This window comes from Streptomyces litchfieldiae (genome assembly GCF_031845365.1).
Lineage (GTDB): Bacteria > Actinomycetota > Actinomycetes > Streptomycetales > Streptomycetaceae > Streptomyces > Streptomyces litchfieldiae.
In genome coordinates this window covers 1-57,671 of the sequence record NZ_JAVREL010000032.1, presented here as the reverse complement: position 1 = coordinate 57,671, position 57,671 = coordinate 1, and the positions used below count along the sequence as shown (strand labels likewise).

Sequence of the window (57,671 nt, the reverse complement as noted above, 5' to 3'; positions counted from 1 at the left end):
CCGGCGCCCGGGTGGCCAGCCAGAAGAACGCGTTGATGACGTACTGCTGACGGACGACCACGGCGAGGGTGAAGTTCGCCAGGGCCGCGTAGGAGAGGGACTGCGCGCCGATGCCGTCGCCGTCGGCCAGCCCGTACCAGAGGGCGGCGAGGTTCGCGGCCCAGACCAGCGCGATCAGCCGGTTGTAGTGCATCAGCAGCGGGTGCTTGAAGACCCGGCGGAACCACGGGGTGAGCGGGGGCAGTTGGACGTCCAGGGACGGGCCCGAGGCGTCACTGACCCGGACCGGGGCCGTCATGACGCGGCCGCCAGCCGCAGCAGGGCCGCCTTGTCGATCTTTCCCCGGCTGGTCCTGGGCAGCACCTCCAGGGTGTGGACGGCGGTCGGCACGCAGTAGTACGGCAGGGCCGCCGCCACGCCGGCGCGCGCCTCCTCGGGAGAGAGATGGCCGGGAGAGACGAACGAGACCAGGGTCTGGTCGTCCAGCTTCACGGTGGCGGCGCGCACGCAGCCGGGCAGCGACTCCAGGACGGCGGACACCGAGTCCAGCTCGACGCGGAAGCCACGGATCTTGACCTGGTCGTCGGTCCTGCCCAGGTGTTCCAACTCGCCGTCGGGCGTCCAGCGGCCCAGGTCCCGGGTGCGGAACATCCGGTGCCCGGCGCCGAGGAACGGATCGGGCGCGTACCGTTCGGCGTTGAGCTCGGGGTTGTCCAGATAGCCGGCCGATACCCCGTCCCCGCCGGCCCACATCTCGCCCACCTCCCCGATGGCGAGTGGGCGCCGGTGCTCGTCCAGGACATAGACGGTGTTGTTGGGGGTGGGCCGCCCGATGGTGAGGCGGACGGCCGAAGGGGTGTGCCGTTGCATGGTGTTGACGATGGTGGTCTCCGTCGGCCCGCAGCCGTTGTAGAAGGTGCAGACGCCGGCCCAGCGGTCGGCCAGCGGGCGCGGGCACGGCTCCCCCGCGACGGCCACGGTCCGGATCCGGCGGCACCGGCCGGGGTCGATGCCGCTGAGGATCGTCGGTGTGGCGATGACGACCTGGGCGTCGAGGGCGGCCTCGCCGATGTCCCGGCCCCGGATGACAAGCGTCGCGCCATGACTCAGGGAGCCCAGAATCTCCCAGGCGGCCATGTCGAAGGCGATGTTGAGGATCTGGGCGACGCGGTCGCCGGGCCGGATGCCGAGGTCTCCGGGCTCGGTGAGCAGCAGGTTGCAGACATTGCGGTGGGTGACGGTGACTCCGTTCGGCCGCCCCGTGGTCCCCGAGGTGAAGAGGACGTAGCAGCCGTCGTCCGGCCCGGCCATGCCAACCGGGGCCAACGGTCCACCGGGGGCGCGGCGTTCGCCCATGATGTCGTCGACCGCGAGGACCGTCCGCCCCTCGGCCAGCGGCAGCACCCGGTCCGCGTAGGAGGACAGCGTCAGGATCACCCGGGCGTTGGTGACCCGGACGACATGGCGCAGTTGGGCGGACGGGGTCATCCGGACGTCCTGCGGCACATAGGCGGCCCCGGCCTTGAGCGTGGCCAGCAACCCGATCAGCATCGGGATCGAGCGCCGGACGAAGAGCGCGACCCGGTCTCCGGGGCGCACACCCAACTCGGCTAGTTGGGCGGCCAGTTGACTGGCCTTCCGGTCGAGCTCGCCATAGGTGATGCTCTCGTCGAGGTGCTCGGCGGCCACGGCGAGGGGGCGTGCCGCCGCCTGCTCCTCGATGGCGTGGTGGATGCAGGCGTGCGGCACGTGCCGCACCGGACCCTGCCCGAACAGTTGGAAGAGCCGCTGGTCATGCGCGGGAAGTTGACGCAGGATGTCCTCCCGCATTCGCTGCCCGTGTGGTAATGCCTCGGTCCGCTCGATCAAGGACTGATCCATGGGGGAATGCCTTTCTGGTAGGAAATACCCGAAACGCACCGACGCGGACGGTGTCCGGCGCCGTCTTTCACTCCCAGCCCATGGGTGCCTTCTGACCCGTACTGACCGTCTCAGACTTTCGTCCAAATTGGAACTACCCCAGCAGGGATCCCAGCCACCTCCCGCCCCTCTCTGGCGCGCGACTTTCACCAGCCGCCCATGAACCGGGGGTGCCGGGTGCAGTCGCGGTGACGGCCGTGGCGCCTGGAACGCGCTTGGCGGGTCCGGACCTCACCAGGCACAGACCGGTGAACACGGCACCGGCCAGGGTGACGGCGCCGGCCGCGACGAAAGGCACTGCCGAGGCCGGCCTCGAAGGACGCGCCACTGGATTCCCGGGTGCGGACGATGGCTCCGAGCACCGCCACGCCGAGCACCGCGCCGATCTGCCGGGTGGTGCTGCTGATTCCCGATGCGAGACCTCCCTCCTGCGGGCCGACCGCCTGGATGGCGGCGCCGGTCAGCGGGGACATGGTCAGCGCGAAGCCGATGCCGACGACGGCCAGGCGCCACCACACGTCCCATAGCCGGTGTTCGCGTCCGCGAAGCCCAGCGCCAGCAGCCCCAGTCCGGGCCTGCTCGACCCGATCCTGCGCCTCGTCGCGACCGAGTCGCCGAACAACGGCTCGCTGTAAGGCTGTTGCTGAACCGATGAGGAAAACAGGCGACGACACCTCTCACCGCGGCGCCGCCCAGTGGCAGGTGGTGACAGGCCCTCTCAGGGCCTCCCGGACACCGGCCCCGCAGTGGTTCGGTGGGACGTGGCGGCGTCGAATCGCCGTCCGGACCGGGGGCGCGGCCGAGAGCCTCGATCACCGGCGCGACAAGGTTTCCAAGATCGTCGTTTCAAGGACTGTGCTGACTTCCGTAGGCGCTTACACACCCGAACGGCGCCGCGTGCGCCGACTACGCCGGCGAACTGGCCTGGTCGTTCGCCGAGGACGGCACCCTCGTCGTGACCTTCGGCGGCGAGCGGCTCATGCCGTAGCCCTCGGCCGTGGGCGGCCCATCCGGTGAGAGCCCGGATGGGCCAGCGCCGTGGTGCGGCCGGCGGGTACCCACCGAGTCGTGGTTTCGCGCGGGTCGTTACGTGTGGTTGGCGGCGAGCCACTCGGCAACCGTGGTCCGGCCCAGGTGGGCCTCCGGGCCGGGGGTGATCGACGAGTCGGTCAGCTCGGTGCCGAAGTAGCGGGCGCGCTCGTCACCCACGACCGTACGCGGGTCCTTGTCCGCGGCGAGAACGGCGCGCATCAGCTCGGGGAACGCGATGGTCTCCGGCCCGGCGATCTCGATGATCCCGTTGACCGGGTCGGAGACGGCGACGTCGGTCACCGCGGCGGCCACGTCCACGGCGGCGATCGGCTGGAGGTTGGCGGTGGGAACGCGCACGACGCCGCCCTCGGTCGCGGAGTCGGCGATGGCGCGCAGGAACTCGAAGAACTGGGTGGAACGGACGACCGTGTACGGCTGGCCCGCCGCTTGGATCAGGTTCTCCTGGGCGACCTTGGCCCGCATGTATCCGCTGTCGGGCACCCGGTCGGCGCCGACGATGGTGAGCGCGACATGGTGCCCGACGCCGGCGTCCACCTCCGCCTTGAGCAGGTTCCGGCCGGCGGTCTGGAAGAACTCGAGCACCGCCGCGTCCTCGAAGGACGGCGCGTTGGCCAGGTCGACGACAACATGCGCGCCGGCGAGCGCCGCCTCAAGGCCCTCACCGGTGAACGTGTTGACCCCGGTGTGGGGCGACGCCGCCACGGCCTCGTGCCCGTGCTGGCGCAGATTCTGGACGACCCGGCTGCCGATCAGCCCCGTACCGCCGATGACCACGATCTTCATGTCTTCCGCCTTTCGCTCGGTGTGCCCTCACTGTGGCGTGGCGCGGCGGTGATCGGATCCGTCACCTTCCCCAGTCGGATGCCCTGGTGACAGGACCGGGGACACCGGCCAGGTGTCCCGGAGTTCCTTGCGCGAGCTGATGTTGAGCTTGGGAAACACCTTGCGCAGGTGATATTCGACGGTGCGCGGGCTGATGAACAGCTTCGCGGCGATCTCGGGGTTGGTCAGCCCGTTGCCCGCCAGCCGGGCGATCTCCGCTTCCTGCGGCGTGAGCAGGCCGAGCGTGTCCGGTCCGCGCCTGCGCGCGGTCTCGCCGGTGGCCAGCAGCTCGCGGCGGGCCCGCTCGGCGAAGGCTCTTGCGCCAAAACCGTCGAGGAGGTCGAAGGCGGCGCCGAGTTGCCGGCGGGCGTCCAGGCGGCGGTTCTCGCGGCGCAGCCATTCGCCGTACAAGAGCTGCGCCCGGGCCAGGTGAAGGGCGGCTCGGCCGTCGGCGAGCCGGGCGACCGCCTCCTCATACAGGGCCTCCGCGGCCGGTCCCTCGGTCAGCAGGGCGCGCGAGCGGGCCTCGATGCCGAGCGCCCAGTCCGTGCCGCTCACCCTGGTCCGTTCGGTGAGGCGTTCGAGGGCCGCCGCGGCGAGCTCCCGGCGTTCGCTGCGCACGGCGCCCTCGATCAGCTCGATCAGGACGAGGGAGTACAGCCCGAGTCCGTCCTCCGCCGAGGCCGGCGCGGCCGCGGCGACCGCCTCCTCGTACCGGGCCAGGCCGTTGAACAGCACCGCGCGTGCACACCCGAGCATGCTCAACGCCAGGCCCTGCCCTCGGGTGGTCGCATCGTGGAGAGCCGCGTCGAGGAGCGGCATGGCCCGGGCCTCGTCGCCGCGGTAGGCGGCGAGCATCGGGGTCGAGTAGAGCAGCGGCGCGGTGCCGGTCGTCTGCGTGATGGCGGCGGATTCCTCCATAAGGGCCGACGCCGCGTCGAACTCCCCGGCATGCAGGTGCGCGCCAGCTCGGTAGCTGGCCACGATCGGCAGGATGCCGAGCGCGCCGGCCTCGCGCGCGAGACGGACGCCGCGGTCGGCCAGTTCGTCCCACAGCCGGTCGTCCCACAGGTCCGACGCGATGCGGCAGGCCAGCCACAGCCAGCGGTTGGCCTCGGTGGCTTCTCCGTCCGCTCTGCGGAACGCCTCGAGCGCCGTCCGCAACGGCGGCACGGCCGCGGCGAAGCCCTCCGTGAAGAGCGTGGCCAGCCCGCGTATCAGGGCGGTGACGGGGTCGGGCGGTTGCGTCGGCGGCGCGGCCAGCGCCGCGGCGGCCACCCGCCGCACCCGATGGTGATCCCCGAGGCGGCCGGCGGAGATGGCCGCGGTGAACGCTTCGAGGTGGGTCTCGCGGGCCAGGCCCGTTCCGAACCCGGCCAGGCCCTTGGCGGCGTCGAGCAGCAACGGCAGTGCGTCGCTGCCGCGGCTGAGCGAGAAGGCGATCTGGGCGCGCACACGCTGGAAACGCGCGCGCTGATAGTCGTCGAGTGGGCAGAGATCGGCCATGGCGAGCAGCGCGGACGCCGCGTCGGGGGCGGCGGCGTCAATCTTGGCCTCCGCCCCGGCGAGCGCGCGCTCACCCCGGCACCCGGGATCGGGCGTCAGCTCGGCGGCGCGTTGCAGGAACGCGGCCGCCGCGGCCACGCCACCGCGCCGCTGCGCCCGCGCGGCCGAACGCTCCAACTCGGCGGCCACCGTCTCGTCAAGCCCCGCAGTGGCGTGCGCGCGATGCCATGCCCGGCGATCGGGGTACGTGTCGCCGTCGATGGCGTCCGCCAGCGCACGGTGCACCTCCCGGCGCTCGCGCGGCGAGGCCGCCCGGTAGGCGGCGGAGCGCACCAGCGGATGGCGGAATCGCACGTGGACGCCGAACTCGACCAGCCCGGCTGCCTCGGCCGGCGCGGCCGCTTCCGGACCGAGCCCGACCTGCCGGGCCGCGCGCCAGAGCAGGGGGACGTCACCGAGCGCTTCGGCCGCCGCGATCAGCATGAGCTGCCGCGAATCGGGCGGCAGCGATTCGACGCGTCCGACGAAGACCTGCTCGATGCGCCCGGTCAGCGACCCCGCGTCGGGGAGCCCGAACCCGCCGGCGAGATCCGCGGGCGTCATGCCGCGAGGAAGTTCGAGCAGCGCGAGCGGATTTCCGCGGGTCTCCGCGACGATCCGGTCCCGGACCCGCTCGTCCAGCCGGCCGGGAATCACCGACGCCAGCAGCAGGCGGGCCTCGCTGTCCGGCAGCCCCGCGACGACCAGCTCGGGCAATCCTGCGAGTTCCGGCGCGGGGCCGGGCTCCCGGACCGCGAACACCATGGCGATCCGCTCCGCGCGCAGGCGCCGCGCCACGAACGCCAGCGCCTGCGCGGAGGCCCGGTCGAGCCACTGCGCGTCGTCGATCAGGCACACCAGCGGCTTCGCCTCCGCCGCCGCGGACAGCAGGCTCAACACGGCGACGGCCACCGCGAAGCGATCCGGCGTGCCGCCCTCCTTCACCCCGAACGCCACGCGCAGCGCGTCGCGTTGCGGGCCCGACAGCCCTTCGACCCCGGCGAGCATTCCCCGGCACAACTGGTGCAGGCCGGCGTACGCGAGCTCCATCTCCGACTGCACGCCCACGGCCCGTACGACGCGGCACTCCGGCGCCCGCTCGGCGACGTACTCGAGCAGGGCCGTCTTGCCGACACCCGGCTCTCCGCGCAGGACCTGAACCGAACTCTGCCCGACCGCGATGCCCCGCAACTGCCGGTCGAGCGCTTCGCATTCGCCGCGGCGGCCGCGCAGCAGCGGACGCCATTGAGCGCGGGGCGGCACGCCGCGCCAACCCGGTAGCGGATGACTGGTCAAGGACCCACCTCCGAACGACGAGCGCCGCTGGGCGCCGCGACGCGGGAACCGACGCAGTTGTCGCCCGGAAGAGAGCGCGACCCCACTGAGCACGAGGTCGTCACCACGACAGTACCCGCAAGCCCGCCGCCGCCCCGGTATACATGCTGGCCGCGATCGCTGTCGGTGTCCGCCGCTGGACGCCTTTGTCCGGCACATCATCACTTCCGGCGGTGGCCCGGTCGCCGACATCGGCTGCGGAACCGCACGGGTGACTGCCTCAACGAACTCGGTTCCCGGGGCGAGCTCGACCGGCCGTCCGGTATCGCGGCCAACGGCCGGTGAGGACGTCCTCCACGACGGTGGACAGGGTGTCGTTCCTGGAGAGGCGGGTCATGTGGCGGCGTTCGATGTAGTGGTCGACGAGATCTCGTTCGGGTCGGCCGGGGCGGACGCCGCAGTTGGTCGGTGAGATCGGCCTGTTCGACACCGCGCGGGCGCGGGACGCTCAGGTGCGGGGGCTGACCCGGTTTTTCCAACGCCCGGCTCGGCCGCCCGCGCCTCGTCGTTCATCCGGTCGGCCATCCCCGGGGCGCGGGCGAGGACACGCAGGGCCCACGACAGCGTGGTGGCCGTGATCTCGACACCGGCGACCAGGAGGGTCCTCGCCCTCGTGCGCGAGCGCGAGCGCGAGGACGCCATGGCTCTCCTGGCTGCCGCGGGCCTGCCTGACGGCCGACTCGGCGAGCCGGCGCCAGCCTGAGCAAATGCCCCATCACCGGTAATCCACCGGGCGCAAGAGAAACCCCACCCGCCCCTGCCGCGTCCAACGAGCCCTCCTCCCGCGGCACGCAGTGCACCAGCCCTGCCGTTTCGAACACGGACACCGCGCCGTGCCCGGGGCGCGGCTGCTTCGGCACCGATGCCGCCGGCCTCGTGACGGCATGGAGCCAGGGCTCGAACCAAACGCTCCTGTCCGGCTCCTCACAGGAAGTTCCCGGCGGGAACTCGCGCACACCGCGGCCCGGCAGGAAGTCGGTGAAAAGCTCATCGCCTTCGGCCAGGGCCAGCGGGCGGTCGAGCCGCGTCAGGCGCTCGAAGATCCGGCGACCGGCCCGCTTCCGGAGCTCTGCGCGGGTGCGCCCCGGAACGCCGTGCAGTTCGACCGAGACCTCGAAGTCGTATGGACTCAGCGCCGTTTCGGGGACCGTGCCGTCCTCATCGTCGATCTCCTCGTTTTCCGACAGGTCCATGCTGGCACTGCCCGGACTGTCGAACGAGGCCAGGGAACGCAGCCCGAAACGGAAACCGTGCCCTGTCCAGAAGTACCCGGGGGCGTCGAGCGCGACCGTGATCAACTGCGCCGCTCCGGTGATGTCGCCCGGATACGTGAAATAGATTTGAATGCTGCTGCTCACAGGTCCCCGCCTTGGACGTCTGGGCGCCGGCCAGCTCACCGGGCCGAGCGCCGGGTGATCCCTCGTCGACTGTGACAATCTCATCCGGGCCGGGTTGCTGTCGGCCATCGGACCTCCCCCGGGGGCCCGGCGGGCGAGGCGGGGCCCACCGCCGTCAGGCTGCGTGCTGCTCCGGGGGCGGGGCGGTCACTCCGTCACGTTGTCGACCGTCAGCGTCTGGATCTCCCCGGCGGCGAACGGCACGCTGACGATCCGCCCGCTCACCCGGAGGTCCGTGCGCCGGACGTAGAGGTCCCCGCCGCCCGAGGTCCGCGTCGACCAGCGCGTCACCACTCCGCCCGTGCCGCCGGCCGCCTGCCCGAACCCGGTCAGGTCGAAGGTGAGGGTCTGGGCGGCCCCCGGATTGACCGCCACCAGCGTCAGGCGACGCGCCGCGGGGTCGTACGCCCCGATGGTGTTGCCGGCGTTGGTGCCGAGGATGTGCATCCCGGGCCGGATATGGCGCGTGAACTGGGCGCACACGTAGTACTTGGTCTGCACCGCGCCCGGCTGGAGCGTCGAGCCGTCGTAGGCGATCATCGCCCAACCGGGGCTGGGGTCCATCACCTGCCAGTAGCACCAGGCGCTCGGATGCAACCACCGAAAGTCCAGGAACAGGTTGGTGGCCATCGACAGGCCCGTGGCGTCGTTCTGGCCGGTCTCCGAGTTCCACAGCGCCTTCCCCGCGCCGGTGACGTCCTGGTACAGCAAGTCGCGGCGGCCTCCGGAGCCCTGGTAGTTCGATCAAGTGGGATCAAGTCACCCGACCACACGCCCGATCGGCTCCGCGGGAACGGATTCAAGCCAGTGGTTCGACAAGTCGTCGCCTGGGGCGGAGCAGACTCGCGGCCGCATCGAGGCAGGTCAGATGGATGACTCAATCCCCCACGAACCTGGCGGACTTGATGACTTCCGTTCTCCCGGATGGCTCAGTAAGGTCCCCCAAAAGTCAACGTAAACCAAAGGTTGACGCCACTCTCCGACGCGGCGCCACGAGCCGTGCAGCCGCAGCGCGGACTTCCCCCGCCGGAACGACGTGCCGGTCCGGAAGTCGCCGAACGCCTTCGGGTGACGCGGCTTCGGGCTGCCGCACGGAGCCGGATTGTCATGAACGCATCCCGTCGCGGGCTTCGTCCGCTGTTCCGACGCGCAGTGGGCGCACCACACGAGGAGGAGCACGACCATGCGATCACCCGTCATCGAGGCCCCGGGGTCCTCTCCGGCGTCCAGGTACCGGCAATGATCATGGGCGCCCGCGACGACGGCACCGTCACATCCGCCGCGCTCGACCAGCTCTACGCCACCCTGCCCGCCACCGCCGAGGGCGCCTTCGTCGAACTCGCCGGCGGCGGCCACGGATTCCCCACCCGGGGCAACTCCCAGGTGACCCGCCGCGTGATCCCCCGGCTCAAGACGTTCATCGACAACGACACCCGCTACACCCAGTTCCTGTGCCCGTCGCTGGTCGACTCCACCGGCATCTCCCGATACCGGAACACCTGCCCCTGCGTCGCATGAGGCAGGCGGACGAGGCCACCGGGCCCCACACGCCGATGAACCCATTCGGCACCAGCAGCACCTGCACCTCGCGGGGTCCGGCCCACCCGGACGGGTACGCCGGGCCCCGCTTCTGTTCCCCATCCCCGCCCCGGCGGGACCGACTCAAGGAGAGCACGGCCGTGAGACGAGCCGCACGCAAGCTTGTGATGAGAATCCTCACCCCGGTGGTCGCCCTGGTGGCGTTCATCGGAGTGTCCACCTCCCCCGCCCACGCCGCCACCTGGTCCACCGACCAGCAGTGGGGCCAGTGGAACAACGGCGGCTACACCCTCTACAACAACATCTGGGGCGGCGGCGCCGGATACCAGTCCATGTGGGCCAACAGCTACAGCAACTGGGGCGTATGGGCCAATCACCCGAACACCGGTGGCATCAAGTCCTACCCCAACGCCAAGCGCGTGGTGAACCGCAACCTCAACCAGATCTCCGCGCTCACCAGCTCCTTCAACGTCACCGTCCCCTCGGCCGGCGCGTACAACACCGCCTACGACATCTGGGACACCGACTACGACCACGAGATCATGCTCTGGATGAACTGGCACGGAGCAGTAGGGCCGCTCGGCTCCTACCAGACCCGGGTCAGCGTCGGCGGCCACACCTGGGACGTCTACCGGGGCAGCAACGGCCACAACAACGTCTACTCGTTCCTCCGCACCGGCGACACCTCCGCCGGCACCGTGGACATCCTGCCCATCCTGCGCTGGATCGCCGGCCGGGGCTGGATCAGCAGCAGCGAGCCCATCGGAGACGTGCAGTTCGGCTACGAGATCACCTCCTCGGCCGGCGGGCTGGACTTCCGCACCAACCAGTTCAGCGTCAACTACCAGTGAGCTGAAGGCATGTGTGGCTCCGGCAGAGGGCGGCGCCGCCGGAGCCACACCGCACAGCGTGATCACGACGGGTTCGCGGTCACCAGGGGATGACGCCCTCGTCCTCGAAGAACGAACCGGTCGGGCCGTCGTCGGGCAGTGTGGCGAGCCGGATGGCCGTGGCCGCGCCCTGCTCGGGCGTGCGGGGTCCCCGGAAGCCGGTGAAGTCGGTCGCGACCAGGCCCGGGCAGGCGGCGTTAATCAGGATGTCCGCCCCGGCGAACTGCCGGGCGTACTGCACGGTGACGGCGTTGAGGAACGACTTCGACGGCGCGTAGGCCGCCATGATGGGGCCGATCTCGATGTCCGGGTCCGCCTGCCGGGTCAGGGAGGCGACGGAACTGGAGACGTTGACGATGCGTGGCGATGTGGAGCGCCGCAGCAGCGGCAGCATCGCGTTGGTCACGCGGATGACACCGATGACGTTGGTCTCCACGACCGTGCGGACCAGGTCGAGGTCGAGCGTGGTCGGATCCTGCTCCCACCCCGGCCCCGTCTCTCCTGAAATTCCGGCGTTGTTGACCAGGGCGTCCAGGCGCCCGGCCTGTCGTTCGACCCGTTCCGCGGCTTCGGTGACGCTCTGGTCGCTGGTCACGTCCAGCGGCACCCCGAACGCATCCGCCCCGCCGGCGCGCAGCTTCCCAACGGCGGACTCGCGCCGCCCCTCGTCGCGCGCTCCCACGCCCACGCGGTAGCCGAGGGCGCCCAGCCCGGCCGCGATTTCGTACCCGATTCCCTTGTTCGCGCCGGTCACCAGCGCGATCTTCGTTTCGCTCATGCCGCTGATGCTCGCTCGCGGACGAGCGGCGCATCCAACACCGATACGGTGTCCTGTCATACCCGGCGGGTATCACTGAAGGGTACGCTGTGGCCATGGACACCTTGGAGACCCGCGAACTGAGGTACTTCATGGCCGTCGCCGAGGAGTTGCACTTCGGCCGCGCCGCCGAGCGCCTCGGCATGGCCCAGCCGCCGCTGTCCCGGGCGATCCAGCAGCTCGAACGGCGCCTCGGTGTCTCCCTGCTGAAGCGCAACCGCCGCGGCGTCTCCCTGACCGGCGCCGGAGAGGTGCTGCTGCACGAGGGCCGCGCGGCCCTCGACGCCACCACCGCCGCCGCTCGCCGCACCCGTCGCGCCGGTGGCGCCGACGGTCCGGGTGGTCCCCGCAACCGCCTGGTGCTGGCGGTGAAGGCCGCCGCGTCCCACGAACTGCTGCAGAAGCTCCTCGACGCCTACGCGGCCGAGCCCGACGCCGCCGAGATCGAGGTGCTCCCCAGCGGCACGTGCGAGCAGGGAGAAATGCTGCGCGACGGCCGCGCCGATGTGGCGCTCATGCACGCGCCGTTCAACTCCCTCGCCGGGTTCGACAGCGAGGAACTGCTGACCGAGGGGCAGATCGCCATCCTGCCCGCCGAGCACCCCCTCGCCGCGCGCACGACCTTGTCCCTGGCCGACATCAGCGACGTCCCCGGCCTTCCGCTCGCCCGCTGGTCCCGCCACGGCACGTTCCCACCCGGCCCGGGCCCCGAGATTCACGACCAGACGCAGCTTGCCCAACTGATCGCTCTCGGACGCACCATGGCCGTCTTCCCCGAATCCGCCCGCGCCTGGCTATGGGCCGAGCACACCGCCGTTCCCCTGACCGACGCGCCCCCCGTCGTCACCCACATCGCCTGGCCCGCGCACAGCCGCTCCCTCGCCCTCGCCGGGCTGATCCGCACGGCCACACGGCTATGACCCTCCCCGCCTTCTCCCCATGACACCATCACATGCCGGCTCGGCGACGCCATAGCCTCCGCCTGTGACCAAGAACCGCAGGCAGACCGAGAAGCCGGGCCCGGACGTGCTGCCGCACTATCAAACGCTTCTGAACGGCACAGATTGGGCGTCCCTCGCCACCCCGTGCGGGACGGGCGAAGCTCTGCCGACCACACTGACCGGCCTCCTCGACCCGGACCCGGCCGTCAGGGAGGCCGCCGCGAAAGACGCACTCGGGCAGGTGACCCATCAGAACACCATCTACGAAGCCACCGTGCCCGTAGCCCTCTACGTCGCGGCCATCCTCGACCACCCGGCCGTCACGGCAGGTGACCTCGACCACGACACCGTCGTGCCATCACGTCACCCGACCCTCGTGAGATTGCTGGACTGGCTCAGCGACACCGCCCATGACGCCGATGACGAGTGCGTCGCCATCGGCGAACGCTTCCACGGCCAGCGGTTCCTCCACGAGCACGAGGAGATACGCGCGTTCCGGGACCGGCGGCCGGCGATCTTCAACGCGGTGCACCCCCTGCTCGGCCACGAGAGCAGGAACGTACGCAACGCGGCCCTCCTCGCCGCCATCCCCCTCGCGGAACATCCCCTCCTCACCGACCACCGTGGCGAACTCGCCGGCCACGCTCACCGCCTGCTGGCCACCAGCACTGACCGCCGCCACCGAGACCGCGTCCTGGACGCGCTGCGGACATGGGGTCATGACACCAGCGATCTGGAGAGCGCGGCCGATGTCGCAGCCCGCGAACGTTACGCCCGTCCCATGACCGGCGACTGGACAGGTGGACACCGCGAAGACCCGCCGTTCTGACTCGGACCCGGTGGGCGTGTCCCCGGGCGGGTTCTCCCCGTGGGCCATCCAGAGAATCGTTGGCCACACCTACGATTATGGTATCGTTTGGCGACCGAACGTTGGCCGCACCAACGTTTGAGTGCCTAATGAATTCCCCTGGAGCAGAGATCATGATCAAGCCGTTCCGCATCGACATTCCCCAGGCCGACCTCGACGACCTGAACGACCGGCTCTCCCGCACCCGTTGGCCCAACGAGGTCGCCGACGCAGGATGGGACTACGGCTTCCCGCTGGCGCGGCTCAAGGAACTGGCCGAATACTGGCGTACCGGCTACGACTGGCGCGAGCACGAGGCCAGGCTCAACGAGCTTCCGCACTTCACCACCGAGATCGACGGCCAGAACGTCCACTTCGTCCACGTCCGGTCCGCGAAGCCGGACGCGCTCGCGCTGATCCTCACCCACGGCTGGCCCGGCTCGTTCCTGGAGTTCCTCGACGTGATCGAGCCGCTGTCGCGCGACTTCCACCTGGTGATCCCGTCCATCCCCGGCTACGGCTTCTCCGGGCCGACCCACGAGCGCGGCTGGGACGCCGCGCGGATCGCACGGGCCTGGGCCAAGCTGATGCGCCGTCTCGGGTACGAGCGCTACGGCGCGCAGGGCGGCGACTTCGGCGCGGGCATCTCGATCGCGCTCGGCACGGTGGCACCCGAGCAGGTCGTCGGAGTGCACGTCAACTACCTGCCGACCCGGCCGGTCCCGGACGCCGGCGTCGAACTGTCCGAAACGGACGAGGCCCGGCTGGACAAGGTCCGACAGCTCATGGCGAATCGTCCGCCGTACCAGGCTCTGCAGGCCCTCACCCCGCAGACCATCGGCTACGCGCTGACCGACTCGCCGGTCGGGCAACTGGTCTGGATCGCCGAGCGCTTCGCACAGTGGACCGACCCCGAGACACCGGTCAGCGACGAGCGGATGCTCACCGACATCTCGCTGTACTGGCTGACCGCCACGGCGGCTTCCTCGGCACGGCTGCACCACGACGCCCCGCGGGGGGGCCAGCAGCCGTGCCCGGTGCCGCTCGGCGTCGCGGTGTTCGCGCACGACATCACGCAGTCGGTGCGACCGCTGGCCGAGCGGCTGTACGACATCAGGCACTGGTCGGAGTTCGACCGCGGCGGCCACTTCGCCGCGATGGAGGTACCGGAGCTGCTCGCCGAGGACGTCCGGGACTTCTTCCTCACCCGCGTCAAGGACGACGACCGGGTCGCCATCCGCTAGGGCCTGTATCGAGTTCCCGGTCGGATCAGCCCGCGGCGTCAGACGCGGTGCATCGCAAGGCACCGGATCGCAGCTCATACCCGGCCGTATTCGCGCGATTCGGCTGGGGGCACCTCCCAGACGGAGTCTGGGGGAGCGGCGAGGTGCCGTGACTGGCGTCGCGGGCCCGGGCGGGAACTCGATACAGGCCCTAGGAGACACTGTTGGCCGCCCCGCGCGCGCCTCGGCGACGAGAACCTCAAGGCCGGTGGTAGACGTCTCCATCCCGGGTGCGGACCAGCAGGCCCTCGTCCACCAGGTAGCGGCGGAGCGCCGCGTAGTCGTCGTGGACGGTGAGCAGCGCCTCGTTGACCTCCTTCTCGGTGTACGCGCGATCGGGGTCGAACAGCGTGCGGGCGAGGTGTGTGAGCAGTTGCTCGCGGCGGGCTGCCTTCCGCGGGATGGCCAGCAGGCGGCCACGGACGAAGAGGGCCGAGACATCGCGGGCGGTCGTCATGCCCCGGGAGCTTGGCAGGCGCGCTGCGACGGGGCAACGGATTTCCGCGGCGCCCGCGGACCGACCAGGACCATATCTGCCTCACCCCGCCCACCGCTGCCGCCGGGATGAGGCGGACGCGGTCAGCCGGTGACGAGGTCGAACGATTCCCACTGGCCGATGCTGGTGCGGCCGGCGATCAGCGGGTCGGCTCCAGCGTTCCCGGCCGTGACGTACAGGTCGTTCGCCAGGGCGCGCAGGCTGACGGTGCCGTCGGAGTTGTTCACCCGCCGGAAGGTCTCCCAGGAGCCGATCGACGTGCGGTTGGCGATCAGCGGCGAGGCGCCGCCGTCCTCGGCGCAGACGTACTGGCCGTTGACCCGGGCCCGCAGCGCGACGTTGTTGTCGCCGAGGTCGACCAGGTCGAACTGCTCCCAGACCCCGACGCTTGACCGGTTGGCGATCAGCGGCGAGGCGCCGCCGTCCTCCGCGCAGACGAACTGGCCGTTGGCCCGGGCACGGAGACTGACCACGGACCCGGGGAGCGAGGTGGGCTCGGTCGCCAACTCGAAGCGCTCCACCCGTACGGCGCCGCCGAGGGCTTGGGTGGCGTGGTTGAAGATGGCGAACCGGTAGCCCATGAAGAACTGCCAGGCGTTGTTCAGGGTGAATCCGGGGCCGAGGGATGAGAAGGTGACGCCGTCGGTGCTGTAGGAGAAGCGCCCCTGGCGGCCTGCGCCCGGGCGGATGTCGGCGTTGACACGCAGCCAGATCCGGCCGCCGGAGACGTTGGCGCTGCCCTGCTCGGTGCCGGTGCCGGTGGTGTTCCAGTTGCTGTCCATGGTCAGGCCGGTGACCATCACCACCCGGGCCGCACCGTTGTCACGTTTGACGCCGATCCAGGCGGAGGAGTCGCGCAGGAGCGCGAGCCCGGCCCGATCGCCGTCCCGCATCCCGGAGTGGTCGAGCACGATGGTGGCGGTGGAGGTGGGGCCCTGGATGCGGTGGGTGAGGGTGTTCCGGGCGGAGTAGAGGTCGTTGGTGACCGTCGCCGTCCGCAGGGTCAGCCCGTTGTTGACGGTGTAACGGCTGGTGTCGGGGTTGTGGTTCCACTCCCATTTCGGTTTGAGGGCGGTGCCCTCGAAGGTGTCGACGCCGGTGAGCGGTTCGACCTGGCGGGGCGGCGGCGGGAGGTTCGGGGTGGTGTACGAGGTGCCCCAGGCGCCGTTGACGAGTTGCAGGACGGGCCAGCCGTCGGAGGTCCAACTGATCGGGGCCAGGACCGGGACCCGCCCGCCGGGGTAGGCGTCGACGAACGCCATGTAGTACCACTGGCCGTTCTGGGTCTGCACGAGCCCGCCCTGGTGCGGAACGCCGCCGCCGGAGATCGGGCCGGGGAGGTCGAGGAGGAGCTGGCGCAGGGTGTAGGGGCCGAAGGGGCCGGATGTCGACTTCAGGATGTACTGACCGTTGGCCGGGCGGGTGAGAAAGATGTAGTAGCTCCCGTTGATCTTGTAGAAGCGGGCGCCTTCCAGGGTGCCGATGCTGGAGGGCGTGCTGAACACCTGCTGTGCGCGGACCTGGCTCCTGGCGTCCGCGGAGAGCTGGGCGACGCTGATCTGGGTGTTGCCGTAGGCCACATACATGGTGTTGTCGGTGTCGACGAGCAGCCCGGCGTCGTAGTAGGTGGGCAATGTGGTGTGCCGAGTCCAGGGGCCCTCGACGGCCGGAGCGGTGTAGATGTAGCTCTGGGCGAAGTCGATCTGCCCCAGCCAGTAGAACGTGCTGTTGCTCGGCCGGTGGGCGAGGGACGACGCCCACACGCCCCGGACATAGCCGCGGCCGCCGTTGAGGTCGTATTTGGAGCCGAAGTCCAGGCGGGGTACCGAGTGTCCGGCGAACTCCCAATTGACCAGGTCGTAGGAGCGCAGGATGGGCGCCCCGGGCGAGTAGTGCATCGTCGAGGCCGAGTAGTAGTACGTGTCGCCGACGCGGATGATGTCGATGTCCGCGAAGTCCTGCCAGATCACCGGGTTGGTGTAGGACGCGAGGGTGACGGGGGGTTCCTGGGCGGCGGACGGTGCCCCGGCGGCACGGGCCGCGGAGGCGGCGCCCGCCACCGGCACGGCCGCCGCCGCGATCAGGCCGGAGGCGGTCGTCAGGACGCCCCGGCGGCTGGGGAGTTGGCGGGAGGACATGGGATCACTCTCTTCGGTGGAGGAAACGGGGGTGTCGGGGGAAGCACCCGCGAGCGAATCAGCACCGTGTCGGGCCCGTGCGGGCATTGCGGAGCGCTCCGCGCACCGTGGGGCGGCTGCCCGGGACGTGTGTGCGTCGCCCGGGCAGCCGCGGGTGTTCGGTGAGGTGGGTCAGCAGGCGTATGAGTCCTGACGTTGCCGCGTGACCCGGCGGGCTCGGCCTTCCGCCGAGTCCGCCGCGCCGGCTCCATGCCGGAGCCGGACCTTTGTCACACCGTCAGCGCTGCAGTGTCAGCAGGCCCGGACGGTAGGGGAGGAGGCCGTAGTCGCCGCCGGAGTTGGGGCTGCGTCCCTGGTAGAGCAACTGCAGATTGCAGGGATCGACGGTCATGGTCTGATCCGGGCTGGTGCGGAGCAGTTCGCCGTGGCTGATGTCGTTGGTCCAGGTGGCGCCGCTGTTGGCCTTGCCCGCGAAGGGATTGCTCTCGGTCGCGGCCTGGGGTGTCCATGAGCCGTTCAGACTGGTGGCTGTGAACGAGCGGAAGTAGCGGCCCTGCGAGCCTATCGCCTCCACGATCATGAGGTAGCGGTTCTGACCCTCGAGCTTGTAGACCTGCGGGGCTTCGAAGAGGTTGTTCGTCGTGTCGCTCATGATCGTCGTGTACGACGAGCCGAAGTTCCCCGGGAAGTTCCCGATCGGCATGCTGGCCCGGTAGATCTTGCCGTTGTCGCCGGCGAAGAACAGGTACATGTTCGTCCCGTCGGCGATGAGCGTCTGGTCGATGGGTCCTGTTCCGGAGCCGGAGATGCTTCCGGTGAAGAGCGGCTGCTCGGATGACCAGCCATTCGGGTTGGTGGGGTCGCTCGACGTCCGGTAGGAGAAGGAGGTCCCACCCCATTGGTAGGCGAGCACCCAGATGTTCCTCGGTGCGAAGTAGAAGAGCGTGGGCGCGACGGTGGAAGCCGACATCGCGTTCTGGCTGGCCGAGGCCATCTCCGACCAGTTGGTGAACAGGCCGAAGTTCATCGAACCCCAGCGCGTCCCTGTGTCGTGCGTCGTCGCATAGACGAGTTGTCTGCCGTTGTAGGGGGCGACGGTGAAGTCCTTGAGCGAGACCCACCCCGCCCTGGGCTGCGCCAGCGCGCCCGTTGACGTCCAGCGGTATGTCGATGGAAGATCGCACGTGCCGGGGTTGCCACCGCCGTCGACCTTGACGAGCTGCCACTGCTGGTTGGCGCCACCCCAGTCGGAGTACTGGACGATATTGGCGCCGTCGTTGGTGGCGGCGCCCTGCACCTCAAGCGCCTTGCCGCTGTTGCGGTTGATCAGCCGCACATGCCCGCCGTCCGAATCGGCGAGCCGGAACTGCTGGTTGGTGGTGTTGTTGTCGGTCCACTGGACGATGCTTCCGCCGTCCGCGGTCGAGAAGTTGTGGACGTCGAGGACTTTGCCGGAGTGCCGGGACTGGAGCCGGTAGTAGCCGTTGCCGGAGTCGACGAACCTCCACTGCTGCTGTGCCTGGTCGTTGCGACTCCACTGGGTGATGCGGGCACCGTCGTTGGTGGCCAGGTTGTAGACGTCCAGCGCCTTGCCACTGTTGCGGTTCACCAGCACGTACCAGGCGTTGGTGTCGACGGTCGCGGCCGAGGCCGGCGCGGCGCCGAGGACGGTCGTCAGGCTGGCCAGGAGGGAGGCCACGACGAACGCGATCGCCGTGCTCAGCCGGCGGCGCCGCCGGAACCAGCGGCGCGACGCGGCGGCCGCCGGGGTCCGCGACGCGGACGTCGGGGAGTATCTCGCCCCATTCATGGGAGCGCTCCAATTCTCTGTCAGGGCCACCCCGCGCTGTCCGCGCGGGGTGGCCACGGGGAGGGGGACCCGCCCTTTGGTTCACCGGCGCTCCGGTCGTCGTCCCCACCGGTGGGCGTGCCGGTGCCGCTGCCGGGCGGAAGCAACGGCAGGGGGAAGGCTTCGGGCCTCCCCCGGACTCGGCGAGCGCTCCCGTCACGCCGTCAGGCACGACGGGAGCACTGCTTGGCAGTCCGCGTCGGTATCAGCCGACGGGCACCAACTGCCACTGCTGGTTGGCGCCGCCCCAGTCGGAGTACTGGACGATATTGGCGCCGTCGTTGGTGGCGGCGCCCTGCACCTCAAGCGCCTTGCCGCTGTTGCGGTTGATCAGCCGCAGGTAACCGCCGTCGGATTCGACGACTCGGAACTGCTGGTTGTTGGTGTTGTTATCGGTCCACTGGACAATGCTTCCGCCGTCCGCGGTGGAGAAGTTGTAGACGTCGAGGACTTTGCCCGAGTGTCTGGATCTGAGGCGGTAGTAGCCGTTGCCGGAGTCGACGAACTGCCATTGCTGCTGTGCCTGGTCGTTGCGACTCCACTGGGTGATGCGGGCACCGTCGTTGGTGGCCAGGTTGTAGACGTCCAGCGCCTTGCCACTGTTGCGGTTCACCAGCACATACCAGGCGGTGGTGTCGATCCCGTCCGGAGGCTGCTGGCCGCCCTCGTTGAGCGCGTTCAGCACGGCGGTGTAGGCGGGCTTCTTGTTCCCCGCGGCGTCGAACAGCAGCGGGTTCTGCCCGGTCCGCCAAGAGTCGCTGTCCCGGATGCCCCACACGGTGATGCCCGTGCAGCGCGCGACCGCCAGGCACGCCCGGGTGACCGTGGCGTACACATTGGCCTGGTTCGAGCCGGAGATGTCCAGCTCGGTGATCTGCACATCGACGCCGAGGTCGGCGAAGCGCTGCAGATTCGCCTGGTAGTCGCTGGGAACGGAGTTGGTCAGGTGCGACTGGAATCCGACGCAGTCGATCGGCACGCCGCGCGCCTTGAAATCGCGGACCATGTTGTAGATCGCGTTGCTCTTGGCGTTGATGCCGTCGGTGTTGTAGTCGTTGTAGCAGAGCTTGGCGTTCGGGTCGGCGGCGCGGGCCGTGCGGAACGCCACCTCGATCCAGTCGTTGCCGGTGCGTTGCAGGTTCGAGTCCCGCCGGGCTCCGCTCGTGCCGTCGGCGAACGCCTCGTTCACCACGTCCCAAGAGTGGATCTGGCCGCGGTAGTGCCCGGCGACCTGGGTGATGTGGTTCGTCATCGCCGACCGGAGCGAACTGCCCTCCATGCTCTGGGCCCAGCCGGGCTGCTGGTTGTGCCAGAGGAGGGCGTGTCCGCGCACGGACATGCCCTGCTGCCGGGCGTGGTTGAGGATCCGGTCGCCCGAGGTGAAGTTGAACGAGCCGCGGGACGGCTCGGTGGCGTCCCACTTCATCTCGTTCTCGGCGGTGACGCTGTTGAACTCCCTGTTGAGAATCGTGGTGTAGACGCTGTCGTTCAGCTTGGGCGCGGCGACGGCCGTGCCGAAATAGCGCCCGCGCTCGGCCGCCGAGGTCCCCAGCGTGGTGCCGGCCGCGGCGGAGTCCGTGAACGCCACGGTCATGCCGGAGGCGACAAGCACGGCGGCGAGCAGCATCACCAGCACTCTGAGCCGTCTGAGCGGGGCGAGCCAGGTGCCCGCCCGAATCGGTTGTTCCATCAGTCGTCCCTTCTGAAGGAATCGCATGTGCGGGTTGTGCGTCTCAGGCGCGGGCCCATCGTTGGTTGGGCTGGCCGTTGCACGTCCAGAGGATCAGCTCCGTGCCGTTCGCGGTGCCCGCCTGGTTGACGTCCAGGCACAGCCCCGAGTGGACGTTGCGGATCGATCCGTCGGTGCCGAGGGTCCACTCCTGGTTGTCCTGGCCGTTGCACGGCCAGGTGATCACCGGGGTCCCGTTGGAGGTGCCCTGTTCGTAGGCGTCCAGGCACTTGTCGCCGAAGACGCGGATCTCGCCGCCGGCCCAGGTCGTCCACTGCTGGTTCGCGGCGGTGTGGCAGTCCCAGATCAGCACGGTGGCGCCGGGTGCCGTCGAGGCGTTGTCGACGTCCAGGCAGCGGCCCGACCCTGCGCTGCGCCACCGGGACGTCGTGTTGTCCAACGGGGTGCCGCCGGAGACCCGGTACACCGCGACGCCGTGCGCGGGCACGCTGGCCGAGATCTGGCCACCGCTCGTGGACGTGGCTCCCGTCCACAGGTCGGTCAGGGTGAACGACCCGCCGGACAGTCCGATCTGCGCCGCCGTGGCCGTGATCGTCGTGGTGCTGCTGCCGCGGTTGAACAGGCCGACGGCGACCGAGCCGTCGGACAGCGGCTTGGCGAACACCTCGATGTTGCCGTCGTCGCGCACCCGTCGCCCGCCCGCGCCCAGCGCGTCCTGGTTGACGGCCAGCAGGCGGGGATTGCGCAGGATCGCGCTGACGTCGGCGGACATGGTGCGGATGTCGTTGCCCGCCATCAGGGGCGCGCCCATCAGGGACCACAGCGCGAAGTGTGAGCGCGACTCGGTCAGGCTGAGTCCCGGCCTGCCGACGACCAGCATGTCGGGGTCGTTCCAGTGGCCGGGGCCGGCCTGGGCGGCCAGCGGCGCGTTGATGTCGACGACGTTGCCGACGCCCATCGGGTAGCTGTTGGTGTTGCCGTTCTGCCAGATGTCCAGCAGGTCCTCGGTGGTGCGCCACAGGTCGGCGACCTCGCCCCAGTTGTACGTGGCGCCCGTGATGGCGTGGAGGCTGTTGGGGTTGATGCTGTAGACGATGGGCCGTCCTGTGGCGCGAAGGGCATCCCGCATCACGCTGAACCGGGCGACCTGCTCGTCACGGGTGCCGGCGGAGGAGCACCAGTCGTACTTGAGGTAGTCCACGCCCCAGGAGGCGAAGGTGCGGGCGTCCTGGGTCTCGTGTCCCATGCTTCCGGTGGACCCCGGGTAGGTGCCCACGCGTTGGGCGCAGGTGCGTTCGGTGGGCGACATGTAGATCCCGAACTTCAGTCCGAGGCTGTGCAGGTAGTCGCCGAGCGCCTTCATGCCGCTGGGGAACTTCGACGCGTTGGCGCGCAGGTTGCCCTGGGCGTCGCGCTGGGGATCGAACCAGCAGTCGTCGACCACGACGTACTGGTAGCCCGCGTCCCGCATCCCCGAGCTGACCATCGCGTCGGCGGCCTGGCGGACCACCGTCTCGTTGACGCCGCACCCGAAGCTGTTCCAACTGTTCCAGCCCAGCGGCGGGGTGAGCGCCGGGCTGCCGGGCGCGGCCTGTGCCACGGGCTGCTGCGGTGCCGCCGAGAGCAGAGCCAGCACGGCGGCCACCGCCGTGAGTAAGCCGAGTATTCGTTGGCGCGATCTCATGTGGGTCGTCCCTTTCCAAATCGATTCGAGGCGCCCGCTTTCCGGAGCCGGTGCGCGGGCGCGTGCTTGCAGGCGTGGCTCGGCAGCCGATCGTGGGACGTCGGTGGGTCAGCACGCGGAGTTGGCCGGGACCCACCACGATGGCGCCGCGCCGGAGAGCACCAGGAGCGGAATGAGCGGTGCGGAACGCGGTGGTGCGGCAGCCCGGTGCGAGTGCGGTCGAGCCGCCAGAGGTTCGAGATATCGAACAACGGCCGGATGGCCAGACAAAAAAGGATGATAGGCAGAACGAGCCGGGCGTCAATACTTCTGGCGCGACTGCCAATCAGCGTCGCGGAGGAGCCGTGCTGTCGCGCACCACGAGCTCGGTGGCCAGTTCCACGCGGTTCTGCGGCAGGGGACGCCCCTGGGCGAGGCCGACCACCATGGTGGCGGCCGTGGCGGCCATCTCGACCAGAGGCTGGCGCACCGTGGTGAGCGGGGGCGTGAGCCACGGCGACGGGTAGAGGTCGTCGAAACCGACGACGCTGAGGTCCTCGGGGATACGCAGCCCGGCTTCGGCCGCCCCCCGGTACACGCCCAGGGCCTGCCCGTCGTTGCCGGCGAACACCGCGGTCGGCGGGTCGGGCAGGCGCAGCAGCTCCCGTATGTGCTTGAGCCCGTCCAGGATCTGGAAGTCGCCCACGCGAATCAGCTCCGGGTCGACGGGAACGCCGGCCATGTCCAGCGCGGTCCGATAGCCGTCCAGCCGGGCCCGGCCGGCCAGGACGTGCTCCGGGCCGGTGATGACGGCGATGCGCCGGTGGCCGAGCTCCAGCAGGTGCCGGGTGGCCGCGTGCCCTCCGCTCCAGTTGCCGGCGCCCACCGACGGCGACGCGTGGCCGGGGTCTCCCGTCGGATCCACCAGTACCAACGGAATCCCCCGGCTGCTCAGTTGCTCGCCCTGTGGGCCGGTGGGACCGGAGAACACCGATATCACCCCGGTCGGACGGCGGGCCAGGACACCGTCCACCCAGCCACGGCCGGGAGTGTGGCAACCCTCGAGTTCCGAGAGGACCACGGCCAGGCCGTGTTCGGCCGCGACTCGCCGGGCGCCCTGGTAAATCTCCAATGGATAGGGTCCCCGCACCTCGTGGAAGACCAGCTCCAACAGGGCGGTCGGACCGGCGGCCTTCTGCCGCCGGTATCCGTGCCGACGAATGATGTCCTCGACGAGCGAGCGAGTCCGGGGGGCGACGTCTGCCCGGCCATTGACGACCTTGGACACCGTGGCGACGGAGACTCCCGCGCGTTCGGCGATCTGCGCGATGGTCAGCGGTCCGTCCCGGAACTCGGCTGAGGACATACGAGCAGTCTAACGACGACACCGTTTTGGCCCTTTCGAAGAGACATCCTCCCTCGCCTGCCGCGTCTCGACGGCTCGTGGCCCTCCTACAGTCCTCGCAACATAACGATCGGTCAATACCTCCGAATGCTTTCGTTCTGAGCTGCCAACGGGTCCGGCTCGTCGCCTCGTGGCTACCAGTTCAGCGGGAGCCTGGCGAGGTAGTCGTTGAGGAGACCCGAGATGATCCGGTGGTCCCGGGCGGAGGGGTGCCAGTCGCAGCCGAGGTGGTCCAGGGCCGCGTCTCCGAAGTACCAGTAGCCCACCCGGTCGTCGCCCTGCTGGTTGCGCCCCTGGGCCACGCGCTGGACGGTGTCGGCGAACGCGGTGGAGGCCGCGCTCACCACGATGAACGTCTCCCTGCCGTACCGGGCGCGCAGCTTGTCGAGGAAGCCGTGGTACGCCGTCTCGTAGTCGGCGACCAGAGCGTCCTCCGTGGCCCAGCGCTCGCCCGGGTTCAGGGGTGTCGAGAAGTCGTTGATGCCCAGGCCGACCACGACGACCTGCGGCTGCCAGCCGGCCGGCTTCTCCCAGACGTCTCCGTCCACATGGAGCAGGGCACGGTCGTAGAAGGTGCGGTAGTTCACGTCGGGGCTGCCGCCGTTGTAGTTGCGGACCATGCCGAGGCCGGAGAAGGCGTTGATCTGGTAGTCGGCGCCGAGGCTCTGGGCGGTGAGGGCGCCGAAGCTGAGGTCGGCGTCGGTGTTCCGGCCGACTCCGCCGTTGCTCGAACAGTCGCGGGTGCCGGAGAGGTTGCCGTAGCCGACGGTGTAGGAGTCGCCGATGAACTCGATCTGCCTGTCGCGCGCCGGGGGGTTGGACAGGATCTCTCCCCCCTGGACGGCGACGAATCCGCCGAACCGGCCCGCGACCCAGGTGCTCTCGGTGCGCTTCACGATCCGCAGGCTGTGCTCGGTGTTGGCGAGACCGTTGATCCAGTGGGTGGTCCGGCCGGGGGTCACCAGGGTGGCGACCGCCGTTCCGTCTATCTGCACGTTGTAGTCGTTGTTGGAGTCGTAGAGAACGACGCCGACTCCGGTGCCACGGAAGCGGCCTTCGAAGGAGATGCCGGGCCAGGAGTACTGCACAAACCCATCGGCGGCCTCCTTGACCCGGCCGACGGTGTGAACACCCGCCGGTAAGGCGGATGCCCGCGAAGGGGAAACGAGTCCGGTGACGGCGCCTGCGGCGGCGGCCGCGATCAGCGTCCGCCGGGACAAGCGACGATATGTCCGCATGTGACACCCTTTGCTCGTGATGGACGCGGGGCTCCGTCGGGTCGGCGTCGAGCTCCGGCCAACGCCTTTGACGGCGGTTGTGGGTGTGGCTCCGGCGGCGTCGCCATGCGCCGGAGCCACACCCGTGGAGTTTCAGGTGGTGGTGCCGGTGATGGTGGTGCCGGTCCGGGTGAGGGTGTAGGTGACGGTCTCACCGCTCCAGAAGTGGAAGGTGAGGTTGATCGTCGAGTTGTCCCTGGTCTCGGCGAAGAACTCCGGCTTCAGGGTGATCTGCCCGGCGGCGTAATCGGGCGAGAGGGTGTAGCCGAACTCCTTGTAGGAAGTCCAGTTCTGCGGGCCGGCGTTGGTGCCGTCGGCGTAGACCGCTTCCATGGTGGCCAGCCGGTCGCCGTTGAACGCGGTGGGGATGGTCAGGCCGCTGGTGGTGCCGTTGGCGTTGTGCAGGACCGGGGTGTCGTAGGTGATGACGTTCACGTGCCACGGCAGGCCGCCGTTGAACCGGAGCGTCAGCGTGGCGTTGACGCCGTGGCCCTGGCCCTCGGTCAGGCGGGCCAGCGTGGCGGCGGCGATGGTGAGCTGGTCGCCGCTGACGGTGTAGTCCCGGCCGCGCACCAGCTTCTCGGAGCCGTTGAGGACGGAGGTCAGGGTGTTGCCGTTGAGGTCGAGCGTGAGCGTCGCGTCCGCCGGGGCCTGACCGGCGCGCACGAAGATCTGGTCGCTGGAGGCCGTCGCGGAGTCCGTGGTCCAGCTCGACTGGATCTGCCGGAACAGGCTGAGGTCGCTCCACTGGTGGGTGGTGCGGTTGAAGTGCTGACCGTTGTCCCACCACATCGTGGTGAGCTGCTTCTGGCGGGCGTAGGAGCCGAAGAACTCCAGGAACTTCAGCGCCTCGCCGTGCTCGACGACATCGAGGCTCCTGTCCCAGCCGAGCAGGCCGTACTCGCCGACGATGACGGGGATGCCCCGGGAGACGAAGGTGTTGTGGACGCGGTCGAAGGAGCCGGTGATGTCGGCCTGGGTCTCGGCGTCGAAGCGGGTGTAGCCGGCGACGTTCACGCTGAAGGGCCAGAAGCCGTAGTAGTGGACGGTGGCGGCGATGTTGGGGTCGTTCAGGGCGGCGATGGTGTCGGCCAGGGGGTCCAGCCTGGCCTGTTCGGCGTTGGTGTGGAGGGAGGGCAGGACCAGGACGCGGGTGGCGTTGGTGCCGCCGGTGCCGCGGACGATGGAGTGGAACGTGGTGTTGAGCTCGTCCAGCAGCTCGAACTCCTGGGCCTCCCCAGAACTGCCGGTGAACTGCGGCTCGTTGACGCTTTCCAGGAGGAGCTCGGGGGGCGCGTCGCGGAAGCGTTCGGCGATCTGGGTCCAGGTGGCGGTGTAGCGCGCCATGACCTGGTCGTGCTGGGTGGGCATGTCCCGGATCCACTGCCAGGAGTCGTGGTGGACGTTGAGCAGGACGTACAGGCCCTCGTCCAGCGCCATGTTCACGACCTGCTCGACGCGGTCGAGGTAGGCGGGGTCGATGGTGTAGCCGGGGGCGCCGCCCTGGTGGTCGTTCCAGGTCACGGGCAGCCGGATGCTGTTGAAGCCCTGGTCGTGGACGGCGGCGAGAAGTTCGGGAGTGATGCGGGGGTTGCCCCAGGAGGTCTCGTCGGGGATGGCGTCCAGGGTGTTGCCCACGTTCCAGCCCGGCTGCATCGCCGCGACGATCTCCTGCGCGGCGGATTGCTGGTGCGGCCTGCCCCTCCCCTTCCCGTCTGCCGCGGCGCCCGACAGGGCGGTCGTCAACAGGACCGCCAAGCCGAGGAAGAACGCCGCCAGAGCGGTCAGGAGCCTGCGCTTTCGTTGCTTCACAGTCGTCCCTTTCTGTGGTGAGTGAACGTTTCAGCCCTTGATGGCGCCGATGAGCATGCCCTTCTTGAAATGGCGCTGGACGAAGGGCGAGAGGATGGCGACGGGCAGGAGGGCGAGGATCATGACGGCGGTCTGGACGGAGATGCTGGGGACCTGGCCACTGGCGATCATCTCGGACATGCCGGTGGGGCGCTGGCGGCGTACGACGATCTGGTAGAGCACGTTCTGCAGGGGCAGCTTGTCCTGCTCCTCGATGTAGATGAAGCCGGCGAACCAGTTGCCCCAGTAGCCGACGGCGTAGAAGAGGGAGATCACCGCCAGCACCGCGCGGGAGAGCGGCAGCACGATCGTCAGCAGGATGCGCAGTTCGCTGGCGCCGTCGATGCGGGCGGAGTCGATGAGCTCCTGGCCGACGTTCATGAAGAACGCCCGCAGTACCAGGATGTTGAAGACGTTCACCGCCATGGGGAGGATGAGGGCGCCGTAGGAGTTCATCAGCCCCAGCTCCTGGATGAGGAGGTAGGTGGGGATGATGCCGGCGCCGCCGAAGAACATCGTGCCCATCATCGTGAAGAGGATGGGGCGGTGCCACAGTGAGCCCATGCGGGTCAGGCCGTAGGCGGCCAGGATGGAGAGGGCCATGGAGAAGGCGGTGCCCACGGTGGTGATGCCGAGGGAGACCCACATGGCGCGGGCGACCTGGCCGCCTTGGAGCAGTTCGCGGTAGGCGTCGAAGGTGATCCCTTCCGGCCATACCACCAGGCCGCCGGTTTTGGAGATGGTTTCGGCGTCCGACAAGCTGGTGATCAGCACGATCCAGACGGGGAAGAGGATCGCCAGCAGCGCGATGCAGAGGGCGATGGCCTTGGCGGTGAGGCCGACGCGGGTGGGCGGCTCCTCCCAGACGGGGCGCCTGCGCATCCCCTTCTCGTCGTCGTCCTCGATCAGGACACTGGTGTCGGCCTGGCTGTCCTTGGTGATGGTGGTGCTCATGACCGCTTGTACACTCCCTGCTCGCCCATGGCGTGGGCCACTCGGTTGGCTGCCAGGACCAGGGCGACGCTGAAGATGCCCTTGACGACGCCGATGGCCGCCGCGTAGCTGTAGTCCCCGTTCTCGATGCCCTGGTTCCAGGTGTAGGAGTCCAGCACCTCCGAGGCACCGGGGCCGACGGCGGTGCGCTGGATCAGGAACTGCTCCATGCCCACGCTGAGGATGTTGCCGACCTGCAGGACCAGCAGCAGCGCGATGACCGGGCGCAACGCGGGCAGGGTGACGTGCCACATCCGGTGCCAGCGATTGGCGCCGTCCACGGCCGCGGACTCGTACAGCTCCCGGTTGATGGTGGACAGGGCGGCCAGGAAGACGATGATGCCCCAGCCGGCGTCCTTCCAGATGACCTGGAAGGTGATGAGCCACTTGAAGAAGCCGGGGTCGGTCATCAGGTCGAAGCCGTCGCCCCAGCCGTTGTCCCGCATGGTCTGGGCGATCAGGCCCGCGCCGCCGAAGATCTGCTGGAAGACGGTGATCACCAGCACCCAGGAGAAGAAGTGCGGCAGGTAGAGGATGGCCTGGGACCAGGCGCGGACCTTACTGTGGAGGAAGCTGTTGATCAGCAGGGCCAGCGCGATGGGGACGGGGAAGAAGAAGACGAGTTGAAGGGTGGAGAACACCAGGGTGTTCTCCACGGCGTTCCAGAACTCCGGGTCGTCCATCATGCGCTCGAAGTTCTCCAGCCCCGTCCAGGCGCTGTTGGCCATGGATTCGAAGAAGCTGGTGCCGAGGTAGGGCTCGTAGAACTGGAACGCGATGGCGTTGGCGGCGATGGGGATGTACGCGAAGACCACCAGCAGCAGGAGGACCGGCAGCGTCATCAGGATGAGCGGGTAGTCCCGCCGCAGCTTGTGCCGGACGGTGATGCCGCCCTGGAGGCGTGGGTCGTCGTGGCGGCGGCCGGGCCTGGACTTCAGCAGACCCGGCCTGTGCTGCTTCGGCGGCGGCGGGCTTTCGCTGGCCTCGCGCGGTACGGGTGACCGCGGGACCGTGTTCTGCGACACGGGTTTCTCCTTGCTCTCCGTAGTGCGCCTGGCCGGGCGGGGGGAAGCGCCGCGGGGCGGGCCCGGCACACTGTCTGTGGGGTGTGGGATGCCGACGGGGCAGGGCCGTTAGGCGGCGCCGTCCTCCTCATCGAGCAGCCGCTGGTAGAAGTCGCGCAGCTCGTCGCCGCCGTTGCGGCGCCACTCGTCCACGGCGTTGCGCAGGTCGCGGATCGAGGCCCGGCCGCGGGACACGTCGTCCTCCAGGTCGGAGAAGCCGTCGGAGATGCCGGACAGCCGGGCGGGCTCCTGGATCTGCCGGCCGCCGAAGAGCCAGTCCCTGCCGAAGCCGAAGTTCCGCTGCTGCCAGGCGGCCATGTCCTCGACAACCTGCGGCAGGTCGGGGAAGGCGATGTAGGCCTGCGGCGAGCAGATGAAGGTGTAGGACTCCGGGACGACTTGGGCGTTGCCCTGCTCGGTGCGGACCGGCAGCCCGTCCTCCAGCGTGTAGTGGGTGCCCTCGATGCCCCACTGCTTCAGCCGCTGCTCCACCGTGCCGTAGGGGGCGGCGGCGAAGTTGGCCAGCTCCAGCGCCGCCCGGATGCGGTCCTCGGAAAGGTTCTTGTTGACGAACGTCCAGATGCGCGAGCCGTTATCCCGGTACAGCACGGGGTCGCCGCCGTCCGGGGCGAAGAAGTCGAAGGCGTTCATGCGGAAGTCGGGGTTCGACTTCTGCTGCTCCACGGCCAGGGGGTACCAGCCCCCGGGCCCGCCGATGTACATCATGACCTCGCCGGCGGTGAAGCGGACCCCGGGGTCGCCGGTGGCGCCGATGGCGTCGGGGTGGACCACCCCGGCCTCGAACAGGCTGCGGTTCCACTCCAGGGCCTCGAGGTACAGATCGGTCTCGTAGCGGCTGACCAGCCGGCCGTCCACCAACTCCCAGTCCGGGCTGCCGTACATGATCCCGCCGAACCACTTCATGTCCTCGCACGCCCACACCCGGTTGCCCGGGGAGGTGATGTCCTTGGCGAAATCGAGGAACTCCCGGGCAGTGGTGGGCGGCGTCCAGCCATTCGCGTCGAAGATGTCCTGCCGGTAGAAGGGGGCGACCGCGCCGAGGGGGTTCGCCGGCTGGGGCAGGCCCCGCAGCGCGCCGCCGAAGACCGACGGCCCCCACGCCTCGGTGGGAATGGCGGCGAGGTTGGCGTAGTCCAGCACCTTGTCGCCGGACAGGAACGGCCCCAGATCGGCGAAACGGCTGGAGACGGCCTGCGGTATCTGGCCGGTGAGGTTCCAGTCGGGGATGCACACCAGGTCCGGGATGTCGCTGGAGGCCAGGGTCGCGGCAAGTTTCTCGCCATAGCTGGCGCCGTCCTGGATCCGCCAGTTCATGCGGACGCCGATGGCCTCGTCCATCGCGGTCCAGAACGGGTTGCCGGGCCGGGGCGGGGTGCCCCACAGCGGCGTCATCGCGGTGAGCTCCGCACCACCACCCCGGGGCTCGGGCACCGAAACGCCCAGCTCCCCGTCGGGAATCCAGCGCGTGTAGCCAGGGCTGGAGCCGTTCTCACTGGGGATGTCCGGCTCGACGGCGGCATCCGAAGCTCGGTAGGTCGGCAGGATGGACTGGAGCTCGTCCTCGGCGACGCGGCCCTCCTGGCCACGGCTGCCCTCGCCGCTACACGCGGACAGCAGCGGCACCCCCCCGACCGCGGCGGTGGCGACCGCGGCAGAGGCGAGGAAGCTTCTCCGGCTCGGCCCGGAAAGTGAGTTCGGCATGGCGTCAACGACCCTTCATGGCTCTGCGTCCTTGGACCCTCGTGATACGTCAGACGAATGATCGAAGCGCTTCGATAACGGCTGAGGTTAGGACCCCTCGCCGGGTCGCACAAGCCCTGCGACAGAAAGTTCAGCGACGAAACCGACTCGTACTCACCATGGGCCAAGGCGTCGTCAAGCGGTTATCGCGCGGTCTCTTGACAGGACCGGAACTCTGACTCAGCATCGAAGCGCTTCGAGTCCCCCGCCTCGCCAAGAGGGGACCAAGTGACCGGTGCGCGGGGCGAGATGCTCGTCGAACGGGGGTCCGCCCGGGTGATCGCGGCTGGTTCCGGGCATGCGAACAGGGCCTCTTGGCAGCTCGGTGGCGTCAACCAACTCAAGCTGCAAGAGGCCCTGTTGGCGCGGTGGCGCGCTGCCGGGACCGCGGAGTCCGGTTGGTCACCCCGCGCGTGTCGTCCGCGCGGGGTGGCCCCTCCCGCGGCCGGGTCGGTCCGGCTGGCAGGTTGTGGTCCTCAGGACGTGTGACGGTGCGCCTCGGCCGGCCCCGCGTTGTCGATGATCTCGCCAGCCTCGGCGGGGATGTTGCCAGGGGTGAAGACGACGGTTCCCTCGACGGTGTTGCCGCGTTCGCCGGTGACGAGGCCGGTGATGGCCGGGTTGGTCGTGTAGTTCTCGGTCAGGGTCTGGTCGCCGGTGAGGTTGCCGTTCTGGTTGTTGGCGTGCGCCCACTGCCCCGCGGTGTTGAGGAAGACGTTGCGGGTGGCGGTGAGGTAGCGGGAGCCCTCGTCGAAGTACAGGCCGAGTTGCCCGCTGTTCTCGCAGAAGTTCTCCTCGATGGTGCTGTCCGGCATCGCGGAGAGGGTGTAGATGCAGCCGGCGTCGAACATCGTGTGCACGACATCGCTGACGTGGTTGCCCACCACGTGGACGTCGGTCAGGGTCGTGGGCGTGTCGTAGACCGGCTGGAAGTCGTAGAGCCCGCGACGCACGTACTCGGGGCTGCCGCCCGGGTCGTTGGCGCCCCAGCCGTACCCGATGCCGATGCCTGTGTAGGGCATGTCGGACACGTCATTGTGCTCGATGGTCAGCCGGGTGACGTAGCTGGCGAAGATCCCGTCCTGGTCGAGGTACTCCAGCGCCGTGGAGAAGACGCGGTTGCCGCTGATCAGGATGTCGCTGTTGGTCATGCGCTCGTCGGAGGGGTGGTGGGCGTCGGGACGCACCCCGCCGACCACGATGCCGCCGCCGGCACTGGCGGTGAACGTGTTGCCGATGACGGAGACGTTCCGCGCGCCCAGGCCGACGCCGGTGGCGTGCGCGTTGGCGTCGTTGCCGATGCCGAGGCCGACCGAGCCGAGGTTCACGAAGGTGTTGCCCTCGAAGGTGACGCCGTTCGCCGCCGACACCTGCACGGCCGCGGGCGCCTGGGCCCAGTTGTTGCGGGCCCCTTCGAATCCCTTGCAGCCGGCCGAGCAGGAGGTGAACGCGTCGGCGGGCCGGTCGGGTTGGACGCCGGTGATGAAGGTGCCGGTCTGCTGGTTGGCGTATCCGTTGGGCGAGCTGGGGTGCAGCCAGGTGGTGCCGGTGAAGGTCAGCCCCTCGAAGGTGAGGCCGTGTGCGGGCTCGTCGTAGGTGCCGCCCACCTCGACCAGGGTCTCCAGCCGCGGCAGTTCGACCTGTGCGTCGGCCAGGTCCTGCCCGTCGAGCGGCTTGTAGTAGAGCGTCCCGGCCTCTGCGTCCAGGTACCACTCGCCGGGCTCGTCGAGGAACGCCCGGGAGTTCAGCAGCCAGAACGTCGGCCTGCGGAACGGCGACTGGATCGTGTCGTACCCGTAGGTGTTGTTGTCCCACGCCGGCTGCTGCATGACGACCGTGGAACCGGAGATGCTCTCCACCGGCGCGAAGCGGTTGGTGAACGACAGCATCGCCTGGAGCTCGACGCGTCGCTGGTCGGGCAGCTCGGCCAGGTGGGCGAGGTCCGGGTTGTCGAGGGTGAAGCCGGTGGCGTTGAGCGTGATGTCCGACTCGGCCAGGCTCATCCGGGCGCGCTGGGCGAGGGCACCGTCGACGTAGAGCTGCCGGGTGTCGAAGCCGGTGCCGACGTCCGCCCGGTAGACGCCGGTGGCGGGGTCGTCGAGTTCCCAGCCGGTGACCGGCTCGGCGCCGGTCAGGACGGGGCTTGCCCCTGGGGCGGCCCGCCAGGTCACGGTGTGGCCGTCGCGGCCGGAGTCGGCGGCGTCGAACCGCAGCGGCTCGCCGAGCCGGTAGGTCCCGTCCAGGAGGGTCACGGTGACGTCGCCGTCGGCTCGCGCGGCCAACTCCCGTGCCCGGCGCTGTGCTTCCGCCAGGGTCGCGAGCGGCTGCCCAGCGGTGCCCGGGCCGCTGTCGTCGGCTCTCTGCGCGCCGGTGGGCGCCACGACAAGCGTGTGATCCGCCGCGGCGGCGTGTGCTTGGGAGGTGGGCATGGCGGTGAGGACTCCGGTGGCTAGGACCGCGGCGGCTGCCGCGAGGGACGTTCGCAGACGCGCTGAGAGCGGTGGGGGCACGACTTACGTCCTTTCGTCGTGGAGGGGCGTCATGGGGAGGTCCGGGTGGAGCGGAGCGCGCGGCACGTGGTTGGCCGGACGCGGGGACAGCGGCTCCGGGGCGTGCCGCGGCTCGTTCCTGTCCATCGCGAGCAGCCGCCGTCCGGCGCCCTCCGGCCTGACGTTGGGGCCGCCCGGTGCCGCGTCGAGCTGCCGGTGGGAGGTGGCGATCTCGTCCTCGTCGACCCGGAGGCCGAGTCCCGGTGTGTCGCCGAGCACGAAGGCGCCTTCCTCGATGCGCAGATCGACGGAGAGGCCGGCCGGGGGCTGAAGGTCCTGCAGTTCGCTGACGATGTGGTTGGGCACGGCCGTCGCGGCGTGCAGCAGTCCGATGGGGGTGTTGCCGATCGGGCTGACCGGGAGGTCGTGGGCGTGGGCCAGGGCGGCGACCCGCACGAAATGGGTCACCCCGTAGACGGCCGCGGTCTGGACGATGTCGAGCGCGCCCCTAGCGAGCAGTGGACGGTACTGCTCCAGGCCCGTGAGGTTCTCTCCGCCGGCGACCGAGGCGCGGATGCCGCGCTGGACGACGGCCAGGCCCTCGGCGTCCCAGCGCCGGACGGGCTCCTCGACCCAGGTGAGGTCCAGGGTGCGTTCGAGTTCGGCGACATGGCGGACGGCCTGCTTGCGGCTCCAGGACTCGTTGGCGTCGAGCATCAGGCTGGGACGCATGCCGTGTGCGGCCTCGGTCAGCACATGCTCGACCAGGGTCAGGCGGTGCCGGTCCATGTCGACGTCCAGACCACCCTTGAGCTTGGCCGCCCGGAGGCCGTGCTCGGCGTATCGCTGGTAGACCGCCACGAGTTCGTCGTCGTTCAGCTCGATGTCGAGGCCCGACGCGTAGGCGGGCACTCTCCGGTCGCGTCCGCCCAGGAGGCGCCACAGGGGTTCGTCGGCCGCTTTCGCCTTGATGTCCCACAGGGCGGTGTCGAGTGCGCCGATGGTGCCGAACCTGGCCCCCGCGTGTCCGGCCTTGAAGGTCTGCCGCAGCATGCGGTCGTAGAGGGCGATCACGCCGCGCGGGTCCTCGCCCTCGATGGCGGCGAAGAGGGCGTCCACCTCCACGTGCGATCCCAGGCCGACGCCGGTGATGCCCTCGTCGGTGTCCACCAGGACGATCGGGACGGGGACGATCCCGTCGGTGTAGACGCCGTTGGCGTCGCCGACGGGCCGGCCCCATTCCTGGACCGTCGTCAGGGTGCGATACCCGGTGATCCGCATGTTGGTTCAGTCAGCCCTTCGTGGAACCGGCGGTGACCCCGTCGGCGATCTGGCGCTGGAAGAAGAGGTAGAGCACGAGGACGGGGAGCGCGGCGATGAGCACTCCGGAGGCGAAGACGGGGATGTCGTCGGAGTACTGGCCGCGCAGCGAGGTGACGCCGACCATGAGGGTGCGGTGTTCGGGGGACGGCATCATCAGCAGGGAGATGAGCACGTCGTTCCAGCAGAACAGGGCGTTGAGGATGCCGGCCGACAGCAGGGCCGAGCGGCCCATCGGCAGCATGACGCGCCGGTAGACGCCGTACACCGTGTTCCCGTCGATCCTGGCCGCGTCGACGATCTCGCCGGGAATGCCGGTGTAGTAGCTCGTCATCAGGAAGATGGTGAAGGGAAGGAACTGCGCGACGTAGGCGAGGATCAGCCCGGCGTAGGTGTCCATGAGTCGGCCGTCCGCCATGATCCGCGCGAGCGGGACCATGATGACCTGGAAGGGGACGAACAACGCCGCGAGGCAGCCCAGGAAGAGCGCCCTCGACCCCCGGAACCGCAGGTGGCTCAGGGCGAAGCCGGCCATCGAGCCGATCAGCAGGAGCAGCGCGACGGCGGATGTCACCACGACGAGGGAGTTGACGACGTACCGTTCCATGCCGACGTTCGTCCAGGCCGTGGTGACGTTGTCCAGGTTCGGGGAGCGGGCCGGGGAGAAGCGGTCGAGGATGTAGTCGTGCCGGGTCTTCATCGCGACGTTCGTGGTGAACACCAGGGGATAGATCGTCGCCAGGGCGAGGGCGGCCATGGGTATGGCCACCACCCATCTGCCGGCGCGGCTCCCGCGCATCAGCTCTCCCTCCCCGAGCGGCGCAGCAGCGCGATCTGCGCGAGCCCCACGACGAGCATGATGAGGAAGAGCACGGTCGAGGCGGCCGAGGCGAGTGCCGGGCGGTTCATCTGGCCCTGCTGGATCCAGATGTAGTACTCCGGCAGGTAGGTCGAGCCCTCCGGTCCGCCGCTGGTCATGACGTACAGCAGTCCGAACATGGACGTCAGCATTCCGATCATCGTGGTCACGACGACGAACTGGATGGTGCGGGACAGGCCCGGGACGATCACGTGCCGGATCACCTGGGGCAACGACGCGCCATCGACGCGGGCGGCGTCCAGGAGCGAGGGGTCCAGGGTGGAGAAACCGGCCAGGAAGACCACCAGGGCCATGCCGAACGTCGCCCACACGTGCACACCGACGACGGTGAACATGGCGATGTCCGGATCGCCCAGCCAGTCGACCGGGCCGATGCCGACATGTCCGAGGGCGGAGTTGACGGGGCCGTCGACGGCCAGCAGGAGGTTGAAGATCGCGCCGACGATCACCGGGGAGAGCACGGCCGGGAAGAAGTAGACGCCGCGGTAGAACCGGTGTCCGGGCACGCGCAGGTGGATGAAGGTGGCCAGCAGACCGGGGATCGCCACCGCGACCGGCAGCAGCAGCACCAGCAGCCCGACGTTCTCCAGCGCGGTCCGGAAGACCGGGTCCTTCAGCAGCTCCGTGTAGTTGTCCAGGCCGACCGCCTGCCCGTCGCGCTCGCCGTCGCCGGTCAGGGAGAAGTTGACGCCGAGGAGCAGCGGGTACAGCCGGAGCACGAGGATGATCAGGATCGCCGGAGCCAGCAGGACGTAGGGCGCCAGGCGTTCGGCGCGACGGCCGCCCCCGCTTTTCGGGAACGCGCGCTTTCTGGGGCTCGCGCGGCGGGCGCCAGGGGTGTCCGTCTCTCCTCTTCGTCCGGCCTCGGCCCGGCGAAGCGCCGGCGGCGAACCTCCGAGTGGCACGGGATCAGCTCTCCCGGTCGGCGTCGGCGAGTTGCCGCAGGGCGTCGTCGACGCTCACCGACCCGCTCAGGAGTTGCTGGGAGAGCCGGCCCATCAGGTCCAGGGTTTCCGCCGACAGCGCGACATGCAGTGCGGGCCTGCCGGTCTCGATCTCCGGCACGATAGCGGCCAGGGCGGGACCGCCGCCGGAGACGTCGACCGTGGTGTCGGCGACGATGGCGCCGGCGTCGGCGTGGAAGGCGGTCAGCGCCTCGGTGGAGGTCAGGGATCGGACGAGATCGGCGGCCAGGTCCGGGTGCTCGGTCCCCTTCGCGACGGCATACCCGATGCCGCCGTCGTAGGGCAGGTTGGGGCCGGCCCCGTCCGTGACGACGGGGGCCCGCATCACGCCGACGTTGTCCTCGCCGAGGAATTCCCCGAAGTCCTTCCAGTGACCGACGTCCGACATCAGCCCGACGATGTGGGCGGCGTCGCCCGACTCGAAGAGCGCGAGGGAGTCGTTGAACAGCGCGGTGGAGTTGACCCCGTCGTTGTTCAGGCCCGCGTCGTCGACCTCCTGCCAGAGCTCGAAGATCCGCCGCACGTGGGGAGAGGTCCAGTTCCGGTTCCCGGCGATCCAGTCGTCGTACTCGCGGGGTGTGAGAACGGCCGATCCCAGTCCCGAGAGGAAGAACTGGATGCCGTAGCCCTCCTTGTTCCCCAGGGAGAAGCAACTGGCCTCCGTCTCCTCGACGATGGTCCGGCAGTCGTCGAGGAAGTCCTCCCATGTGGCGGCCGGGTTCTCGGGGTCGAGTCCGGCCTCCTCGTAGAGGGCCTTGTTGTAGTAGACCGGGTGTCCCTGGAGCGTCACCGGCGCCGCGTAGACGGCCCCGTCCCCGGAGAACGCCTCCCACCCGGCCAGCCGCCGCATGTCGTCGGCCACGTAGTCGTCCAGCGGGAGCAGGTCGTCCACCCGGTCCCGCAACTGGCCGCCGCCGTTGAAGAGCATCACGTCGGGGCCTTCGCCCGTTCGCATGGCCGTGCCGAGCAGCGTGTAGTACTGGTCGAACGGCTGCGCGACGAACTCCACGGTCACGTCCGGATGCCGCTCGGCGAAGTCGGCCTTCGCCTCCTCGATGTACGCGGCGGCCGTCTCGTCACCGGACTTCCAGTCCCAGACGACCAGCGTGTCGTCCCCGGAACCGGACGAGGAACCGGACCCCGCGCTGCCGCAGCCGGTCAGAGCCAGAGCCCCTGCCAGCAGGGTCGACCACAGTGCTCGCCGCTTCATCGCCGCTCACTCTCCGGAGGGCGCCGAGGCGGCCCACCCGTCGGTCCTGGATGGCCAGGAAACGTAAGTCGTATGACGTAATCATGTCAAGAGGAGCGGTGCGTATACTGGCCAGTTGAATCGTGTCACCGCCTGGTCGCGGGCCACCGGAGGGACCATGACGGCATCACAACAAACCACCTCGGGCGCCGCGGCGCCACCGGCCTGGGTACGACGACCGGCCAGCCTCGCGAGCGCGCTCACCACGGAGCTGGTGGGCCGCATCGTCCGCGGCGTCTACCCGCCGGGCACCTCCCTGCCGGCCGAGCCGGGGCTCTGCGAGGCGTTCGGGGTCAGCCGGACCGTTGTCCGCGAGGCGGTGAAGCTCCTTCAGGAGAAGGGCCTCGTCCAGGTCCGCCAAGGCGCCGGCACCATGGTGACCCCGCCGACGCAGTGGAACATGCTGGACGAGCTGGTCCTGGGGGCCAGCATCGACGAGGACGAGAGCCTGGCCATCCTCGACGACGTCGTCGTCACCCGGCGCCTGCTGGAGTCCGACATGGCCAACGTCGCCGCCCAACTCGCCACCGATGACGTCATCGACCGACTGCGCGCGCAGGTGGACCGGATGGACCAGCTCGTGGGCGACCGCGTCACCTACGAAGAGCACGACCGCGCCTTCCACGACACGATCATGCAGACCTCTCAGAACCGCATCGCCCGTGCCGTGGTGCGCTCGTTGGAGAGCCAGGTCATCAACACCGCCCGCTACGTGGGCAAGACCGAGCGCGCCCTGTGCGTCGCGTCCAACCAGGGCCATCGCCGCATCTACGAGCGCATCGCCGCCCACGACCCGAGCGGCGCCGCCGAGGCGATGTTCACCCACATCACCGAGGCCTGGCTCGTCCGGCGCAGCGGGCCCGGCGACCCCGTGCGACTGCGCCGCTAGCCGACGGCGCGCCTGCTCGTCCGCGCGGCCAGTCCTGTCAGCTTGCCCCCAGCTCGATCGCGAGGGCGTTGACGTAGGGGGACGGCGCGCGATCGGGCAGGTCCACGACCAGTCCCCCTCCGGCGTGGTTCCGGTGGAAGGGCACGGGCCCCGCGCCCAGCAGCCGCACCGAGGTGACGCGGTCCTCGGGCCGAATGCTGCTGATCACGGTGCGGCCGTCCTCGGGCCAGGCCATCTGGAAGGCGTAGACGGTCCCGTCACGCCACGTGAGCCGGTGGTCGGCGGCGGTCCAGGACACCCGGTCCTCGCGGAAGCCGTCCACCACGACGCCGCTGGGGCCCTCGACGCCGTCGCGGAACGGGCGGGTGTCGTGGATGCCCTCGCCGCACAGCTCCATCCAGCCGGCCAGTTCGGTCAGCAGGTGCCGGCACTCCTCGTCGATGGTGCCGTCCGGCAACTGCGGAATGTTCAGCAGCAGATTGCCGTTCTTGGCGACGATGTCCACGAGGATCTCGATCACGTGCGCCGGGGTCTTGTAAACGGCGCGCACGTCGTAGAACCAGCCGCCGACGCAGGTGTCCGTCTGCCAGGGGTACGGCTTCAGCGCGTCCTCCTGGCTGCGCTCGACGTCGAGCACCCCGATGCGCCGGATGAGCTCCTGGCGGTCCTTGTGCGTGTAGACGGCGTGGTTCTGCCCGCCGTGCGCCACCGCGCTGGTGTTGTACAGATGGGCGACGGCGCGCAGCCCGGCGTCGATGGCGTGCGGGCCGAAGGGGGGTGGGCCGTCGGAGTACAGCAGGTCGGGCTGGTAGCGGTCGATCATCTCCGTCACCAGCTCCAGCCAGCGCCGGTGCCACCAACTGTTGGCGGTATACCAGGGATCCGTCGGATCGGTGTGTCCCGGGCGGTGGTGCTCGTGGTTGGGCAGGTAGAGATCCTCGAAGGCGGGGTGCGCGCCGTCGTAGGGCACCCCGGCTTTCGGGCCGTGGGTGTCGGCTCCCTTGTTCACCGACCACCAACTGAACGTCGCGCCGAGGTGCTCGGTGAGCCCGAAGGGCAGGCCGTGCCGGCGGGCGGCGGCCTGCCACAGCCCCACGATGTCCTTGCCCGGACCGACCTCGGCCGCGTTCCAGCGATGCAGGTCCGACGCGTAGGTGAGAAAGTGGTCGTGGTGCGAGGCGAGCGCGACGAAATACCGGGCGCCGGCGCGGACATACAAATCCATCAGGCCGTCGGGGTCGAAGTTCTCGGCCTTCCAGAGGTGTACCAGATCCTTGTGGCCGAACTCCGAGGGATGCCCGTATTTCCGTACGTGATAACGGTATTGGTCGGAGCCCTCGATATACATGTTGCGGGCGTACCAGTCACCGTACATGGGCACGGACTGGGGACCCCAGTGGGACCAGATGCCCAGCTTGGCGTCGCGGAACCAATCCGGGCAGACGAATTCCCCCAGGGATTCCAGCGTGGGCGCAAAAGGCCCGCGGCGCGGTTCGTCAGACACCAGTCATCACTCCGATACGTGCGTCCCTACGGTGCCGGACGACGATAAAAGCGGCGCCGGGGGCAGGCCAATGGTCGGCATACGCCATCGCTGGTTCATTCTCATCACTGGTGCGGTGAGGCTTCCGCGGGTAGCGTCACGGCGTGCTCGATCAGCCATCAACGATCAGGTGGACGGTGCCGCTGCAGGAGCCACCGTCCATCGCGGATATCGGCGTGGGCCGGCACGGCGTCGCAAGCCGCGTGGACGAGTGGTGCCTGCCGGACCTCTGGTCGCTCCATCTCTACGGCTACGCAGGAGAGTTGGAGGTCGGCGGCGCTGTCATCCCCATAGCGCCGGGGCGGGTGAGCCTGGTGCCTCCCGCCACGGCCACCCGCTACCGCTACAACGGCGAGTCCGTGCATCTCTTCGCCCACATCCACCTGCTGGACACCGCCCCCTCAGGCGCCGTCGAGCTGCCCGCGATGCTGGACTGCGGGGCCGACCTGCCCCGCATCCGCGAGCGGTTCCAGACGGCCCTGGACTTCCACACCCGGCTGCCGCACCTGGCGCGGGCCGAGCTGTGGAGCCTGCTGTGTCATCTCGCCGGACGTCAGGTCTCGCGGTACGACGACGCCCTGGGCCTGCACCCGGCGGTGCGCGCCGCCATCGCTCGCATCGAGACCCGGATCCGCGAGCCGCTCGGTGTCGCGGACCTGGCCGAAGCCGTCGGCCTCTCCCACAGTCACCTCGGCCGCCTCTTCCGGACGCAGCTCGGCACCACTGTCGTCGCCTACATCCGCGAACGCCGCATGACCCGCGCCCACCACCTGCTGACCAGCACCTCGCTGCCCGTCAAGGCGGTCGCCCCGATGGTCGGCTTCCGCGACCTGCAGAGCTTCAACAAGGCGTTCCGCCGCATGTACGGCATCCCGCCCAGTGCGGCGGGCAACGGCGTCATGAGCCGGCCCGGCGGGTGAGCCGGCGGCGGGCACCGGCGGTGGCGTTGAAGGTGACAAGGCGAGGGGCAGGGTGCCCGCCCAGGGCCGGCCACGGTCGCCGGAGGTCCCGACCGGCCGGCCCTGGGGAGGGATCAACGCCGCACCGTCGCGGTTCGCCGGCCCGGATGCCCAAGCGGGTTCCCCGCGGCCAACTCCCCGGCACGGCGAGTCATCGCGCCGGACTACTCCAGGACCGCCTCCCAACGGGTGCCGTTGGCCGAGGCTCCGGCCGGGAGGCGGTCACGGGCGGCGGTGTCGCCGTACAGGCTCCAGCGGAACCAGTCCAGGAAGGTGTTCTCGGTCTGCGGGTAGGTCGGGAAGTCCGGGACCAGGTAGGCGCCGTGGTCCGCCCCGACGTGGGTGAGGAACGCCTTGGGAGCGGCGAGTTCGCCATACGCCGTGCGGGCCAGGTTGTAGTCGCAGGTCGGGTCCCGGTCGCCGTGGATGAACAGCACGTTGGCCGTGACCTCGCCGGTCGGGTTGCCCATGTCCACGCAGGCGATGGGGACGGCCGCGGCGATGCGGTCGTCCGGCCACGCGGTGACCAGGCCGTGGGTGGTCATGCCGCCCATGGAGTGGCCGGAGACGCCGACACCGGCCTCGGTGTCGATGTGTCCGGCGAGCGGATCGCCCGAGGCGCCGTTCAGCGCGAGTGTCCGAGTGATGACCTCGGACACGTCCCTCGACCACTCGCCGCGGTAGACGCTCCCGATGTTGGTGTTGTCGGAGAACGAGGGAGCGGGGCAGATGAAGCCCGCGGCGGCCAGACCATGGGTCTGCGACGCGTAGCAGTCGGAGTTGCACCCCATGCCGTGGCTGAACTCGGCGATGGGGAACACGCCGTCGGCCACGGGGGCGTTGGGAATGGGCCCGCCGCCGGGAGTGCCGGCGGCCGGGTAGAAGACCTTGGTGAACAGCGAGCGACCGCCGCGAGCCCAGGAGTATTCCCGGACTCCGATGGCGAAGGTCTGGGTGGGTGCCTGCCCGGTGCTGTGGATGGCGCGCGCCCGCGCCGGCGCGGAGCCGAACAGGGCCGCGCCCATGCCGGCCGCTCCGGCCGCGCCAAGACCCAGGAGCGTGCGTCGTCGCATCGTCATGGGTGACTCCTTGTGTGGGGGGATGGTGGTGTGGGGGTGTGATGGACTGCCGGCAGCCCGGCCCGACGAGCGTCAGCAGCCGTCGGTGGTGCTGGTGGCCAGGCCCAGGCGCCAGGGGAGCTGGGAGTAGTCGCCGCCGGAGGAGGGGTCCATGCCCTGGTAGAGGAGTTGGAGGTTGCAGGGGTCGATGGTCATGGTCTGGTCGTTGGTGGCGCGGACCAGTTCGCCGTGGCTGATGTCGCGGGTCCAGGCGTTGCCGCCGTCGAAGGTGACGTTGTTGCTGCGGGCGAAGGGGTTGTTCTCGGTGTCGGCGAGCGGTGTCCACTGGCCGGTCAGGCCCTCGGCTGTGAAGGAGCGGTACCAGCGCCGCCCGTCGGAGCCGATGGCCTCCCAGATCAGCAGGTAGGTGTTGGTGTCGCCGACGCGGTAGACGGCGCCGCCCTCGAAGAGGTCGTAGGCACTGTCCTCCAGGACGATCTGCGTGTTGCCGAAGCCGTTGGGGAAGTTGGCCACCGTGGTCTCGGAGCGGTAGACGTGGCCGTTGTCGTCGGCGGAGAACAGGTAGCACATGGCGTCGTCACAAATGACGTAGAAGTCCAGCCAGTTGCCGTTGCCGATGTTCTGCTGGACGATGTCCGGCACGCTGTCCATGAAGTTCCGCGGCGCCGACCAGCTACTGGGGTCGTTGGGGTCGGTCGTGGTGGAGAACGAGGGCAGGCCGGTCTGGTAGACGAGGTACCACTCCCCCGTGGGCTCGAAGTAGAACGCGTGGGGCGCCGCGCGGTAGCCCGGCCCGACGGCGGAGTCGGCTTCCAGGTCGGTCTGCGGTGCGCCGGCGGCCTGGGACCAGTCGGTGAAGCTGGTGTGGGCCAGGCCCCAGTCGCCGCGTGTGTCGACCTTGGTGAAGAAGACGTGCCAGGTCCCGTTCTCGTCCTGGACCACTGACGGGTCCTTGGCCGCGACGGAGTTGATGTCCGGCGCGGGGGAGATCAGCGGCCCGCTGGAGGACCACTGGAAGCTGCCGGGCAACTGCTGCTGGGCGGCCGGGGACTGCGCGGCGGGCTCATCCGCCTGCTCGCCGGAAGCCGGTGCGGCGACCGACACCACGGCCAGACCGAGCAGGAGGACGGCGGCCGCGTTGAGGGGCCGGGATCGGAAACGGCGTAGTGAGGCAAACATGGGGGGACTCCTGGCGGCTCGGCCGGCGGGCCCACCCACAAGAACATCGCCTGTCCATGGTGTCCGGCACGGTGACGCGTGGGGGGACCTCACCGGAACAAAAACGGATGGTGCGCGTACGGTCCTGCCATGGTGTGTGGGGGGAGGCACGGACCCGTACCGCCAGCACGTGCGTCCGACATGTCGAACGCCGACTGGCACTTCAGACGTCACGGATCATAGGCGCCCCAGGCCATTAGTCAACATACGTCGTACGTCTTTTTTCCGATGGGGCGCCCCGGTGGGGTAGTTGGTGCCGCTTCGTCAGTCCGCTTGCCCCTGGCCGACCTTGCGGGTCCCGTGAATGCGTTGACGCCTCGCCGCCGTCGGGCACGGTGGCGGAGTTCCGATTGGTTTCGCTTTCTCTCAGCGAAAAGATACATATGACGTATGTTGGTCCCTCTCCCGTTGCCCTACGATCGGTAGGTCCCATGAGCCAGCCGGCGTTCCCGACCGCCGGCGGGCCGCAGCGGCCTGTGCCCGTCCCCACAGGTCATCGCAACGCAGTACGTGCGCCGATCCGTTTTGTTTCCGGTGAGGCTCCCCCTGCGCATGCCAGGTCGCCGGGCTCCTGACGACAGGGTTGCCGTGTGGGTGGGCCTTCCGGCCGAGCCGCCATGGAGTCGCCCGTGCCTTCCCCAGCACGTCGTACTGGCCCGCTGATGGCCCCGCACAACCTCCGCAGCCCCTCACTTCCCACCAGGAGTCACCCATGCCGATGAGACGACGCTCGTTCCTGGGCCTCGGCGCCGCCGGAGCGGCGGGCCTGGGCTTATCCCTGCTCAACGCCCCGGGTGCGAGAGCCGCGGCACCGACCCAGCCGTTCGCGATAGGGGTGCGTGACTTCAACTGGAGCCGCGGCAGCCGGCAGTTGTTCACCCGCATCTTCTACCCGATCAGCGGCACTCCCGGCGGCGAACCGGTCCGCAACGCCCCCATCGCCGGCGGCGTCTTCCCGGTCGTGGAGTGGAGCCACGGCCTGGGCGGGAACTCCGACAGCTACGCGTCGCAGGTCCGCGCGCTGGTCTCCGCCGGCTTCGTCGTTCCCGCCCCGAGCTTCCCCAACAGCAGCCCCCAGGAGACCTACAACGGCAACCAGTCGAGGGACGTCTCGGAGGTCATCAGCCGGACCCTGGCGCTGAACACGACGTCCGGCGACATGTTCGCGGGCCGCCTGAACACCGGCGTCGGCGTCGGCGCCGCCGGCCACTCGCTGGGCGGCATGACCACTCACGGGCTGCTGACCGCCTGGCCGGACCCCCGCGTTGTCGCCGCCGTCCCGGTCGCCTGCGTGGACATGGGCAACCCGTCGAGCTCGGTGAAGGCCAACGTGCTGTTTATCCACGGCGAGAACGACGGGACCTGTCCCTACTCCTCGGCCCGCCAGGCGTACTCGGAACTGCCCGCGCCCAAGGCGTTCCTCACCCACGTCGGGGCGGACCACGGCTCCTACCTGGTTCCCGGCAACCCGACCTACAACCAGACCCAGAACACCTTCCTGGACTGGTTCCGCTGGCGCCTGTACGACGACACCGCCGCCCGCGACCGCCTCACCGCCGACGCCACCAGCGGCGGAACCCGCTGGGAGGCCGACCTCGCCGCCCGCCCGTCGTCCGTGATCAGCCTGCGCTCCCGGGCCAACAACCAGTACGTCTGCGCGGAGAACGCGGGTGGCTCCCCGCTCATCGCCAACCGCACCGCCATCGGCCCCTGGGAGCGATTCGACCTGGTGGACCTCGGCGGAGGTGCCGTCGCGCTGCGCGCCCAGGCCAACGGCCAGTACGTCTGCGCGGAGAACGCGGGTGGCTCCCCGCTCATCGCCAACCGCACCGCCATCGGCCCCTGGGAGACCTTCCAACGGGTGAACAACGCCGACGGCTCCATCAGCCTGCGGGCGCAGGCCAACAACCAGTATGTCTCCGCCCCGAACGGCGGAGCGAACCCCCTCGTCGCCAACGCCACCTCGATCGGCCCGTCGGAGTCGTTCGACTTGATCAGCGGCTGATCATGCACGGCTACGCGGGGGACGCACATGTCCGCTCCCGGGCCGTGCCGATCAACCGACAGTTCCCAAGCGCCAATCGCTCGGGGTGCGACGGCTCGGCTCCGTCGCACCCTCATGCCGCTGGCTCAGGACGAGGGCCGCGCGGCGCTTTCATCCCAATGAATGAGGTTCATCCATGCGCAAGCTCATACGCGGGGCGGTGGCAGCGTTCCTCGCGCTGCCGCTGTTCCTGACCGCGCCGTCATCCGCGCAGGCGGCACCCAACCCGATCGCCATGACCAGCGGCTTCTACGTCGACCCGAATTCCAGCCCCGCGGTCTGGTCGGCCGCCAACCCGGGCGACGGACGGGCCTCCGCGATCCGCAACTCCATCGCGAACACCCCCATGGCCCGCTGGTTCGGCTCCTGGAGCGGCGACATCGGCTCCGCCACCAGCTCCTACGTCGGCGCGGCCCAGTCCGCCAACAAGCTGCCGATCCTCGTCGCCTACAACATGTACGGCCGCGACGCCTGCGGTGGGCACTCCGGGGGCGGCGCCGCTTCCCCGTCTGCGTACGCCAGTTGGATCGCCGCCTTCGCCCGTGGTATCGGCAGCCGTCCGGCCGTTGTCGTACTCGAGCCCGACGCCCTCGGCGACTTCAACTGCATGTCCCAGGCCCAGATCACAGAGCGTCAGAACATGCTCATCAACGCCCTCTCGCAGTTCCGGTCCACGGCGCCGAACGCCTGGGTCTACCTTGACGCGGGCAACCCCGGCTGGGTCAGCGCCTCGACCATGGCGGATCGCCTCAACGCCGCTGGCCTCGGCCTTGCCAGGGGCTTCTCCCTCAACGTCTCGAACTACTTCACCACCTCGGAGAACGCGTCCTACGCCGGCAGCGTCAACCAGGCGCTGGGTCAGCGTTACGGCTACAGCAAGCCGTTCGTCGTGGACACCAGCCGCAACGGCAACGGCGCGAACGGCGAGTGGTGCAACGCCGCCGGCCGCAGGATCGGCACGCCCACCCAGCAGGGAGGCGGCGGCGCGGAGATGCTCCTGTGGATCAAGACCCCGGGAGAATCCGACGGCAACTGCGGTGTCGGACCGGGCTCTACAGCCGGGCAGTTTCTGCCGGAGGTCGCCTACAAGATGATCTACGGCTACTGACACCTGACATCGGATGCCTTGGCGCCGGCGCACCTTGCCGGCGCCAAGGTTGATCGATGAGCGTCGGCAACGAGAAGGACGAGGGCGGAGAGGATCACGGCGATGGCGTCGCCGGCCGGGCACTCGGACAGCGGGTGCCCCCCGCGTGGTCAGAAGCGGAGCCAGGTGCCGGCCAGGCCCTGTTGTTCGACTCCCGGCCTCATGTAGTCGCAGACGCCGCCGGCGAAGATCGTCATCAGGCGCCGCCACTGTTCGCCGGTGAACGCGACGGCATAGTCGTCACGCTCCGGCTCCTTCGTCCGGCACTTGATCACGTCCGCGGCGATGCTGTCGCCGGCCACCTCGCGCGGGAACGACGCGGACGGGTAGAGCTGTTCGCAGCGGCTGTCCGGGTCGCGGTCCAGGGGCTCGGCGATGAATGTCGGGGTCGCCTCCCGGGTGTAGCAGCCTTCGAGCAGTTCGGCCGGGCGGTGGGCGACGATCTTGTCGATCGGCGCCGCGTCGGAGGTGTCCGCCTCGATCCCGCGCAGCCAGCGGTCCATCTGCGTGATCGCGTGCCGGCTGAAGTCGGGGTGGCGCGACTCCCGTAGCAGGCTCACGTGGTTGGCGGCGGTTCCATTGGCGTTGATCAGTCGCTGACGCATCGACAGCGTGTGGTAACGGACGTGGAGGTCGCCGTTGGCCGCCTCGTCGAGGTAGTTGCGGTGGTCGATGATGGGGATGTCCGCAAGCCCTCCGCCGCCGTTGGTGAGCCGTCCGGTCCGGTAGGCGGCGCGGATCGCCGCGAGGTCGCCGACCGTGCGCTCGGGGACGAGGTTCGCGTCCGCGTCGAACCCGCCGACGTTCTCGTTGAGGTCGAGGAACTGGTCGACGGTGACGGTGCCGTCGTTCAGCGGCCCGAGGCCGTACTGAATGCCGACGTTGTCCAGCGGGCGGCGCACGAAGCCGGTTTCGGGATCGGTGCCGTAGACGTTGACCGCGTGGGAGTAGACGTCGCACCGCGCTCCGCCGGGGTTGGTCACCGGGTCGTACCGCAGCTCGGCCGGCAGGTGGCCGCAGTTGTACCGCGGGTTGATCCGCAGGGCCGCGTTGCCGGCGACGTTGACGGCGGTGGCGTAGGTGCGGAACCCGGTGACGGCGCGCCGCTGTTCCTCGGTCCACGCGAGGTCGGCGGCGGCGGCGGTGGTGAAGTAGTGGTGCAGCAGTTGCGCGTCGGTGACGAAGTTGACCGTGCCGAACCCGACGTCGGGGAACGACGATCCGACGACGACGCCGTCGAAGATGCCCGGGTAGTTGTCGCCGATTTGCAGCCCTTGATAGGCGCCGCCGCTGCTGCCGAAGCCGATGACGTGGTCCGGCGGCCCGTACCGCTCGATGAACTCCTCGCGCACCGTCATCGCCGACTCCGCCGCGAGCAGGTCGTTGCAGTTCTGGCCGAAGACGTTGAGCGACGAGGACATCACCGCGTAGCCCAGGCCGAGCATCCAGTCGCTGGTGACACTGCTGGTGGTGCCGCCCTGCCGGTACCAGCCGCCGGGGCAGCCGCCGCCGAGGGTGAAGATCGCGCCGCCGTTCCAGGCGGCCGGGCGGCGGGTGGGGCTCGGCACGGACTCGGCGAGCGGGTCGTGCAGCACGGTGGTCGCGAAGATCGCGCGATTCACCGTGCCGGTCTCCATCCGGACCACGAACGGAACGGTCGCCCCCGTCGAGGTGGTGATCGTCCGCATGTCGGCCGGGTAGTGGGTGGCACCGGCCGGCCACGGCCGGTAGGCGTTGGATGTGGTCCGGTAGAAGTAGTCGATCCGGTCGGCCACCGAGCAGTTCTCGTCCAGCGGTTCGCCGAGGGTCCCGCCGATCACCGGGATTGTGTATGACTCCGTTTCACAGATGAACGGTTCCTCGTGCGGGCCGGAGAGGACCGGCCCCTCCTGCGGATGGTTGGTGACGGTCAGCGACGCGTCGATGCCGTGCCCGGGCAGATCGGCCCGGATCTCGCTCCTGCCGAGCGGCAGCCCGGTGACCACGCCGGTCAGGGTGCGCGCCATGGAGTCGGCGACGAACGCGTCGGTGACGTCCGAGCCGCCCGCCGCGATCCGGACCCGGTGCAGCGCGACGTCACCCGGCACATCGATCCGCACCAGCGCGTCGCCGCCGGTGACCAGGTCCGCCCGGCCGGACAGCACGGTGATGCCGGGCGCCGGGCGCCCTGTCCCCGGCGACGACGCGACGGCCGGCGGCACGGCCACCGCGAACGCGGCCGTGGCGGCGAGCACTCCTCCCCCCAGCCGTCCGCGGGTTCTCGACCACCGGTCCAAGCCGTACCGCATGTGAGACCTCCTCGTCTCGTCCTACCGGTCTGGCTCGGTTCGTACCGTTCCGTTCGCCGGTCGGAAAGCCCTCCTGCGTCTCCGGGTGACCGTGCCGGGCCGAGGCGTTGCCGTGCGCGCGAAATAACCAGGTGCCTGAGCGCGCTGACTTGCCTACAGTCCGAGCATGGACCTGCGCATCGTGACGATCGCCGAGCGGCCCACGTTGAAGTCCTCCTTCGCGAACGCGGAATCCGAGCCATGGCCCGCGTTCATGAACGAGGACCCCATTGCCATGCTCTATTACAGCGACGTCCGGGACGCCCACCCGGAATACGGGTTGATCGCCTATGACGCCGACGCCCCGGACCAGGCGATCGCCCGCGCGTTCTGCGTACCGTTCGCCTGGGACGGCGACCCGGCACTCGGCGAACTCCCCGTCGACGGCTGGGACGGGGCGATCTGGCGCTCGGCACGCGATCGCCAGATCGGCCGGAAGCCGAACATCGTCTCGGCGCTGGAGATCACCATTCGCACGGATCTGCAGGGCACCGGCCTGTCCGGCAAGATGCTGGCGGCGATGCGGGACAACGCGGCCCGCCTGGGGTTCGAGCATCTGGTCGCCCCGGTGCGGCCGAACCGCAAGCATCTGGTTCCGGACATGCCGATCGAGGAGTATGCGGGGCTGGTCCGCGAGGACGGCCTGCCGCGGGATCCGTGGCTGCGCGTCCACGTCCGGGCCGGCGGGCGGATCGTCGGCACCTGCAAACGCGCGATGGTCATCCCCGGCACGCTGGAGGAGTGGCGTTCCTGGACGGGCCTGCCGTTCGACGAGTCGGGACCGGTCGTGGTGCCCGGCGCGCTCGTGCCGGTCCACTGCAGCGTCGAGCACGACTTCGCGGTCTATGTCGAACCAGGGGTATGGGTGGATCACCGGTTGTAGGCCGGCCCGGTGCGGCGGCGGTGGAGTGTGTCAGTGGTCGGAGATGTGATGGCGGATGGCGAGAACGGCGGCGCCCCGCGCCCACTGATGGAAGTCGTGTCCATCGACGGTGATGTTGATGTCCTTGGGGTTCGGGTGCCGTGCGGCTATCCCGCGTTCCAGGTCCGGTCGGCCGACTTGGGCGATGTCCATGGCCTCGCCGGTGAGAATGATGGTCCTGACTCCGGTGTTGTTCACCACGTTCGCGATCACGATGCCCAGGGCCCACGCCGCTTGCTGGACGGCCCGGGAGCACACCGGATCGCCGGCGTCCGCGAGTCGCAGGACTTCGGGGTAGGTGGGGAAACGGCGCATGCCCTGGGCCGCCGTCATCAGCAGTGAGCCCTTGGTGAGGTAGGAGACGGCGCAGCCGCAGTGGCCCGCGGGGCACAAGGGGCCGTCGGAGGTGAGGATTTGGTGCCCGAAGTTGCCGATGGCCGCTTCGGTGAGGCGCACGGCCTGGCCGTGGATGAACAGGGCGTATCCGATGCCGTCGCCGATGGCCACGATGGCGAAGTCGCGGATGCCCCGGGCCTCTCCGAACCACTGGTGGCAGTAGGCGAGCGCGGTGACGTCGTTCTGCAGGACACAGGGGATGCCCAGCCGCTCGGCCACCAGGCGCCGTACCGGTACCTGTTCCCATCCCAGGAGGCCGGAATCGAGCAGTTCGTTCTCGCCGACCGGTGCCGGGGTGTACGCGTTGCCGCCCATCCCCAGGCCGATGGCCACGGGCTGCCCGCCGCGGGCGGCGAGCGCCTCGGTCACCTGGCCAATCTGCGCGATCACCGTCTCGGGGGCAAGGTTCATCAGTGGTGAGGTCTCCCGTGCCACCACATCGGCCCGCAGATTGGTGAGGACCCCGTACACGTGGTCCGAGGTCAGGGTGATCCCCGCGAAGTGCAAGTCGTCCGCCACCACTTCCAGAGGGCGGCTGGGACGCCCGTTGACCGACTCGCGAACGGCGTCGCGCTCGACCACGAGTCCGGCCTCCACCAGTGGCTTCGTCAACCGGGTCAGGCTGCCGGGCGACAGGCCGAGGGACTGGGCCAGGGCCGTGCGGGACTGCGGCCCGTGGATCACCAACTCACGCAGGATCGGCCGCGCGGTCTCGGGCACCGACCGCCAGGCATCCAGCGCCGGCCCTCGACTGCTTCGACTTCCCGCCACTCCCACGGAGGAAGGATACGGCCGACGAGTCACACAAAAGCAATCGATCACAGGTTCGAGCCGCTGGATGGGTATTTTTCCGCGAGGAAAGAATCTCCCCTGGCAACCCCCTTGCGACGCCCCCCAGCACCAGCTCCACGCCCTCGGGGCTTCTCTGCCGAAAATAAGTGGCTGCAGAGAGCTTCCGTCCGGCTGTGTGGCGCAGCTACGCTCCTGCCGCTGGGAGCGCTCCCGTCGCTGTCGAAACACCGTCATACGCGCAGTCGAGAGGGTCGTTCAGGACAACGTTGCCCGCTGTCGGAACAGGCCGTGGTAGCGGCCTCGGTGCGGCATCTGGTGAGTGTCATCCGACCCGGTTCGCCGGCGCGCGGACGTTGATTTGACCGTTTTTCAGGCCGGTCTCTCGCCGGCCGGCGTCCCCATGGGCGCGATCAGCCCTATACGTGCATCGAGGGAGATGCGATGAGCATGCGAAGAGCCCTTCGGGCCTTCGGCGTCGCCGGAGCGCTGGTGGCGGGTTCGGTGGCCGGACTCGGCCTCCCGGCCCCGGCGGTAGCCTCACCGGCGGCCGGTCAGATCGCCGCGGACGGCCAGGTATCGGCTGCCGCCGCGGCACCGGCACTGCAAGTGTCGGGCAACCGCCTGGTCACCGAGTCGGGTTCCACGTTCCGCCCACTGGGTGTCAACCGGTCCGGCGGGGAGTTCGGCTGTGTCCAGGACAAGGAGATATTCGACGGGCCGGTGGACCAGGCGGCCGTCGACGCGATGCTGGCCTGGAGGGTCAACACCGTCCGGATCCCGTTGAACGAGGAGTGCTGGCTGGGCACCGAGAACCTGCCCGCGACAGCACCCAGCGCGGCGGAGTACCAGCAGGCGGTCAAGGACTACGCGGACCTCCTGGTGGCCAGCGGCATCAACGTGATCCTCGACCTGCACTGGACCTGGGGCCAGTACTCGGGGCCCGGCGCGGGCTGTCCGGACATCGTGGCCACCTGTCAGAAGCCGATGCCCAACATGCGCTACACCCCGACGTTCTGGTCCGAGGTGGCCACGACGTTCAAGGGGAACGACGCGGTCATCTTCGACCTGTTCAACGAGCCGTATCCGGACGCGGCCAACAACTGGTCCGACATCACCGCCGCGTGGACCTGCCTGCGGGACGGCGGTACCTGCGCCGGAATCGACTACGAGGTCGCCGGCATGCAGGACCTCGTCGACGCGGTGCGCGACACCGGCGCCACCAACGTGATCATGGCGGGCGGCCTGGAGTGGACCAACAACCTGAGCCGCTGGCTGGAGTTCAAGCCGGCCGACCCCACCGGCAACCTGATGGCCTCCTGGCACTCGTACAACTTCAACGCCTGCGTGACCACTTCGTGCTGGGACAGCACCATCGGCACGGTCGCCGCCCAAGTGCCGGTCCACGCCGGTGAGATCGGCCAGAACACCTGCGCCCATGACTACATCGACCAGGTGATGGCCTGGGCGGACACCAACGGGGTCGGGTACACCGCCTGGACCTGGAACCCGTGGGGCTGTGGTTCGGGCAGTGTGCTGATCGACGACTGGAACGGCACACCGACCAGCACCTACGGCGAAGGGTTCAGGGAGCACCTGCTCAGCCAGAACCCGGGCGGCCCCGGCGACGACACGCAGGCGCCCACCGCTCCCGGCACCCCCACGGCTTCCGAGGTGACCGCCGGTTCCGTGACGCTGAGCTGGACGGCGTCCACCGACAACACGGGCGTCACCGGCTACGACATCGTCAGCGTCGACGGCGGTACCGAGACCCGCGTCGCCGGCTCGACGTCCAACCGGGTCACCATCACGGGCCTGTCCGCGGACACCGCCTACACCTTCGCCGTATACGCCAAGGACGCGGCCGGCAACCGCTCCGACCGCTCCGGCACCGTCGCCGTCACCACCGAGACCGGCAACACAACGGGCACCTGCTCCGTGGGCTACCGCTCGGTGGGGGACTGGGGCAGCGGGTTCCAGGGAGAGATCGTGATCCGCAACACCGGCACCACCGCCATCGACGGCTGGTCCCTCGCGTTCACCTTCACAGGCGGCCAGGTCATCAACAACATGTGGGGCGGCACCCCGACGCAGAACGGGGGCTCGGTGCGCGTGGCCCCCGTCCCCTACACGAACACGATCCCGGCCGGCGGCTCGGTCACCCTCGGGTTCATCGCCAGCAGGGGCGGCACGAACACCGCGCCGACCGACTTCACCCTCAACGACACCACCTGCACCACCGCCTGACCGAGCGCATCCCCAGGCGGGGCGTCGCATCCGCGCCCGCCCCGCCTGCGGATGGACTTCCCGGCTTCCCGGAAGGAGTCCGCACCACCATGACCAGGCGCCGTTTCGGCAGGGACTGTAAACGAGCGGTGTGTGCTCCTCCAGCAACTCACCAAGCGGCTGCTGAAGTCCGCGCTCGAGGGCGAGCGGCAGAAGCACCTGACCGGGGTGGAAGAGAGCGTCATCTCCCTGTCCGCCAGGGGCCTGACGACCGGGGAGGTCCAGGCCCACCTGGCCTGAGGTCTATGGCGCCGAGGTCTCCCGCCAGACGATCTCCACGATCACCGACAAGGTCGTGGACGGCATGACCGAGTGGCAGAACCGGCCCCTTGCCCCGTCTACTTCGTGATCCTCATCGACGCCGTCCACGTGAAGATCCGCGACGGCGCGGTCGCCAACCGCCCGGTCCACGTGATCCTGACCGTCACCACCGAGGGCACCCGCGACATCCTCGGTCTGTGGGCCGGCGACGGCGGCGAGGGCGCCAAGCACTGGCTGGCGATCCTCACCGGGATCAAGAACCGCGGCGTCCGGGACGTGCTCATGCTCGTCTGCGACGGGCTCAAGGGCCTGCCCGACGCGGTCGGCACGGCTTGGCCGGCTGCCTGTTCCGGGACCTCCCGCCCGAGGTTGCCGATCCCGGCGCCGCCGAACTGCCCCGGACCGCCCGGATGTGCGGTCCGGGGTGGTCACGCGAGGCTCCACACGAGCGGCAGGCCGTCGTCCTCGCCCGTGTAGTCGTCCTCGATCTCCAGAAGCTCCGCCATCCGCGCCTGCCAGGCCAGGTTCACCGGATCGTCGGCGAGCGCCCGGCGCATCGTCCGATAGTCCTCCACCTCGATCTCGTGGAAAAGGTCCCGGCCGCTGCGCCAGATCCGCCAGTTCACCACGCCCGCCGCGCGGAGACGTTCGGCCAGTTCGGGCGGGATGTCGGCGTGCACCCGGTCGTACTCCGCCTCCCGCCCCGCCTTCAGACGGGTGTGAACGGCGATGCGCTGCGTCACCGGGACGTCACCTCCGCCTCGTCCGTGAGGAAGAGCTCGACGACCGGGACGGCCACGTCGGCCCGGAGCACCGGCAGGGTGAGCGTCAGGGTCCCGGCCGGCTGTCCGCCCATGCTGGTCTGCTGCGCCTTCGCCGACGGGTCGATCTCTCGGAACGTGATCTCGGACGCGTCGTGCAGAAGTTGGGCGTACTCGGCCTTGCCGGCAAGGCCGGGCAGATGCACATGTTCGAAGGGCCGGGCGAACAGGTGAAGGTAGAGACGGTCGCCGCGCCGGGTGTAGCGGGCGTCGGCGGGCGGCCGCAGCGCGGCGGGGCCGGCCCCCGGATCGACCGCTCGTGCTGCCGCATCCATGCGCCGATCCCCTCCAGCGTGGCGACCGCGACCGGGTCGAACTCGCCCCGGCCGGTGGGCCCGGCGCACCCCCAGCAAACACTTCCCGCATCCGTCGAAAGACCGCTCCAGCATCTCCAGATCCGTACCGCGCACCGCATCTCCGTTCCGCCCGCAGGGTAAGGAGATTTGGCGGTCGCACCCAGAAGCGCCGGCTCAGCCCAGGAAGCTCAGCCGCACCTGACGCAACGCGTTGTCGACATTCGTGTCCACCAACCTCCTCAAAGGCAACCCGACACTACCCACGCCGACGACCCGCGTCACCCCCAGTGCTATCCGGAGCCGCGGCCGCCCCGTCTGATGCGTCGGCGGAGCGTGACTCAGATGTCCGAGCCCAGCCCCGACTCTTCTCCACCTCTGTTCCACCAGCAGCCGCTACCACCGCTGATCTCCCGCGTTCGTGGCACACAAGCCCCTGGTAGGACAGGTCTCACCACAAGATCATGTCCGCAACTGCCAGAGGCTTCACGTTGGTCACCTATGTTGCCACGCTCGATGTCCCTCGACACGTCGTGGAGTTCCTCGCCCGACTGCTGGCCGCTCACCGGCGCCGGATCGGTACCCCGAGGCGATCCCGGGCGCTGGGACCCTTCCGCCAGGCCGTGCTGGTGCTGCGCTGGTTCCGCGAGGCCGGCTGTGTGCACTGCCTGGCCCGTGACGCGGGCGTCTCCCAGGCCACCGGCTACCGCTATCTCCACGAAGGCATCGACGTCCTCGCCGACCGGGCCCCCGACCTGCACGAGGTCCTGACACGCTGTCGGGAAGAGGGGATGACGCATGTGGTCCTCGACGGGACGCTCATCACGTCAGACCGTCTGGCCGGGGTCCGCGAGAACGGTAACGACCTGTGGTTCAGCAAGAAACACAAGGCGTTCGGCGGCAACGTGCAGTTCCTTTCGGCCCCGGACGGTACCCCGCTGTGGGTCTCCGACGTCGAGCCCGGTTCCACCCCCGACATCACCGCGGCCCGCCTCCACGCGCTGCCCGCACTGTACAAAGCGGCGGCCGAGGGCCTGCCGACCCTGGCGGACAAGGGATACATCGGTGCCGGCGTCGGGATCCGTGTCCCGGTCCGCCGCCCCAAGGGGCAGTCCGAGCAAGCCCTACACGCCGACACCCGCATGACGAATGCCCTGATCAGACACCTCCGCGCGCTCGGCGAACGCACCGCCGCCGAACTCAAGCAACGCTGGCGTGCCCTGCAACGTGTCACCCTCAGCCCGAACCGAATCGGCGACATAGCCCGCGCCGCCCTCGTCCTCAACGAACACTGGAAATGATCTTCACTGAGAAAACCTCACTGAGACTACGTCCTGGCGATCTCTTGCCGGAGCTGATGGGTGAAGCGGCGAAGCAGATCCAACGTCTCCTTGTGCTCGGTCCTGCGGTCGTCTCTGCCCTCGCTGGGCCGGGAACTCCAAACCCGACGCGCGAGAGCATTGGCGAGATCGACGGTGTCGTCGGCGCACAGTAGGTAGAGGGCTGACCGGGCTTCCTGCATCCGGCCCGCCAGCTCGTTGCCGCCGACGCCGTCGTCACTCAGCCGTGTTTCGCGAAGGTAGTCGATGAGCTGAGTCACGGCCGTGTTGAAGGCGACCCCGGCTTTCAGCTTCTGTTCGCGCAGCCACATGCGGTCCTGCCGGCGCGCAGTGAACCAGGAGCCGAACAGGACCCCTATGAGGCCGATACCGGCACCGATGGCCACAGACAGGATGTTCTCCACGCTCAGCTCCCCCCGACACACAGCTGACAGCAGGCTACTGAAGCCACGGAGGGCGCCCAACTCGATGAGCGAGGGAGTGTCTAATCAACGGCGGATCTGCTGATCAAGGAGAGACGCCAAGTGAGCGAGACGAGGACCGGGCACGAGTCCGTGGAGGTTCCGGCCGGTGGTGCGATGCCGTCGGCCGCCTCGGACGAGCAGCTCGTCGCGATGCTGGTGGACCGCGCTCGGAGCGAGGGCCTGCGGCTGACCGGTGAGGGTGGGCTGTTGCAGATGCTGACCAAGCGGGTGCTGGAGTCCGCCCTGGAGGGCGAGATCACCGACCACGTCGGTTACGAGAAGCACGACGCGACGGGCCGGGGCAGCGGCAACAGCCGCAACGGCACGCGTGTGAAGACCGTGCTGACCGATGTCGGGCCGGTCGAGGTGAAGGTGCCCCGTGACACCGCCGGCAGCTTCGAGCCGCAGATCGTCAAGAAGCGGCAGCGCCGCCTGACGGGCGTGGATGAGATGGTGCTGTCGCTGTCCGCGAAAGGGCTCACGCACGGGGAGATCTCCGCGCACCTGGCCGAGGTGTACGGCGCGGAGGTGTCCAAGCAGACCATCACCACGATCACGGACAAAGTGATGGACGGCATGGCCGAATGGCAGAACCGGCCGCTGGACCGCGTCTATCCGGTCCTGTTCGTGGACGCCATCAACGTCAAGATCAGGGACGGGCAGGTCGCCAACCGGCCGCTCCACGTCGTCATGGCGGTGACCGTGGAGGGCCACCGCGACATCCTCGGCATCTGGGCCGGCGACGGCGGCGAAGGCGCGAAGTACTGGCTGCATGTGTTCACCGAGCTCAAGAACCGCGGCCTGGACGATGTGCTGATGCTGGTCTGCGACGGGCTGAAGGGCCTGCCCGAGGCGGTGGAGACCGTCTGGCCTCGCACAATTGTTCAGACGTGTGTGGTTCACCTCCTGCGCAACAGCTTCCGCTACGCGGCCCGCCAGGACTGGGACAAGGTCGCCAAGGCACTCAAGCCCGTCTGCACCGCACCCAGCGAGGACGCGGCCACCGAGCGCTTCCTGGAGTTCCAGGAGGCCTGGGGGAAGAAGTACCCCGCGATCGTGAAGCTGTGGTCCGACGCGTGGGCCGAGTTCGTGCCCTTTCTGGCCTTCGACGTGGAGATCCGCAAGGTCATCTGCTCCACGAACGCGATCGAGAGCGTCAACGCCCGCATACGCAAGGCCGTCCGGGCCCGCGGCCACTTCCCGAACGAGACGGCGGCTCTCAAGTGCGTCTACATGGCCGTCATGTCCCTGGACCCCACCGGCACCGGCCGCAAGCGGTGGACCATGCGCTGGTTGAGTCGGCCCGGAGCGCGGTGCCGGTGTTCCCACCGGTCCGTTTCTCCGGGCCGCTCGCCGAACCCGGCGTGCGCCTCTCGACGCACCGGGCTCTCCACGGACTCTGCCGTCAGACGTG

Annotated in this window: 42 protein-coding genes and 4 pseudogenes (1 of these 46 running past the window's edge); 14 read left to right on the top strand and 32 right to left on the bottom strand. The window is 69.5% G+C overall.

Annotated elements, in window-relative coordinates; translation table 11 throughout:
* The 7 genes and pseudogenes from RM590_RS33505 to RM590_RS33475 form a co-directional block, all read right to left on the bottom strand.
* A protein-coding gene (locus RM590_RS33505; protein ID WP_311708566.1) for a ferredoxin reductase domain-containing protein crosses the window boundary here: on the bottom strand, positions 1–298 show its beginning. The gene continues 1,016 nt to the left of window position 1, outside the view; the window shows 298 of its 1,314 coding nt (coding positions 1–298); it begins with the start codon at positions 296–298; the stop codon falls past the left edge of the window.
* Complete coding sequence (locus tag RM590_RS33500; RefSeq protein WP_311708583.1) at positions 295–1,830, bottom strand: amino acid adenylation domain-containing protein; 1,536 nt, start codon at positions 1,828–1,830, stop codon at positions 295–297. Before RM590_RS33500 ends, RM590_RS33505 begins: the two co-directional genes overlap by 4 nt.
* Positions 1,831–2,014: 184 nt before the next feature.
* Positions 2,015–2,506 (bottom strand): annotated as a pseudogene (locus RM590_RS33495) (hypothetical protein); the annotation flags it as partial.
* 500 nt (positions 2,507–3,006) lie between these two features.
* Positions 3,007–3,756, bottom strand: coding sequence for an SDR family oxidoreductase (locus RM590_RS33490; RefSeq protein WP_311708565.1), 750 nt, complete (start codon positions 3,754–3,756; stop codon positions 3,007–3,009).
* Positions 3,757–3,783: 27 nt separating this feature from the next.
* The gene (locus RM590_RS33485; protein ID WP_311708564.1) at positions 3,784–6,636 is read right to left on the bottom strand and encodes a helix-turn-helix transcriptional regulator; all 2,853 of its coding nucleotides are present in this window, start codon (positions 6,634–6,636) and stop codon (positions 3,784–3,786) included.
* A gap of 548 nt (positions 6,637–7,184) precedes the next feature.
* Complete coding sequence (locus RM590_RS33480; protein ID WP_311708563.1) at positions 7,185–8,033, bottom strand: hypothetical protein; 849 nt, start codon at positions 8,031–8,033, stop codon at positions 7,185–7,187.
* Positions 8,034–8,219: 186 nt separating this feature from the next.
* Positions 8,220–8,810, bottom strand: a pseudogene (locus tag RM590_RS33475) (beta-1,6-galactanase); the annotation flags it as partial.
* 369 nt (positions 8,811–9,179) lie between these two features.
* Between RM590_RS33475 and RM590_RS33470 the strand changes: the two are divergent.
* Entirely contained in the window at positions 9,180–9,590 is a 411-nt protein-coding gene (locus tag RM590_RS33470) for an alpha/beta fold hydrolase (protein ID WP_449657252.1), read from the top strand.
* A 161-nt stretch (positions 9,591–9,751) separates the two neighbouring features.
* The gene (locus RM590_RS33465; protein WP_394814028.1) at positions 9,752–10,462 is read left to right on the top strand and encodes a glycoside hydrolase family 12 protein; all 711 of its coding nucleotides are present in this window, start codon (positions 9,752–9,754) and stop codon (positions 10,460–10,462) included.
* A 79-nt stretch (positions 10,463–10,541) separates the two neighbouring features.
* Here the strand turns inward: RM590_RS33465 and RM590_RS33460 are convergent, their stop codons facing one another.
* Positions 10,542–11,279, bottom strand: a complete 738-nt coding sequence (locus tag RM590_RS33460) for an SDR family oxidoreductase (RefSeq protein ID WP_311708561.1) — start codon at positions 11,277–11,279, stop codon at positions 10,542–10,544.
* A gap of 95 nt (positions 11,280–11,374) precedes the next feature.
* Here RM590_RS33460 and RM590_RS33455 point away from each other — a divergent pair, with 95 nt between their 5' ends.
* From RM590_RS33455 to RM590_RS33445, 3 genes are all read left to right on the top strand, one after another.
* Complete coding sequence (locus tag RM590_RS33455) at positions 11,375–12,238, top strand: LysR family transcriptional regulator (RefSeq protein WP_311708560.1); 864 nt, start codon at positions 11,375–11,377, stop codon at positions 12,236–12,238.
* 64 nt (positions 12,239–12,302) lie between these two features.
* Positions 12,303–13,088, top strand: a complete 786-nt coding sequence (locus RM590_RS33450) for a hypothetical protein (RefSeq protein ID WP_311708559.1) — start codon at positions 12,303–12,305, stop codon at positions 13,086–13,088.
* 152 nt (positions 13,089–13,240) lie between these two features.
* Entirely contained in the window at positions 13,241–14,350 is a 1,110-nt protein-coding gene (locus RM590_RS33445) for an epoxide hydrolase family protein (RefSeq protein ID WP_311708558.1), read from the top strand.
* A gap of 238 nt (positions 14,351–14,588) precedes the next feature.
* On the opposite strand, the gene RM590_RS33440 is transcribed toward RM590_RS33445, so the two are convergent.
* From RM590_RS33440 to RM590_RS33365, 16 genes and pseudogenes are all read right to left on the bottom strand, one after another.
* Positions 14,589–14,846: a DUF2087 domain-containing protein gene (locus RM590_RS33440; protein ID WP_311708557.1), complete on the bottom strand. Its 258-nt coding sequence runs from the start codon at positions 14,844–14,846 to the stop codon at positions 14,589–14,591.
* Between the two features lie 536 nt (positions 14,847–15,382).
* Positions 15,383–17,023 (bottom strand): annotated as a pseudogene (locus tag RM590_RS33435) (glycoside hydrolase family 43 protein); the annotation flags it as partial.
* A 277-nt stretch (positions 17,024–17,300) separates the two neighbouring features.
* Positions 17,301–18,833, bottom strand: a complete 1,533-nt coding sequence (locus tag RM590_RS33430) for a non-reducing end alpha-L-arabinofuranosidase family hydrolase (RefSeq protein WP_311708556.1) — start codon at positions 18,831–18,833, stop codon at positions 17,301–17,303.
* 244 nt (positions 18,834–19,077) lie between these two features.
* The gene (locus tag RM590_RS33425; RefSeq protein ID WP_394814027.1) at positions 19,078–20,562 is read right to left on the bottom strand and encodes an endo-1,4-beta-xylanase; all 1,485 of its coding nucleotides are present in this window, start codon (positions 20,560–20,562) and stop codon (positions 19,078–19,080) included.
* A 43-nt stretch (positions 20,563–20,605) separates the two neighbouring features.
* On the bottom strand, positions 20,606–22,246 hold the full coding sequence (locus RM590_RS33420; RefSeq protein ID WP_311708555.1) for a glycoside hydrolase family 27 protein: 1,641 nt from the start codon (positions 22,244–22,246) through the stop codon (positions 20,606–20,608).
* Positions 22,247–22,571: 325 nt separating this feature from the next.
* Complete coding sequence (locus RM590_RS33415; protein WP_311708554.1) at positions 22,572–23,591, bottom strand: LacI family DNA-binding transcriptional regulator; 1,020 nt, start codon at positions 23,589–23,591, stop codon at positions 22,572–22,574.
* Positions 23,592–23,764: 173 nt separating this feature from the next.
* Entirely contained in the window at positions 23,765–24,868 is a 1,104-nt protein-coding gene (locus tag RM590_RS33410; RefSeq protein WP_311708553.1) for an SGNH/GDSL hydrolase family protein, read from the bottom strand.
* Positions 24,869–25,000: 132 nt separating this feature from the next.
* On the bottom strand, positions 25,001–26,719 hold the full coding sequence (locus RM590_RS33405) for a cellulase family glycosylhydrolase (protein ID WP_311708552.1): 1,719 nt from the start codon (positions 26,717–26,719) through the stop codon (positions 25,001–25,003).
* A gap of 30 nt (positions 26,720–26,749) precedes the next feature.
* Positions 26,750–27,640, bottom strand: coding sequence for a carbohydrate ABC transporter permease (locus RM590_RS33400; protein WP_311708580.1), 891 nt, complete (start codon positions 27,638–27,640; stop codon positions 26,750–26,752).
* A 68-nt stretch (positions 27,641–27,708) separates the two neighbouring features.
* Complete coding sequence (locus RM590_RS33395; protein ID WP_311708551.1) at positions 27,709–28,776, bottom strand: ABC transporter permease; 1,068 nt, start codon at positions 28,774–28,776, stop codon at positions 27,709–27,711.
* A gap of 108 nt (positions 28,777–28,884) precedes the next feature.
* Complete coding sequence (locus RM590_RS33390) at positions 28,885–30,537, bottom strand: extracellular solute-binding protein (protein WP_311708550.1); 1,653 nt, start codon at positions 30,535–30,537, stop codon at positions 28,885–28,887.
* Between the two features lie 515 nt (positions 30,538–31,052).
* Complete coding sequence (locus tag RM590_RS33385) at positions 31,053–33,005, bottom strand: right-handed parallel beta-helix repeat-containing protein (RefSeq protein ID WP_311708549.1); 1,953 nt, start codon at positions 33,003–33,005, stop codon at positions 31,053–31,055.
* A gap of 84 nt (positions 33,006–33,089) precedes the next feature.
* Positions 33,090–34,346: a mandelate racemase/muconate lactonizing enzyme family protein gene (locus tag RM590_RS33380; protein WP_311708548.1), complete on the bottom strand. Its 1,257-nt coding sequence runs from the start codon at positions 34,344–34,346 to the stop codon at positions 33,090–33,092.
* A gap of 10 nt (positions 34,347–34,356) precedes the next feature.
* Positions 34,357–35,184: a carbohydrate ABC transporter permease gene (locus RM590_RS33375; RefSeq protein WP_311708547.1), complete on the bottom strand. Its 828-nt coding sequence runs from the start codon at positions 35,182–35,184 to the stop codon at positions 34,357–34,359.
* Positions 35,184–36,029, bottom strand: a complete 846-nt coding sequence (locus tag RM590_RS33370; protein WP_311708579.1) for a carbohydrate ABC transporter permease — start codon at positions 36,027–36,029, stop codon at positions 35,184–35,186. The genes RM590_RS33375 and RM590_RS33370 overlap by 1 nt, the downstream gene beginning before the upstream one ends.
* A 145-nt stretch (positions 36,030–36,174) precedes the next feature.
* Positions 36,175–37,440, bottom strand: a complete 1,266-nt coding sequence (locus RM590_RS33365) for an ABC transporter substrate-binding protein (RefSeq protein ID WP_311708546.1) — start codon at positions 37,438–37,440, stop codon at positions 36,175–36,177.
* A gap of 157 nt (positions 37,441–37,597) precedes the next feature.
* Between RM590_RS33365 and RM590_RS33360 the strand changes: the two genes are divergently transcribed.
* Positions 37,598–38,368 carry a FadR/GntR family transcriptional regulator gene (locus tag RM590_RS33360; RefSeq protein WP_311708545.1) on the top strand — a complete coding sequence of 257 codons (771 nt, stop codon included), beginning with the start codon at positions 37,598–37,600 and terminating at the stop codon, positions 38,366–38,368.
* A 37-nt stretch (positions 38,369–38,405) separates the two neighbouring features.
* Here RM590_RS33360 and RM590_RS33355 read toward each other — a convergent pair whose 3' ends face one another.
* Entirely contained in the window at positions 38,406–39,872 is a 1,467-nt protein-coding gene (locus tag RM590_RS33355; RefSeq protein ID WP_311708544.1) for an alpha-L-fucosidase, read from the bottom strand.
* Between the two features lie 143 nt (positions 39,873–40,015).
* Here RM590_RS33355 and RM590_RS33350 point away from each other — a divergent pair, with 143 nt between their 5' ends.
* Positions 40,016–40,831 (top strand): helix-turn-helix transcriptional regulator, encoded by an 816-nt coding sequence (locus RM590_RS33350; protein ID WP_311708543.1) that lies wholly within the window; start codon positions 40,016–40,018, stop codon positions 40,829–40,831.
* 203 nt (positions 40,832–41,034) lie between these two features.
* On the opposite strand, the gene RM590_RS33345 is transcribed toward RM590_RS33350, so the two are convergent.
* Both RM590_RS33345 and RM590_RS33340 read right to left on the bottom strand, forming a co-directional pair.
* Positions 41,035–41,949, bottom strand: a complete 915-nt coding sequence (locus RM590_RS33345) for an alpha/beta hydrolase family protein (protein ID WP_311708542.1) — start codon at positions 41,947–41,949, stop codon at positions 41,035–41,037.
* Positions 41,950–42,021: 72 nt separating this feature from the next.
* A complete protein-coding gene (locus tag RM590_RS33340; RefSeq protein ID WP_311708541.1) occupies positions 42,022–43,128 on the bottom strand; it encodes a non-reducing end alpha-L-arabinofuranosidase family hydrolase in 1,107 nt (368 codons plus the stop codon).
* 751 nt (positions 43,129–43,879) lie between these two features.
* On the opposite strand from RM590_RS33340, the gene RM590_RS33335 reads away from it, so the two are divergent.
* Entirely contained in the window at positions 43,880–45,172 is a 1,293-nt protein-coding gene (locus RM590_RS33335; RefSeq protein WP_311708540.1) for a poly(ethylene terephthalate) hydrolase family protein, read from the top strand.
* Between the two features lie 175 nt (positions 45,173–45,347).
* A complete protein-coding gene (locus tag RM590_RS33330; protein WP_311708539.1) occupies positions 45,348–46,319 on the top strand; it encodes a glycoside hydrolase family 6 protein in 972 nt (323 codons plus the stop codon).
* 149 nt (positions 46,320–46,468) lie between these two features.
* Here RM590_RS33330 and RM590_RS33325 read toward each other — a convergent pair whose 3' ends face one another.
* A complete protein-coding gene (locus RM590_RS33325; RefSeq protein ID WP_311708538.1) occupies positions 46,469–48,646 on the bottom strand; it encodes a DUF6351 family protein in 2,178 nt (725 codons plus the stop codon).
* Positions 48,647–48,812: 166 nt separating this feature from the next.
* On the opposite strand from RM590_RS33325, the gene RM590_RS33320 reads away from it, so the two are divergent.
* Positions 48,813–49,568 (top strand): N-acetyltransferase, encoded by a 756-nt coding sequence (locus tag RM590_RS33320; RefSeq protein WP_311708537.1) that lies wholly within the window; start codon positions 48,813–48,815, stop codon positions 49,566–49,568.
* Between the two features lie 30 nt (positions 49,569–49,598).
* Here the strand turns inward: RM590_RS33320 and RM590_RS33315 are convergent, their stop codons facing one another.
* On the bottom strand, positions 49,599–50,723 hold the full coding sequence (locus RM590_RS33315; protein WP_311708536.1) for an ROK family transcriptional regulator: 1,125 nt from the start codon (positions 50,721–50,723) through the stop codon (positions 49,599–49,601).
* 519 nt (positions 50,724–51,242) lie between these two features.
* Between RM590_RS33315 and RM590_RS33310 the strand changes: the two genes are divergently transcribed.
* Together RM590_RS33310 and RM590_RS33305 are read left to right on the top strand one after the other, a co-directional pair.
* Complete coding sequence (locus RM590_RS33310; protein WP_311708535.1) at positions 51,243–53,039, top strand: cellulase family glycosylhydrolase; 1,797 nt, start codon at positions 51,243–51,245, stop codon at positions 53,037–53,039.
* A gap of 183 nt (positions 53,040–53,222) precedes the next feature.
* A pseudogene (locus RM590_RS33305) lies at positions 53,223–53,684 on the top strand (IS256 family transposase); the annotation flags it as partial.
* Between the two features lie 83 nt (positions 53,685–53,767).
* Here RM590_RS33305 and RM590_RS33300 read toward each other — a convergent pair.
* Both RM590_RS33300 and RM590_RS33295 read right to left on the bottom strand, forming a co-directional pair.
* Positions 53,768–54,082 (bottom strand): L-rhamnose mutarotase, encoded by a 315-nt coding sequence (locus tag RM590_RS33300; protein ID WP_311708534.1) that lies wholly within the window; start codon positions 54,080–54,082, stop codon positions 53,768–53,770.
* Positions 54,079–54,435 (bottom strand): hypothetical protein, encoded by a 357-nt coding sequence (locus tag RM590_RS33295; RefSeq protein WP_311708533.1) that lies wholly within the window; start codon positions 54,433–54,435, stop codon positions 54,079–54,081. Before RM590_RS33295 ends, RM590_RS33300 begins: the two co-directional genes overlap by 4 nt.
* A 509-nt stretch (positions 54,436–54,944) precedes the next feature.
* Between RM590_RS33295 and RM590_RS33290 the strand changes: the two genes are divergently transcribed.
* Complete coding sequence (locus tag RM590_RS33290; protein WP_311708578.1) at positions 54,945–55,754, top strand: transposase family protein; 810 nt, start codon at positions 54,945–54,947, stop codon at positions 55,752–55,754.
* Between the two features lie 26 nt (positions 55,755–55,780).
* Here the strand turns inward: RM590_RS33290 and RM590_RS33285 are convergent, their stop codons facing one another.
* Positions 55,781–56,197: a hypothetical protein gene (locus tag RM590_RS33285; RefSeq protein WP_311708532.1), complete on the bottom strand. Its 417-nt coding sequence runs from the start codon at positions 56,195–56,197 to the stop codon at positions 55,781–55,783.
* Positions 56,198–56,371: 174 nt separating this feature from the next.
* Between RM590_RS33285 and RM590_RS33280 the strand changes: the two genes are divergently transcribed.
* On the top strand, positions 56,372–57,671 hold a 1,300-nt coding region (locus RM590_RS33280), incomplete at its 3' end, for an IS256 family transposase (RefSeq protein WP_311708577.1).

Coding starts and splice junctions, on each gene's coding strand:
- RM590_RS33500 (WP_311708583.1), bottom strand. CDS start 1,830: ATGCGGGAGGACATCCTGCGTCAACTTCCCGCGCATGACCAGCGGCTC.
- RM590_RS33490 (WP_311708565.1), bottom strand. CDS start 3,756: ATGAAGATCGTGGTCATCGGCGGTACGGGGCTGATCGGCAGCCGGGTC.
- RM590_RS33470 (WP_449657252.1), top strand. CDS start 9,180: ATGAACGCATCCCGTCGCGGGCTTCGTCCGCTGTTCCGACGCGCAGTG.
- RM590_RS33460 (WP_311708561.1), bottom strand. CDS start 11,279: ATGAGCGAAACGAAGATCGCGCTGGTGACCGGCGCGAACAAGGGAATC.
- RM590_RS33455 (WP_311708560.1), top strand. CDS start 11,375: ATGGACACCTTGGAGACCCGCGAACTGAGGTACTTCATGGCCGTCGCC.
- RM590_RS33445 (WP_311708558.1), top strand. CDS start 13,241: ATGATCAAGCCGTTCCGCATCGACATTCCCCAGGCCGACCTCGACGAC.
- RM590_RS33440 (WP_311708557.1), bottom strand. CDS start 14,846: ATGACGACCGCCCGCGATGTCTCGGCCCTCTTCGTCCGTGGCCGCCTG.
- RM590_RS33430 (WP_311708556.1), bottom strand. CDS start 18,833: ATGAATGGGGCGAGATACTCCCCGACGTCCGCGTCGCGGACCCCGGCG.
- RM590_RS33425 (WP_394814027.1), bottom strand. CDS start 20,562: ATGGAACAACCGATTCGGGCGGGCACCTGGCTCGCCCCGCTCAGACGG.
- RM590_RS33420 (WP_311708555.1), bottom strand. CDS start 22,246: ATGAGATCGCGCCAACGAATACTCGGCTTACTCACGGCGGTGGCCGCC.
- RM590_RS33415 (WP_311708554.1), bottom strand. CDS start 23,591: ATGTCCTCAGCCGAGTTCCGGGACGGACCGCTGACCATCGCGCAGATC.
- RM590_RS33410 (WP_311708553.1), bottom strand. CDS start 24,868: ATGCGGACATATCGTCGCTTGTCCCGGCGGACGCTGATCGCGGCCGCC.
- RM590_RS33400 (WP_311708580.1), bottom strand. CDS start 27,640: ATGCGCAGGCGCCCCGTCTGGGAGGAGCCGCCCACCCGCGTCGGCCTC.
- RM590_RS33390 (WP_311708550.1), bottom strand. CDS start 30,537: ATGCCGAACTCACTTTCCGGGCCGAGCCGGAGAAGCTTCCTCGCCTCT.
- RM590_RS33385 (WP_311708549.1), bottom strand. CDS start 33,005: ATGCCCACCTCCCAAGCACACGCCGCCGCGGCGGATCACACGCTTGTC.
- RM590_RS33380 (WP_311708548.1), bottom strand. CDS start 34,346: ATGCGGATCACCGGGTATCGCACCCTGACGACGGTCCAGGAATGGGGC.
- RM590_RS33375 (WP_311708547.1), bottom strand. CDS start 35,184: ATGCGCGGGAGCCGCGCCGGCAGATGGGTGGTGGCCATACCCATGGCC.
- RM590_RS33365 (WP_311708546.1), bottom strand. CDS start 37,440: ATGAAGCGGCGAGCACTGTGGTCGACCCTGCTGGCAGGGGCTCTGGCT.
- RM590_RS33360 (WP_311708545.1), top strand. CDS start 37,598: ATGACGGCATCACAACAAACCACCTCGGGCGCCGCGGCGCCACCGGCC.
- RM590_RS33345 (WP_311708542.1), bottom strand. CDS start 41,949: ATGACGATGCGACGACGCACGCTCCTGGGTCTTGGCGCGGCCGGAGCG.
- RM590_RS33340 (WP_311708541.1), bottom strand. CDS start 43,128: ATGTTTGCCTCACTACGCCGTTTCCGATCCCGGCCCCTCAACGCGGCC.
- RM590_RS33335 (WP_311708540.1), top strand. CDS start 43,880: ATGCCGATGAGACGACGCTCGTTCCTGGGCCTCGGCGCCGCCGGAGCG.
- RM590_RS33330 (WP_311708539.1), top strand. CDS start 45,348: ATGCGCAAGCTCATACGCGGGGCGGTGGCAGCGTTCCTCGCGCTGCCG.
- RM590_RS33325 (WP_311708538.1), bottom strand. CDS start 48,646: ATGCGGTACGGCTTGGACCGGTGGTCGAGAACCCGCGGACGGCTGGGG.
- RM590_RS33320 (WP_311708537.1), top strand. CDS start 48,813: ATGGACCTGCGCATCGTGACGATCGCCGAGCGGCCCACGTTGAAGTCC.
- RM590_RS33310 (WP_311708535.1), top strand. CDS start 51,243: ATGCGAAGAGCCCTTCGGGCCTTCGGCGTCGCCGGAGCGCTGGTGGCG.
- RM590_RS33295 (WP_311708533.1), bottom strand. CDS start 54,435: ATGGATGCGGCAGCACGAGCGGTCGATCCGGGGGCCGGCCCCGCCGCG.